The organism is Ruegeria sp. AM5 (assembly GCF_056540645.1).
Genome location: NZ_JBQFXC010000001.1, coordinates 901,035 through 958,705 on the forward strand (window position 1 = coordinate 901,035; position 57,671 = coordinate 958,705).

The window sequence follows — 57,671 nt, forward strand, 5'->3', positions numbered from 1 at the left end:
ACTTTCCGAACCTCACTTTCTGCCCGGATGTCGTTTTTGTACCATCTATGACGATTTCCAACATTGACGCAGGGAAAAAACTGGTGCCGAATGCGGCTATGGGGATGTTGATAAATCGTAAATCCAAGCCCGTGGCCCTACCAACCGAGACCAAACGGTCCCTGTAGTGCCCGGCTCTATCAATCAGAAACACGAAATCTAAAAAAATTATGTGTCACAGGGAGACATCTATGGAAAACCAGACAATCAACGGAAAGCCGATGCATTGGGCGGCAGAGATGCACGCCAAGGAATATCGTGAGGGCAATCTGAGCCGTCGTGAATTTCTGGCCCGTGTAACCGCGCTGGGCGTTGCCGTACCGACGGCATATGGCATGATTGGCCTGCAGTCACCGGCAGCCGCTGCCGAACCTCAGCGTGGCGGCACCATCCGCTATCAAATGGAAGTGCGCGCACTGAAAGACCCGCGCACATATGACTGGACGCAGATCGCAACCTTCACGGCTGGCTGGCTGGAATATCTTGTCGAATACAATAATGACGGCTCGTTCAAACCCATGCTGCTGGAAAGCTGGGAAGCCAATGATGACGCCACCGAATACACGCTGAACGTCCGCAAAGGTGTGAAGTGGAACAATGGTGACGATTTCACTGCCGAAGACGTAGCTCGCAATATCGAAGGTTGGTGCGACGGGTCTCTGGAAGGGAACTCGATGGCCTCGCGCATGGCCTCACTGATGGATGAGAGCACTCAGAAAGCCGCAGATGGCGCCATCACCGTTGTCGACTCGCATACAGTCAAGCTGAAGTGCAACGCGCCGGATATCACAATCATCCCCGGCATGGCAGATTATCCGGGTGCAATTGTACACAGCAGCTTTGATGCAAATGATATGCTGTCCAACCCAGTTGGTACGGGTTTCATGATGCCCGAAAGCCATGAGGTCGGCGTGAAGGGCGTTCTGGTCCGCAACGAAGGCTTTGACTGGTGGGGCTACGAAGCTGGTAAAGGCGGCTATATCGACCGGATCGAATTCATCGATTATGGCACTGACCCTGCCGCTTTCCTGGCCGCCTATGAGGCCGAAGAGATCGATATGAACTGGGAATCGGTTGGCGAGTTTGTCGACATCTTTGACAGTATTGGGCTTGTCCGCTCGGAAATCCCATCGGGCTTTACCATCGTAATTCGCCCCAACCAGCTGGCTGAAGACGCCGATGGCAACAAGATCTACGGCGACAAGAGGGTCCGTCAGGCCCTCGCCATGGCAGTTGACAACGCCGTCTGCCTTGAACTTGGCATGTCCGGCTACGGCATCACTGCCGACAACTGTCATGTAGGCCCGATGCACCCCGAGTACGACTCGGCTGTGACGCGTATCCCTTACGATCCAGCAGGCGCAAAGGCGCTGATGGACGAAGCGGGTATGGGCGATTTCGAACACGAAGTGCAGTCGATCGACGATGACTGGCGTCGCAATACCACGGCTGCGGTAGTGGCTCAGTTGAACGATGCGGGCATCAAGGCAAAGCACACGGTTCTGCCCGGTTCGACATTCTGGAACGACTGGACCAAGTACCCGTATTCCTCGACCAACTGGAACCACCGCCCGCTGGGCACGCAGGTTCTGGCACTGGCGTATAAGTCGGGTGTCGCTTGGAACGAATCTGGTTTTGCCAACGAAGAGTTCGACAAGCTGCTGGCCGAGGCGAACTCGATCGCGGATGTCGATATGCGCCGTGAGGTGATGGCGAAGCTGCAGGCGATCATGATCGACGAAGGCGTGGTCATCCAGCCCTATTGGCGGACCGCGATGCGTCACCACCGCGACAATATGGTCGGTGTCGAAAAGCACATTGCGGACCTGCCGCAGCTTTATAAGTTCGGCCTGACTTCCTAAGCCGAAACCTACAAGGGCCGCGCCAATCTGGCGCGGCCCTTCGTCCTCAATACGGCGACCAGAATAATAGCAATGCGTGGGGCGAAATGCCTGTCACGCCAGCCGATCAACAGGGGCTAACATGGGACTTTTTATTCTTAGGCGTGTGGGGATTATGCTGCTGACAGCATTGTGCCTGACATTCCTGGTCTTCTTCCTTACCAATCTCTACCCGAACCTGGAAAAGCTTGCGAAGACGCAGGGCAATTTCAGGATGTCTGATGAACAGGTCGAAAGCTATCTGGAGAAAAACGGCTACCTCCAGTCCACGCCGATCAAATACGGTGAATGGCTCGGTGTCCTGCCCTCGTTCCGACACACGAATGAGGACGGTACCGTTCAGGGTAGATGTATCCTGCCAGGCAAAACTGCCGAGGAATCTCCGAATTTCTGCGGTATCCTGCAGGGGTACTGGGGATATTCAACTGTCTTCAAGGAAGAGGTCTCTACCGTTGTTGGCAACCGGCTGGCACTGACCGGACGGCTGATGTTCTGGGTGATGCTGCTGATGGTCCCTTCGGCACTTATTCTGGGCATCCTGGCCGGGATGAAGGAAGGTTCGGCCACTGACCGGACGCTTTCAACCTTTGCCATCACGACGACGGCGACCCCAGAATACGTCTCGGGCGTTATCTTCATTGCGATCTTCACATCCTCCGCCGTCGGACTCAAATGGTTCAAAGGCACCGCCACTCAGGCGATGGAGAACCCGACATTTGAGAATTTCTTCTTACCAGTGTTGACCATCGCGCTTTACGGGATGGGCTATATCGCCCGGATGACCCGCGCCTCAATGACCGAGGTGATGACGGCGCAATACATCAGGACGGCGCGTCTGAAAGGCGTGTCATTCCCGAACATCGTCATGAAACACGCGCTGCGCAACGCGCTTATCGCGCCCTTTACAGTCATCATGCTGCAGTTCCCATGGCTGCTGAATGGTGTCGTGATCGTCGAGACCCTGTTCAACTACAAGGGCTTTGGCTGGGCGCTTGTACAGGCAGCGGGCAACAATGACATCCAGCTGCTGCTGGCGATCTCGGTCGTGTCGGTCTTTGTGGTGCTGGTGACGCAGCTGATCTCGGATATCGGCTATGTCTACCTCAACCCGCGCATCCGCATTTCGTAAGGAGGGATAGATCATGGAACCACTTACCTGGACCGGCTCTATCGCCTTCCTGAACCCGCTGTTGATGCTTGCGTTGGGACTGATGCTTTTGTCCATCGTTGTCTGGATGCTGGCAAGTATCGTGCTGCCCGAAGATCAGATGATTGTGAATGCCGATGGGACGCTCAGTTCGAGCTCTGGCCTGAGAATCCTGATACAATCGGCGCTGCGCTATAGCTTTCTGGCAAGTGTGGGAATTGCGGTGGCGTACATTGTCCTTGGCATCCTGATGGGGACCAGTGCTGGCATCATCGGCGCTATCTCTCAGCAGTTTCTGCCCGTCTGGCTGTCGCTGATCATCCTTTATGCGATGTCGATTGCGTTCAAGCGCAAGCTGGGCCTATATGGCAAGCTGTTCGACAGCCCCATTGGTATGATCGGCTTTGGCCTTGTGATGTTCTGGGTGTTCACCGGCATATTTGGCGCACTCGATCTGATCGTAACCCACGATCCCCTGTCGCAGGTCTCGGGCATGAAGAACAAGGTGCCGGGCACCCCGCTTCCCAATCTGGAGGATGGACAATACGCTTGGTATTTGCTGGGTGGAGATAACCTCGCGCGCGACGTCTTTAGCCGTATGGTTAAAGGTGCCTGGATCGTCGTGCAGATCGCGCCGCTGGCGACGATGTTTGCCTTCATGGTCGGTATCACTCTGGGTTTACCCGCAGGCTACTATGGCGGGCGTCTGGATACGCTCCTGTCATTCCTCGCGAACCTGATCCTGGCTTTTCCCGTGATCTTGCTGTTCTACCTTTTGGTCACGCCCGAGATCGTAGCGACCGGCGTGCCGAACTATATGGCCGCGATCCTGTTCGTGTTCCCGATCATCTTCCTCGGCGTTCTGCTGAATTCGCGTTTCTATACGCGTCCCAGTTTTCGAACGCCTTTGTTGATCGGGGTTCTGGGTGTTGCGCTCTGGCTCTACCTGTCGCTGATTTCGACCGGTGGCTACATCATCAACACCGACAGCTACCGCATCTGGGGTCTGCCGACCTACCTTGATCTGTTCGATATTCCAGGCGGTATTCTGGTGGTGTTCGTCTCGGTGGTCTTCGTGAACTCTCCGACCGTGTTCCGCATCGTACGCGGACTGGCGCTGGACATCAAAACTCGCGACTATGTGGCTGCGGCCCAAACGCGCGGCGAGGGTCCATGGTACATCATGCTGTGGGAAATCCTGCCCAACGCGCGTGGTCCGCTGATCGTCGATTTCTGCCTGCGCATCGGCTACACGACCATCCTGCTTGGAACCTTGGGTTTCTTTGGGCTGGGGCTGCCACCGGAAAGCCCGGACTGGGGCTCGACGATCAACGAGGGGCGCAAGCTTCTGTCGATCTATCTACATCCCGCACTGCCGCCCGCGCTGGCATTGCTGTCGCTGGTTCTTGGCTTGAACCTACTGGCGGACGGTCTGCGCGAAGAAAGTCTGAAGGACTGATTGTGATCGAGGCCGGGGGCTCTGCCCCCGGACCCCCGAGATATTTTTTAGCCAGATGAAGGGGAACCCCCGGACTCTCGCGAGGAGTAATAAGATGAACAAACTGGCGGATTATGACGGGCCAATCCTGGAGATCGACAAGCTTTCGATTTCCTTCTTTACCCGCCTTCGTGAGATCCCTGCCGTGATGGATTTCTCGGTCAGTGTGCAACCCGGCGAAGCCGTCGGTTTGGTGGGTGAATCAGGTTGTGGGAAATCTACCGTGGCGCTGGGTGTCATGCAGGATCTGGGCAAGAACGGGCGCATCGTTGGCGGCTCGATCAAGTTCAAAGGCCGCGATTTGGGCGAGATGACCACCGAAGAGCTGCGCGACATTCGTGGCAATGAAATCGCGATGATCTATCAGGAGCCGATGGCATCGCTGAATCCGGCGATGAAGATCGGCAAACAGCTGATGGAAGTGCCAATGATTCATGAGGGCGTTGGTGCCGAAGAGGCCTATGCTCGTGCGTTGGAAGTGGTCACCGATGTGCGCCTGCCCGACCCTGAGCGGATGCTGAACTCGTTCCCGCATCAGCTGTCAGGCGGTCAGCAGCAGCGGATCGTGATTGCTATGGCGCTGATGTCGAAACCTGCCTTGTTGATCTTGGATGAGCCAACAACCGCTCTGGACGTGACGGTCGAGGCCGCCGTGGTCGAGTTGGTCAAGGATCTGGGCAAGAAATACGGCACCTCGATGCTGTTCATTTCGCACAATCTGGGTCTGGTGCTGGAAACCTGCGACCGGCTGTGCGTGATGTATTCAGGTGAAGCCGTCGAGCGTGGCTCGATCAAAGATGTATTCGACGAGATGCAGCACCCGTATACACAGGCGCTGTTCCGCTCGATCCCGCTGCCGGGCGCCGACAAGAACTCGCGCCCACTGGTGGCCATACCGGGTAACTTTCCCCTGCCTCATGAGCGGCCTCCGGGCTGTAACTTTGGTCCGCGCTGCGACTATTTCGAAGAAGGCCGCTGTGACGCTAAGGATATCCTGATGGAGGCGGTACCGGGCAACGACCGACACCATACGCGATGCTTGAAATTTCAGGAAATCGACTGGAACGCGCCAATCACCGTTAGTGAGCAGAAAGAGAAAGGCGAGATTGGCCGGACTGTTCTGAAAATGGATAACCTCAAGAAATACTATGAGGTGGCTGCGAATGCATTGTTCGGCGGTGGTGAGACCAAAGTGGTCAAGGCCAATGAGACGCTAAGCTTTGAAGCGCATGAATCCGAGACGCTTGCCATCGTCGGCGAATCCGGTTGCGGCAAATCCACTTTTGCGAAGGTCTTGATGGGGCTGGAAACGGCCACCGACGGGCAGATCCTGCTGGACAATCGCAATATCGAGGACGTGCCCATCGAAGAACGCGACGCCAAGACCGTTGGCGAAGTGCAGATGGTGTTTCAGAACCCGTTCGACACGCTGAACCCGTCGATGACCGTAGGCCGTCAAATCATCCGGGCGCTGGAAATCTTTGGCGTCGGTGACTCCGAGGCCGATCGCAAGAAGCGGATGCTGGAACTGCTGGATCTCGTGAAATTGCCCCGCGCCTTCGCGGACAGGATGCCACGCCAGCTATCAGGCGGTCAGAAGCAGCGCGTCGGTATCGCCCGCGCCTTTGCCGGTGATGCACGGATCGTGGTTGCGGATGAACCGGTTTCGGCGCTGGACGTATCCGTACAAGCTGCCGTTACGGACCTGTTGATGGAGATTCAGCGCGAGCACAAAACCACGCTGCTGTTCATCAGTCACGACCTTTCAATCGTACGCTATCTCAGTGACCGTGTGATGGTGATGTATCTGGGGCATGTGGTTGAACTGGGCACCACCGATCAGGTCTTTAGCCCACCCTATCATCCCTACACTGAGGCATTGTTAAGTGCGGTTCCAATCGCGGACACATCGATCGAAAAGCAGCACATCGTGCTTGAGGGCGATATCCCCTCGGCCATGAATCCGCCGCCGGGTTGCCCGTTCCAAACACGCTGTCGCTGGAAATCAGAAGTGCCGGATGGGCGATGCGAATCCCATGTGCCCCCGGTGCAAACACTTGCGGATGGTCATCAGGTGAAATGTCATCTTGCCGAAGACATTCTGGCCAAAATGGAGCCGGTTATCAAAATTGCGGCCGAATAAATCCGCACGAACGAAAGAAAAGGGCCGGTCAAAGACCGGCCCTTTCAATTTGCGTCACGTTTATTGGGGAGACAGGCGACGCAGGTCGTGGGTGAGTGGCAGTTTCTGATCGTAATCAGCCCGTCATCACGTTGTTGCCGAAGTGCATGAACTCCTGGTTCATACCCGCCACATCTCCGGCTTCCAGTTTTAGACTGGCGCTGTCGAGCATCTTGTAACTCTGCTGGCTTTTGACCCAATCGTCTGCGGCCTGCAGCGTCGTAAGCGTGTATGACGTAACCTCATTGAGGTAGTGCGTCGGGATGATGATCTTGGGCTTGAGCTTGGCGACAATATCGTTGCCCTGATCGAAGCTAAGGATGTGTTCCGATCCGTCGACGGGCAAAGTCAGCACGTCTACCTGTCCTATAGCATCCCAGAACTCCTGAGGCGGATTGTGGCGGTTGTCGCCCCAGATCAAGGTGCGAATGCCTCCGGTTTCGACAAGGTAGACCACCATGTCCATATGTCCGACGTTGTTGGGCGGACAAGCTTCCGCGCCAAACTCGGCCAAGGCGTTGGTCCATTCGTACCAACCCGGCGCAACGCAGGCATGTTTGTCAGCAAAACCTGTGATCTTAAGATCAGCAAATTCAAAAATGCCCGCCATCCTGTCTAAAACCATTGTGGAACTTGGTCGCTCGATAGCGTCATGGTCAAAATGAGCATGAGTGGACATGGTGATATCAACTGGGATCTGCGGGAACTCGTTGCGGAACCACAGGCCCCATGCGCCGGAGGGATCATCGCGCCAAGGATCAAACAACACGGTCGCTCCGTTTGGAGAGGTAATTTTGATCGCGCAGTGACCGTAATAATCGATTCCAACCGCTCCCGTGCTTGCCTGACCAGTCGAGCCCTGTAGATCGATTACGTGGTTATTATTGCCAGGCTGCAGCCAGGCCTGCGATTGCGCCTCGGCCGGTTTGCTACCCAACAGTGAGGCCCCTGCACCGACGCCGGCGGCCCCGGCAGCCATAAAGAACGATCGACGCGACAGACCACTTGCCAATGTGTCGCGTTCTCCGTTTAGAATTGTGGGTTTCAGATCTTTGCGATCCATTTTTTATCCTCCCGAGTTGAAAAGGCACGGCTTGGTCCGCACCCTTGCGACCAGCCTAGCGCGCGTGGCACAGGTTGCTCAGATCAGAAAAATCGGGGGGGAATATGGGGGAAATCCCCATATTCAGAAATCACGAAATCGACAAAAGATGGCTTCGCAAGTTCTGATCACGGCCTTCGAGGCCAAGTTTTCGACGAATATTGTTACGATGAAAATCAATTGTAGAAGTTTCGCGCGACATCGCCCGGGCGATATCTTTCGTGGTTTTGCCCGACATGACCAGCTGAGCAATTTCGATCTCGGTCGGCGTCATGACCGAAAACGCATCCGAAAGCTTGTCGGAAATCATTGAAGTAATCTCTTGCAGATTACGCTCGGCCAGTTCCAGATAAACTTTCGAGGCGTCACCTTCGGTCAATAGCCCGCGCAACTTGTCCAGATAAGGCAACACCATCGTGCGAACCTGATCTACGATATCCTGATCCCGGTCTTTCCGATCGTCGTCCAAACTGGTCAACAGCACCCGTAACGCCGTGTTTGTTTCCTGCAGCTCCCGCGTCCTCGCCGCGACGCGGTGCTCCAGTTGCGCCAGAGTTTCATTCAACTTCACTTCCAGCGCTCGGCGCAGGTAAACCTCTTGGATCAAAGCCAAATCCGATTCAACCATGCGCGCAAACTGTGCCAAACCTTCACGAAACAACAAGGCCCGGCGATTGCGGTGACGGTCCAAGACGCAGATTGTTCCGAATACCGAACCATCCGGCCACTTCAGCGGAAAACCGATATAGAAGGACATGCCATGCTCCATGTCCTCATTGTCGCTCCAGGCCGGGTCACATGTTGCGTCCTCGACAACAAATTCGCCGTCGCGTTCCAGAACGCCCTGACAATAGAGCTTGGGGTTCAGTCGAAAATTCATGCCGACCGGGTATGGGTTTTCTGGATGATCCGATGTGATCAGAACCGCATGATCCGGCGCTTCGGTCTTCATGATCAAAGTGGCGGGCACATCGGCCAGCTGCGAAACAAGGTCGACCAAACGCTGCCAGTTCGCCATTGTTTCGGGTGGTATGTTGGGTCGATCTTGGATCATCGTAATTCGCACAAGTCCGAAAGGTTATCCAATCAGACTAGGACAGCGTTTGGCGGTAGATCAAGAAACAGACACGCTGCGGCGCAGCTAGCCCCCCCAGATCACTTTTACGTAGTTCTGGGTTTCCTTGTAGGGTGGAATTCCGCCGTGCTTTTCAACTGCTTTGGGCCCTGCATTGTAAGCTGCCAGTGCAAGGCGCCAGGACTTGAACTTGCGGTATTGCCAGGAAAGATAACGCGCACCACCCTCCAGATTCTGGATCGGATCGTGCGGATTGACGCCCAGCAGCCGCGCGGTCTGGGGCATCAGTTGCGCAAGACCTAAGGCCCCTTTGTGGGATTTGGCATTCGGGTTCCACCCGCTTTCTTGTTGAACAAGTCGCAGGAAAAGTTCTTCCGGCACGTTATGTTGCCGCGCTGCTTTTCTGGCATGATCCAGATACTGGCCCCGGTAGTTACCAGTGTAACGCTTGACGAATTTCCCACGCTCGGTCTTGGGTTTAAGCCGTTCAGAGCCGCGATATTGCGTAGCGGCCCGATTATCCAAAACCTTGGATTGCTTGAGGAATATCGCCTTGCGATTCTTGGTGGACAGCGTTTCTGCCTGCGTCGCGAACGACGTCAGACAAAGACCCAATACCGAGATACCACCGACCAGAAAACGCATTAATGCCAATCCTGCACCCTCAACAACCAATCAGATTATAATTAAATCAGCCGGAAATGAAAGCTTGGTTAAGACAGTCCTAATGTTTTCCTGCTCACCGTTGCACGATCAATCATGTTTCAACCAAGTCGTAGCCCGTATAGGGTCAGCAGCAGAATACAGCGCCAGATTCGGGCGCCATCCAGTCAGAGTAAAACGAGGGAATATATGGCGGGTTCAGTCAACAAGGTCATTCTGATCGGCAATCTCGGTGCCGACCCCGAGGTGCGATCGTTCCAGAACGGTGGTAAGGTGTGCAACCTGCGCATCGCAACATCAGAGACATGGAAAGACCGCAACACTGGTGAGCGTCGGGATCGAACCCAATGGCACACAGTCGCCATCTTCTCGGAACCTCTGGTTCGCGTTGCCGAGCAGTATTTGCGTAAAGGCAGCAAAGTCTATGTCGAGGGCCAGTTAGAGACCCGCAAGTGGCAGGATCAGTCGGGGCAGGATCGCTATTCGACTGAGGTTGTCCTGCGCCCTTACCGCAGCGAGCTGACTATGCTGGATGCCCGCGGTGAAGGCGGCGGCGGTGGTGGTGGCTATGGCGGTGGTCAGGCCGGAGGAGGCTATGGTGATCCCTATGGTGGTCAGTCCAGCGCCCCTGCCCCTGCATCCGGCGGCATCGATGACGACGAGATTCCGTTCTAAACCAAACGGAGAAACAACATGGCATGGTCCTTCTCACTTGGCCGATTGCTCGGCTCGGAACTGAGGGTCCATGTCACCTTCTTCCTGCTGCTCGCCTGGGTTGGTTTTGCAGCGTATTCCAGCGGCGGTTGGCCCGCTGCGCTCAACAACATCCTGTTCGTTCTGGCTTTGTTTGCCTGTGTCGTCGCGCATGAATTCGGTCACGCGCTCATGGCAAAGCGATACGGGATTCGCACCCCTGATATCACTTTGCTGCCAATCGGTGGACTGGCACGTCTTGAGCGGATGCCAGAAAAACCGATGCAGGAGGTTTGGGTCGCCTTAGCAGGCCCGGCCGTAAACGTCGTCATCTGGGCCATCCTCGTGGTTTTAGGCGCGGGGATACAACTTGGATCGCTGGCCCAGATCGACTCGGCAGGCACGAACCTATTGAGCCGTCTGGCCTATGTGAATCTGCTGCTGGCGGCCTTCAACATGATCCCGGCATTTCCGATGGACGGCGGGCGTGTATTCCGCGCCTTGCTATGTATGAAGATGGAACGTGCCAAGGCCACGCGGATCGCCGCCCTTGGCGGTCAGATCGTAGCGGTCGGGCTTGGTTTTCTGGGGCTGACCTCTGGCAACCCGATACTGGTTCTGATCGCCGTCTTTGTCTTCATTGCCGCGAATTCCGAAAACCAGGACGTTGCGCTACGTTCGGTTGCGCGGCGTGTTAAGGCCCGGGATGCGATGATCACCGAGTTCAAGGCGTTGTCGCCCGATGATACGTTGGCGACGGCGGCTCAAGCGGTCATTCATACGACCCAGCACGAGTTTCCCGTCTTGGCCGAGGATGGCAGCCTTTTGGGTTTTGTCACCCGTGACCGACTGTTCGCAGCGTTAGCAAGCGACCATCCCCGATCCGAGCCTGCAGCGTCGATTATGGATAAGAACATACCACAAGTCGCGCTCACCAGCGGTTTGGACCAAGTTCTGAATGGCCTGCATAAAGGTGCACCCGCAATTGCTGTATGCACCAAATCGGGACACATGGTTGGCTATATCACCCGCGAAAACATCGGCGAGCTGATGGTAATCCAGGGGCGCTGAATCTCAGCAGGCGGCCAGCGCATCATCAAGCACCGAGACCACTGTCTCGCGCGGCACTTCTGAAGTGACGAAGGCCTTTCCGATGCCTCGTGCCATAATGAAACGCAACTGGCCATCCATGACCTTTTTGTCCTGCGCCATCAGATCGACCAGCGTTTCTGCATCCGGCATTTCACCCGGAATATCGGCCAGATCAGTCTTCATGCCCATGGCGCGCAAATGCGCCCTGACACGGCTTGGATCTTCTTGCGGGCAAAGCCCCAAGCGAGAAGAAGTTTCAAACGCCAGCGCACAGCCGATGGCGACACCTTCACCGTGCAGCAATCGATCAGAATAATCGGTTGCAGCCTCAAGCGCGTGGCAGAAAGTATGACCCAGATTGAGCAGCGCCCGGTCGCCCTGCTCGGTCTCGTCGCGTGCCACGATATCGGCCTTCATCTGAACCGAGCGTGTGACGGCCTGCACGCGCGCAGCCATGTCGCCGGATGCTAACAGAGGCCCGTTATCTTCAAGCCACTCAAAGAACTGGGCATCGCCCAGCAGTCCATATTTGACGACTTCGCCATATCCAGCGAGAAAGTCCCGCGTCTGTAACGTACCCAGCACGTCCGTGTCGGCCAACACCAGTGACGGCTGGTGAAACGCTCCAATCAGGTTCTTGCCCTGTGGCGCGTTGATCCCGGTCTTGCCGCCAACCGAGCTGTCGACCTGTGCCAGCAGCGAGGTTGGTATCTGAACAAAGCGCACCCCGCGCCGCATCACTGCTGCAGCAAATCCCGCCAGATCACCGATCACACCCCCTCCTAGCGCAACGACGATGTCGTTCCGTTCGACCTTCTCTGCCAGCAACCATTCTACCGCGCGCTCAAAATGCGGCCAGCTTTTGGTGGCCTCACCCGCTGGCATTGCCAGAGCATTCATCTCGATCCCGGCTGAGGCCAGGCCTTCACGCAGTGCATCCAGATGCAGGCCCGCGACAGTCTCATCCGTCAGAACCGCGACACGCTTACGCTTTATCAGTGGAGCAATCCGTTCCCCAGATTGCGCCAAAAGGCCGGGGCCGATCTCTACATCATAAGAACGCTCGGCCAGATCAACATGTACGGTTTGATGCATTAAATTCGTTCCAAAATATCAGGGCGCGTCACCAATGCAGAGATCACCCGATCCACCATATCTTCGATTGCGGTTTCGCCATCTGAGTCAGCCACCAGATCGGCCTGTTCATAGATCGGCACGCGCGCCTCGTACAAACCGCGCAACGTTGCATACGGGTCTTCCGTACGCAGCAACGGGCGCGTGTCTTTATGTTTGACGCGATTCCACAACACGTTCAGATCGGCCCGCAACCACACAGATGCACCGCGATCTGAGATCATTTTTCGATTGCCTTCTGCCAGAAACGCGCCGCCTCCGGTCGACAGGATGCCTTTTTCCTCGTCCAAAAGCCGCCCGATGATCTGACTTTCCTTGCTGCGAAAGAACGCCTCACCATCACGGGCAAAGATCTCGGGGATGGTCATGTTGGCCGCCGATTCGATCTCGGAATCGCTATCGAGAAAGGGAACGCCGAGCCGCGCCGCAAGGGCCCGGCCCACCGCAGTCTTTCCAGCCCCCATCATTCCGACCAAAACGACGGTTTTGTGCAGTTGAAACTGCGCCGCTGTGTCGGAACGCACCGTGTTATGCTTAATTTCGCTCATTTCGTCGTGAATGACGTGATCTTAAGAAAAATGCTAGTTATAACTTGGGCAAAAGCAAAAATTGAGGCAGCGTTCACCCATGGGCCGTTTAATCAAGTTCCTGATTTACCTCATCTGCCTGTGTTTCATCGGGCTGGTTGGGTATGCCTATGTCGGGCCGTATTTTGGTGCGGACTTTTCCGCTCCTCAAAGTGAAGTCCGCGAACCGGTCATCTTGAATGCCGACTAAGACTACTCTTCTGGCGCTTTTTCTGGCCGGAACTGCGCAGGCACAATCGACGGAGCCCTTGTCGATCATCGACTGGCTGACCGACCCGCCTGAGAATCTGCCGGGCACAGTGCTATTAGAGCCACCTGTCACCCAGACAGGGTTACAGCCGGACGTGCAGGTCACCCCGCTTGAGGCGCTGTCGCCTCCGTTGGGTTTGGTGGCCTCTTCCGTCACGGGTCTGCCAGTCAACTTGTGGCAGAACAGCGATGCGGATCGTCTGGCGGAACTGATCGGGCAGGTGCGGGTCAAGTCCAACCCCGCAATGCAACGGCTGCTGTTCACCCTGCTCCTTTCCGAGGCACGTCCCCCAAGCGGAGGACAGGCAGAAGACAAATTGCTTATGGCGCGACTGGACCGCCTTATGCAATTGGGCGCATCCGATCCGGTACAGTCTCTGGTTCAACTGGCCGGTCCGACCGATACGCAAGCTCGTTTCAAACGCTGGTTCGATGCGACGTTGCTGACGGGTGACGAAGACCGGAGTTGTACGGCGCTGATCGCGCAGCCGAATTTGTCTCGGGATTACGCAGCGCAAATATTCTGCAAGGCCCGTCGTGGAGATTGGGCGTCAGCTGCTCTGACACTCGAAGCCGCTCATGCGCTGCAGGTGCTGCCCGAAGACCAGCTTGCGTTGCTCGATCGCTTTCTCAGCCCGGAATTGTTCGAAGGGGCTGAGTATCTTCCTCAGCCCGACGACCCGAATCCGCTTACGTTCCGTCTGTTCGAAGCCATTGGTGAACGTTTGCCCACGGCTTCACTGCCACGGGCGTTCGCCAATGCCGATCTGCGCGATGTGGCGGGCTGGAAAGCCCAGGTCGAAGCTGCTGAACGATTGACGCGGATTGGGGCGCTGACACCCAATCAGTTGCTTGGCCTATATACCGAACGTTCGCCGGCTGCTTCGGGCGCCGTGTGGGATCGCGTGGCCGCCATCCAACGGTTCGAAACCGCATTGGAAACCGGAAATCCCGAGGCGGTTTCCAAAACTCTTGTTGAGGTCTGGGCTCAGATGAAAACCGTCGGGCTTGAGGTTCCGTTTGCCGAACTTTTTGCCCCGCGTCTGGCAGCAATGAAACTATCTGGTTCGGCCGCCGAGAATCTGCGGTGGCGTATTCTGCTGTTGTCCGAGCTTTATGAAGACGCGGCGCAAGATGTGCCCGAAGGTTCCGATGCGAATATGTTTCTGGCCGCCCTGGCACAGGGCGATCCGCAACGCGCGCCGTCGCCAACCCCTCTGGCGGATGCCATTTCGCAGGGCTTTGCCTGGTCCGCGCCCATCCCTTCGGATATCGACGGGCTGCTGAGTAACGATCAATTGGGCGAAGCCATTCTGGAAACGATGCAATTGTTCGCCCATGGCGCGCGCGGCAATCTGGTCGACCTGACCGCTGCAATCGCTGCGTTCCGCCGCGTGGGTCTTGAAGACACCGCACGTCGGGCCGCGTTGCAGTTGATGATCTTGAACGGGGCTTGAGCATGACCGCGCCCGCGTCTCAGGAGCTGTGGATTTCCACCTTCCTCGAAGCGCAAGCTGCTGAGCTTGGCGCCGCCACCAACACCCTGCTCGCCTATGGCCGGGATCTGAAAGATTTCTCTGATTGGTTGACGCGTCGGAAATCGGGCTTTTCCGAAGCGGATCGCGATCGGATCGAAGGTTACCTGATCGATTGCGATGCGCAGGGCCTGTCGCGCTCGACAAGGGCACGGCGGTTGTCGGCGATCAAACAATTGTATCGATTTGCTTTCGAAGAAGGCTGGCGCGAAAGCAACCCGGCCATCCAGATCAAGGGACCAGGGCGCCCCAAGCGATTGCCTAAGACACTGGACGTGCCCGAAGTTGACCGCCTGCTTGCAGCAGCGCGGCGCACGGGTCGATCCGACGCAGACAAAATTCGCAACACGTGCCTGATGGAACTGCTCTATGCGACGGGGATGCGGGTGACAGAACTGGTGTCGCTGCCGGTCAGTTCAGCCAGAGGTGATCCCCGCATGCTGCTGGTCCTCGGCAAAGGCGGGAAAGAGCGGATGGTTCCGCTGTCCCCCCCTGCCCGCGAGGCGTTGGCAGACTGGCTGCAAGCCCGCGATGCGGCCGAGGAAAAAGCCGTTTCCAAGGGAGGACAAGCGTCGCGTTTCCTGTTCCCGTCGCGCGGGAAATCCGGTCACCTGACGCGGCATCGCTTCTTTCTGCTGGTCAAGGAACTGGCGATCGAAGGCGGTGTTTCGCCTGAAAAAGTCACACCTCACACGCTGCGCCATGCGTTTGCGACGCACCTGCTGGCCAATGGCGCGGATTTGCGCTCGATCCAGACGCTGTTGGGCCATGCAGATGTGGCGACGACCGAGATCTATACGCATGTTCTGGATGAACGCCTGTCGGAACTGGTGTTGGAACACCACCCGCTGGCCAAAGACGACACCTCAGATCAGGGCTAACCCCTTGATTGGCCGGGCCCGCACCCCCATAACGAATGCAGCAACACGAACAACCTAGGACCAATGGAACCCACTCCTTCTCTGCTTGATGGCGCATTCTGGATCACGACAGGATCCATTCTTCTTCTCCTTGTCCTATCGGGCTTTTTCTCGGGCTCCGAAACTGCGCTGACCGCATCATCGCGTGGCAAGCTGAGAGCGCAGGCTGACAAAGGCTCGCGCGGGGCGAAAAAAGCGCTGGAAATCACCGATGATAACGAACGTCTGATCGGCTCGGTCCTTCTCGGCAACAACCTTGTCAACATCCTTGCCGCTTCGTTGGCGACCGCCCTGTTTACACGCCTGTTCGGCGAAAGCGGTGTGGCGCTGGCGACGCTCGTGATGACCCTTCTGGTGCTGATCTTTGCCGAGGTGCTGCCCAAGACCTACGCGATTACCAACGCCGAAAAAGCCGCCGCCTTGGTGGCACCCGTTATCAGCGTCGTCGTAACGGTGTTCTCTCCGGTGGTGGCTGCCGTCCGACTGCTGGTGCGCGGTGTATTGCGCCTGTTCGGCGTACAGATCGACCCTGATAGCAACATCCTTGCGGTCCGTGAAGAAATCGCTGGCGCATTGCAACTGGGCCATTCCGAAGGTGTGGTCGAAAAAGAAGATCGCGACCGTATTCTGGGCGCGCTCGATCTTGGCGACCGCGCGGTGGAAGAGATCATGCTTCACCGCTCGAATATTGAGATGATCGATGCGGATGACGAACCCGAGGCGATCCTGAAACAGTGTCTGGAAAGCCCACACACCCGCCTGCCTGTGTTCCGTGAAGAACAGGAAAACATCGTGGGTGTCGTGCACGCCAAAGACTTGTTCCGCGCAATGTATGCGCAGGTAGGTGGCGCGGATGGTGACCCTGAACGGCTTAAGAACTTCGACATCGCGAAGGTTGCCAATGATCCTTATTTCGTGCCCGAAACCACCACTCTGGACGACCAAATGCGTGAGTTTCTTCGCATGCACAGCCACTTCGCGCTTGTTGTTGACGAATATGGATCGCTGCGCGGGCTGATCACGCTGGAAGATATTCTGGAAGAGATCGTGGGCGAGATCGCAGACGAGTTCGACATCGACGAAGATGTCCCCGTTACCCGATCTGACGACGGCCAATATCTGGTCGAAGGCGCGATGACCATCCGCGACGCCAACCGCGCGCTAGACTGGTCGCTGCCGGATGAAGAGGCCAACACGCTGGCCGGGTTGGTGATCCACGAGGCTCAGATGATCCCCATTGTGGGCCAAGTATTCTCGTTCCACGGTTTCCGGTTTGAGGTCACGGCCCGCGAAGGCAACAGGATCACCGCCCTCAAGGTTCGTCCTCTCTAAGCCCTACAGCATGCGTATTCAGCAAACGACGCGCGGTGTCGCGAATGGAACAGTAATACGCCAGAGCCCTCGGCAGGCTCGCCCAAAAGCCGAGGGAGAAACATCGTGAAAACCACCACCCGTGTCGCAGTTATCGGAGGCGGCGTTGTCGGATGCTCGGTCCTCTATCACCTGACCAAGCTCGGTTGGTCGGATGTGATGCTGCTGGAACGGTCTGAGCTGACCAGCGGTTCGACCTGGCATGCGGCGGGCGGGTTTCACACCCTGAACGGTGATACAAACATGGCCGCCCTGCAGGGCTATACCATCCGGCTGTACAAAGAGCTGGAAGAGATCACTGGCATGTCGTGTGGCCTGCACCACGTCGGCGGCGTCACGCTGGCCGACAATCAAGACCGGTTCGACATGTTGCTCGCCGAACGCGCCAAGCACCGATTCATGGGTCTTGAGACCGAGATCGTCGGGCCTGAGGAGATCAAAAAAATTGCTCCGATCACCAACACCGATGGCATCCTTGGTGCGCTGTATGATCCGCTGGACGGGCACCTTGATCCGTCGGGTACAACACACGCATACGCCAAGGCCGCGCGTATGGGCGGGGCTACGATCGAAACACATTGCATGGTGCGCGAGACCAACCAGCGCCCGGACGGAACTTGGGACGTGGTGACCGACAAGGGTACAATTCACGCCGAACATATCGTCAATGCGGGCGGATTGTGGGCGCGCGAGGTCGGTGCGATGGCCGGGATCTATTTCCCGTTGCATCCGATGGAGCATCAATATCTGGTCACCGATAACATACCCGAGATCGAGGCCATCATCGACGCAGGTAGCGAGCACCCGCATGTGATGGACCCCGCTGGCGAAAGCTATCTGCGGCAGGAAGGGCGTGGACTGTGCATCGGCTTCTACGAACAGCCCTGCAAGCCTTGGGCGGTCGACGGCACCCCGTGGGAGTTTGGCCATGAATTGCTACCCGATGACTTCGACAAGATTACCGATAGCATCGAATTCGCCTACAAACGCTTCCCTGTTCTCGCTGAGGCGGGTGTCAAATCCGTCATCCATGGGCCGTTTACCTTTGCCCCGGATGGCAACCCTCTGGTCGGTCCGGTGCCTGGCGTGCGGAACTACTGGTCAGCCTGCGGTGTCATGGCCGGTTTCAGCCAAGGCGGTGGTGTTGGCTTGACCCTTGCTCAATGGATGATCGAAGGCGAACCCGAACGCGATGTGTTTGCCATGGATGTGGCGCGGTTTGGCGATTGGATCAGCCCGGGCTATACGCGCCCCAAGGTGATCGAGAACTATCAGAAGCGGTTCAGCGTCGCTTATCCGAACGAGGAACTGCCTGCAGCGCGTCCCAACCGAACCACACCAATGTACGACATCTTCAGCGATCTCGGTGCCGTTTGGGGGCAGCAATACGGGCTGGAAGTACCAAACTACTTTGCCCAAGGCGATGAACCGGATTTCGAGACACCCTCGTTCCGCCGTTCCAACGCCTTTGAGGCCACCGGCCGCGAAGTTCGTGCCGTGCGTGGAGGTGTTGGGATCAACGAAGTCCACAATTTCGGAAAATACCGTATTACCGGTGCCGGTGCTCGTGCATGGCTGGATCGCATCATGGCGGGCCGCATACCCAAACCAGGCCGCGTTTCACTGACGCCAATGTTGTCGCATAAAGGTAAGCTGATCGGCGATTTCACCGTCTCCGGCTTGGGCGACGACCTGTTTCACCTGACCGCCTCCTACGGCAGTCAGGCATTTCATATGCGCTGGTTCCTGAAAAACCAGGACCATGGCGTGGGCATCGAGAACATCAGCGACCGGTTGAATGGGTTTCAGATCGCAGGCCCCAAGGCCACCGAGGTTTTGTCGGCCTGCACCCGAGAAGCAGTCAACTCGCTCAGGTTCCTCGACGTGCGCGAGATGACAATTGGCATGACCGACTGCATCGTTCAGCGTGTCAGCTATACCGGCGATCTGGGTTATGAGATTTATTGCGACCCAATGGCCCAACGGCAACTATGGTGGAACCTGTGGCAAGCGGGTCAAGCCCATGACATGACCCCATTTGGCATGCGCGCAATGATGAGTCTGCGTCTGGACAAGTTCTTTGGCTCGTGGATGCGAGAATTTTCACCCGACTATACAGCGGCAGAAACCGGGTTGGATCGGTTCATCTCATTCTCCAAGAACAGTGATTTCATCGGCCGAGCAGCGGCCGAGGCCGAGCGCGCATCTGGCGTTGATCGCTGCTTGGTGGCTTTTGAGGTCGACGCGGCAGATGCGGATGTAAACGCGTACGAACCGATCTGGTTAGACGGCGCTGTTGTCGGCTTCTGTACATCTGGTGGGTATTCGCACTTTGCGGGCAAGTCGATTGCCATGGGGTTCCTCCCGACTGAACAGGCCACCGAGGGACGTGCGGTTGAAATTGAAATTCTAGGTCAGATGCACAAAGCGCGTGTCATCACGACCCCACTTTTCGATCCCGATGGCGCAAGAATGCGGGGATGACTTATTAATCCACCGACGGCATGCTTGCGAAATGACCCAGATTCCCATCATCCTGCTCGCTGCCGGGCAATCCAGCCGCATGGGTGGTGCTGATAAGTTAATGCAACCGATTGAAGGCGTGCCGCTTCTGCGCCGAGTGGCTCAGCGGGCGCTTGCCGCAGGTCACGTTATCATCGCCCTGCCCCCGGCCCCACATCCCCGATATACGGTGCTGGAGGGCCTCGGTGTTCAACTGGTCGAAATCCCAAATGCGCAAGAAGGCATGAATGCCAGTTTGAGAGGCGCAATGGCCTCCGTTCCAGCAAATGCACCTGCGGTCATGATCCTGTTATCGGACCTTCCGGACCTCACAACCCAAGACCTGAACAGTGTTCTCCGATCAGTCAAAACCCACCCTGACAATCTGATATGGCGTGGGGCTACTGACGAAGGCGCTCCCGGCCATCCTGTCGTGTTTGATCGTTCTCTATTTTCAGAGCTTTCGGAACTGAACGGTGACAGCGGCGCGCAGATTGTCGTGCAACGCTACAAGGGCAAGGTTCATCTGCATCGCCTGCCCGCCCAGAATGCGCTGCTTGATTTGGATACACCCGCCGATTGGACCCGTTGGAGTGCGGGCCGACCGCAAAAGCAGCCCCTCAAATAAACGCGACCCGGTCAATAATGACCGGGTCGCATGCCCAAAAACAGGACTACCACTTTCACCAATCTCTAAAGCGCGGTCAGATCGCCAATCAGGCTTCCCGACGTTGTGCTGCTGAACCTAAACAAGACCCCCTCGTTAACATGCCGCTCAGCGCTATGGAGACTGAGATGCGCCTTTGACACCCCCTAGTGCCTAAGGCCCCCCTCACTTGGGCAACTCCAATGTCGCTGATCCGATGCGTTCAAACAATGTAAAATTGGATGAAATGGTAAATTTCAGCGCAGGCGCACTGGCTTTTGAGCAACAATGCAACACTCTGGATTCTACCAATGGTTGCATCGACTTATACTTTTTCCAGAAGTTTCCGTCAGTTGCGCACTTAGAATACGGCTAACTTACCTATTTCAAAGGCATCGATGGGCGTGTTCGAAATCTGAACACTCCATCTCACGCAACTTTTAGGAGAAGTATTTTTGAGACCGCAAAAGCGTCGTTTCTTTGTTAACAAAAATGAATCAATTCAATGCTTTTTCGAAATTATTGACTTTATCGGCAACAATCCACCGATTCGCCACATAGCACCCAAGCTGATTCTTGCTACCCGAGCACGTTGAACGGAGTCATTAAAGCGGCGAAACGTGGCGAAATTAAGGTTTCTTAATATTTCTCTCAGGATATCCCAAGGTTGCCAGTGCATCTCCTCTCTCAATGCGCGGGATCAACCGCCGAAATAGACAGGAGTCAAAATGAGCATCCGTAAATCCTCACTGCTTATTCCACGCACATCCAGCTGGATGGGAGCTACCGCACTGGGCGCGGCCATGATGGCCACCACCGCCCTGCCCGCAATGGCAGACGAGGCTCTGGCCGATCTGGTCGAAACCGTCTCGCCTTCGGTGGTCACGATCACCGCCAGGCAAGATGCCAAACCACGCCCCACACAAGGTCAGGAGTTCGACCTCGAAAACCATCCCTTTGGCGAGTTCTTTAAACGGTTCGGCGGTCCTGAAGGATTTGACATGCCGCAGCGAGGCCCCAGCCAGGGTTTGGGATCAGGCTTTGTGCTGGATAAGGCAGGATACATCGTCACCAACCACCACGTTGTCGACAACGCCAGCGAAGTGACCGTACGTCTGAGCGATAACCGCACATTCGAAGCTGAAATCGTTGGTACAGATCCGCTTACGGACATCGCCGTGCTTAAAATCGACGCAGGAGAAGACCTGCAAGCCGTTCAAATGGGTGACAGCGATGTCATTCGCGTGGGCGAAGACGTCGTCGCCATCGGCAACCCGTTTGGCCTGAATGCAACCGTTACGACCGGTATTGTTTCCGCGAAGGGGCGCAATATTTCGGAAGGTCCCTACGCCGAATTCATCCAGACCGACGCTGCTATCAACAAAGGCAACTCGGGTGGTCCGCTATTCAACATGGATGGTGAGGTGATCGGTGTGAACTCGGCGATCTATTCGCCCAGCGGCGGCTCAGTCGGACTCGGCTTTGCGGTGACTTCGAATATTGTAGATCACATCACGGCTGATCTGCGCGATGACGGCGAGGTCAGCCGCGGTTGGTTGGGAGTGTCGATCCAGAATGTCAGCCCCGAACTGGCTGCTGCGATGGGTATCGATACGGCAACAGGTGCGCTGGTATCGGATGTTGTACCTGACAGCCCGGCCGATGGCGTACTGCAGCAAGGTGACGTGATCCTGACCTTCAATGACGAAGCCGTTGATTCCAGTAGCGATCTTCCGATCCTGGTTGGCACGACCAAGGTAGGTACTGATAGCACGCTGACTGTTCTTCGAAATGGCAAAGAAGAACAGATCGAACTGACAATCGGTCAGCATCAGTCAGCCTCGGCGGCGACCGATAGCGTGGTTGAAGACAAGTTCGAAGGTACGTCGCTGGGCGTAACCGTGGCACCGCTGACCGAAACCGCCCGCGCCGAGATTGGCGTGGCCGAGAACGTCGATGGTGTTGTTGTCACCGATCTGGAGCCCGAAAGCCCTGCGGCCAAGGCCGGATTGCAGCGTGGTGATGTGATCGTTCGACTGGGCAATCTGGATACAGTTACGCCAGACGCTTTGAAAGAAGCGCTGGAGAACGAAAAGACGGATCCAGCTCTGGTTTTGATCAATCGCGGTGGCAACCAGATCTTCGTCGCGGTCGAAATCGCCTAACCCTACACCTAAGCGCGCCACATGATGGGGAAATCTGGAGCGCTTATTCTGGCAGGCACGGATTGTCCACGTGCCGCCGGAACAGCCGGGTGCACCTTTGCACCCGGCATGTTTTTTTCAAAGAGTATGTGTGTTTAAATCCCATTGGGAAGGAGCCCTGACCATGAGCAGACGCTTGTTGATCGTTGAAGATGACCAAGACACACGGGACTTCATTGCCAAGGGATTTGGTGAAGAAGGCTATGTTGTCGAAGTCGCATCAGATGGCCGCGAAGGCCTGTACCACGCAACTGACGGCGGATTTGATGCGGTCGTGCTGGACCGAATGCTTCCCGGGCTGGACGGGTTATCACTGATTAAGTCAATGCGTGCGGCTGGGTTGAAAACACCTGTTCTGATGTTAACCGCCATGAGTGCAGTGGACGAGCGAGTCAAAGGCCTCCGCGCGGGCGCAGACGATTATCTGGTCAAACCATTTTCATTCCAGGAACTTCATGCCCGGATCGAAGCCCTGTTGCGTCGACCGCAAGAAGCCGAAGAAACGCCTACCCTTGCCTGCCGCGATCTCGAAATGGATCTGTTGACCCGCAAGGTCACGCGCAACGGTCGTGAAATCACCCTGACCCCGCGCGAATTTCAAATTCTGGAGTTCTTTCTGCGCCGAAAAAACCGCGTCGTCTCGCGCACGATGTTGCTTGAAGGTGTGTGGGATTACCACTTTGACCCGAACACCAACGTGGTCGACGTCCATATTTCGAAACTGCGCCGCCAGCTTGATGAAGACGGAGCCGACCCGGTGATTGAAACAGTCCGAGGCGCCGGATACATGGTTTCGGATGGATAACCTGCGCCTGTCGCTGAAAAACTCTCGTACTCGGTTGGTTCTGGCCAGCATGGTGCTTAGCACTTTGCTGACGGCGACCGTTCTGACGATGGTGTATTTTACGGCCAATCGCACGATTTCAGGCGAGACGCGTTCGGTCGTTCAGGCCGAGCTTACGGGCCTGGCAGATGAATATGAACGGCGTGGCATGATCGGGTTGATCTCGGCCATCGACCGCCGCTTGCCGACAGCGGCTGAGCGGGATGCCTTGTACTTGCTGACAGGTCGGCAAGGCACGAAACTGGCGGGCAACCTGACGCATTGGCCGGAAGGGATAACTCCAGGTAGCGGCTGGGTCGACCTTCAGCTTCGCAAAGAAGATACGGATCAATATGTCCCGATCTCTGCCGCTTCGGTCCGGCTGCCGGGTGGCGAAAGGCTGCTTGTCGGGCGTGATTCATTGGCCAGACAGCAATTCGACCGGGTTCTGTTCCGGTCTGTTGCACTGGCACTTGCCACGGCATTGGCGCTGAGTTTGTTGACCGGCTGGCTGCTGACCCGGCTGGTGTTTTCACGACTGAAAGACATCGCCAATACAGCCGACAATATCGTTTCCGGAGATTTAGCTCTGCGCATGCCTCTACGTGGCACGGGCGATGAATTCGATCAGGTCGCGGCCACATTGAACAACATGCTGGATCGTATTGAAGAACTGATCAGCAACCTGCGCACAACGTCCAATTCTATTGCTCATGACCTGCGCTCTCCCCTGTCGCGACTGCGGCAACGGGTCGAATCCCTTGCTGAGCCCGGCAAAAGCGATCAAGATCGCGAGATCGACATGGCGCGCGCGACCGGAGAGATTGACCACCTGCTGCGCGTTCTCAGCCAACTGACCGAGATTTCGCGCGCCGAGGCCGGTCTGGGCCGCGAACAATTTGAACCGGTAGAGCTTTTGCAACTGGTCGGTGATGTGGTTGAGTTATACGAACCTGTCGCGTCTGATCAGAACATCCGACTTGAGGTCGTTGGAAACGCGGACCCAATCCAAGGCCATCGCCCTCTGCTGTCTCAAGCACTGTCGAACCTTCTTGAAAACGCCATGCGCTACGCCCCGACTGGCACGGCGATCACCATCGAAATTCGAGACGACGGCGACTATGCGTTACTCAGCGTTCGCGACCGGGGCCCTGGCGTACCAGAAAGCGATCTGCCCCGATTGCAGATGCCGTTTGTCACGCTTGATCCCGCAAGGACAGGGCGCAATGCTGGTCTTGGACTAGCGCTTGTGGCGGCAATTTCGCATATGCACGGCGGCACGTTTCTTGCGCGTAACCGGAAGCCAGGGCTTGAGACAACTCTGAAGTTGTCACGCAATTCTTAATTTCATGAAGAACATCTACTAGAGCGTTGATCAAATTACATAACTGCAGGCAAGGAAGCGTATCCGTGAAAGCGAATGCGACCACCCTGCACCCGTTTTCCTTGAATCTGGTAATCGGGAAAACGATTCAATAACCGGCCCAATGCAACACGACCTTCAAGACGCGCCAAAGTCAGGCCAACGCAGACATGCGGCCCGCCTGCGAAAGCTAGGTGCCTGTTCGGCTTGCGTGTGATGTCAAACCGGGTCGGGTCGGTGAACACCTCGGGATCACGGTTCGCTGCCCCGATACAGAGATGCAGGTTCGTTCCTTTGGCGATCTGATGTCCTCGGATTTCAACGTCCGCCGTAGTTTCCCGATTGCCAAATTGGTTGGGCGACCGAAAGCGCAAGACCTCTTCAACCGCCGGAGCAATCAATTCGCCATCTTCCAACAGTCTTTGGCGTTGTTCTGGATAGTCATGAAGCAGCGCCAGCCCATTGCCGATCAGATTGGTGGTCGTTTCGTGGCCCGCGTTCAGTATGAAGATGCAGTTTTGCAGAAGCTCAATCTCGCTCAGCATCTCATCCACGCCTTCGCCACGGATCAGACGTGTCAGAACATCTGTTTCCGGATCTCCCGGTTTTGCGCGACGACGGGCGACGAGATCCCGAAGGTAAGTTTTGAAGTCGCGAACAGCAGTGTGACCCTTTTCCAGCTGAGCTTCCGTCAAAGCGGGTTCCAAAGCACCAAGGATAGCCAGAGACCAATCGCGCAGAGGCGCGCGTTCATCCATCGGTACATCCAGCAGATTGCCGATGATTTGGATTGGAATGGTCGAGGCAAAATCCGCAATCAGATCAACCCGTCCCCTGCCCGCCATATCATCCAGCAGCGTATCAACGGTTTCGATCAGACCCGGCTCCATCCGCGCGATTGCCCGGGGCGTCAGGGCTGAGGTCATGATCTTGCGCACCCGCGTGTGCAGCGGTGGATCGGAGAACACCAGTGAAGTTGTATGATGTTCGAATAACGGCGAGCCAACACCGAATTTAGGGCCGAACGCAGCCTCCTTATCCGAGGAATAAAGCGTCGTGTTGCGATAAATGGCATCCAGATCCGCATGGCGCGACAACAACATGGAACCGTCAGGCTGCCGCAATACAGGTGCATGCTTAAGCAGTGCATCATAAAAGGGGAACGGGTCGTCGACAAACCCCTCGGGCGGGTTCATCAGGTCCAGATTTTGCGCGACATTCTCTAGGCTTAGATCGTTCATTCTTGACCCCTCCAATGCTTGGGTAGCGGAAAGGGAAGCCGCAAACAACCTTGAGCGGGTGACAGGCCGCTTGGGGCGGGATAAGACAAGGCATGTCTGATCCGATCTCCTCCATCCGCAATCTTGGCCCGGCATTCGAACAAGCCTGCGCACGAGCGGGCATTATGACGGCTCAGGAGTTGCGCGCGTTGGGAGCAGACGAGGCTTATTCGCGCCTATTGCAGGCCGGAACGCGCCCTCATTTCATCGGCTATTATGTATTGGTCATGGGCTTGCAAGGTCGCCCCTGGAATGACTGCAAGGGCGAGGAAAAGAAGGCCTTGCGCGAACGGTTCGATGCGATCAAGGCCGGAGTCAGCATAGCACCAAAGCATCAGATGATTGCCGATCTTGATGCTTTGGGCGTGCGTATATCGGCCAAGGATTTGGCGGCAGACTAGGCTTCGAGCGCCCCGATCATATCGACCCGCATTGCGTGGCGACCACCTTCAAATTCGGATGCCAGGAAAGCAGCCGTGATTTCCAGTGCTTGCTTTTCATCGAGAATCCGCGCCCCCAGCGAGAGCATGTTTGCGTCATTGTGCTGCCGGATCATCTGGGCCGAAAAGACATCACTGCAAACACCACATCTGACGCCGTTGATTTTGTTGGCCGCTATCATGATGCCCTGCCCGGTGCCACACAGGATGATACCAAAGCGACAATCACCCGATGCCACAAGGCGCGCTGCGGCAGCTCCGTGTTCGGGATAATGAGTGCTTTCCGATGTGGTCGGACCGATATCTACGGCCTCCCAACCTTGGGATTCAACGTAAGCAGAGATAGCCTGCCTGAGGTCGATTGCAGCGTGATCACTGGAAAGAACAATGCGTTTGTTTGTGCTCATGACGGCATTTCGCTCCTGTCGACTAAAGCAATGCGGACAAACACTCTTGAGCCCTGCCCTCATAAGAAAGGCCGCACCCGATATGGGGTACGGCCTAAAGCTGTGATCTGACGGCCGATTAGCCGACCAGTTCGATGCCCGAGAAGAAGTAGGCGATCTCAACCGCGGCAGTTTCCGGTGCGTCCGAACCGTGGACCGAGTTTTCACCGACCGATTCAGCGAATTCGGCGCGGATAGTGCCGGGAGCCGCGTCTGCGGGGTTTGTTGCGCCCATGACTTCACGGTTCTTGGCAATGGCACCTTCGCCTTCCAGAACCTGAACAACAACAGGGGCCGACGACATGAATTCGCACAGTTCGTCATAGAACGGACGCTCGGCGTGCACGTCATAGAACTTGCCAGCTTGAGCTTTGGTCATGTGAATGCGCTTTTGCGCGACGATGCGTAGGCCAGCTTCTTCGAACTTGGCATTGATTTTGCCAGTCAGGTTGCGGCGGGTTGCATCGGGTTTGATGATCGAGAATGTGCGTTCCAGTGCCATATTGGCCTCTCCTTGACTTAAGGGCGCGATACCCGCGCCGAAATCCATCGCGCGCCGCCTAACATGGTATTTGCCTCATGAAAAGCGTTATGATCGTTTATCGCTCAGATCGCCTCGGGCAGCGGGTCGGTACGATCCAACCGGCGGACATAGAGCACTGCCAAAAGACCCGCAAAGCTGCTGCCGCACATCATGCTCAGCACCAGATAAGGCCCGTTTTCGGGGCTTACGAACGTCCCGGTCATCATGGTCAAGACCGCCCCCAGCGCCACGATCAAAGCGCCTGATAATCCAGCCGCGCTGCCGGCCAATTTCGGGCGCACCGACATCACCCCGGCCGAGGCATTTGCATTGGTCAAACCATTTCCGAAACCAACGCAGATGGCGGATCCAAAAAACACCCAGACCGAGCCCATATTGCCGATGAACAGCAGCAGCCCGCAAAATGGCCCAACCGAGGCCACGACCCGACCGAACAAGATCATTGTCGTCAGCTGGGTGCGCTTTGCGATGCGCCCGGTGACAAAGTTGCCGACCATAAACCCGCCCGTGATGATACCGATGCCCAGACCCAGCATTGCTGGGCTCAGGTCGAACCAGGCTGCGGCGACCAATGGCGCGCCGGTGATAAAACTAAAAAAACCGCCGATGGAGAACGCGGCGCATAAGGCGTAACCCCAGAACCTACGCGCGCGGAACAAATGCGGGTATTCCCGCATCTGCGCCGCGAAAGTCGACGAGCGGTTGGTGTTGGTTTCACCCATGTCAGCCCAAAGCAGCAACAGCACCCCTGCCCCAAGCAGCGAATACAGCACGAACCCGGCCCGCCAACCAAAAAGCATATCCAGCGCGCCGCCTAGCATTGGCCCAAGCATCGGTGCCAGTGCCATGGCCATTGCGACATAACCCAGCTTGCTGGCGGCCTCGTTTGGTGGATATCGGTCGCGGATCGAAGCACTCGACAGCACCGGCCCGGCCACCACCGCCGCCTGAATCATCCGAAACGAAAGGAAAACCCAGATTGACTCGGCTAAGACGCATCCAATTGATGCGGCGACAAATATGACCATCGCGATCAACAAGACAGGTCTTCGCCCGTAGCGATCCGACAGCGGCCCGACGATCAACTGCAAGACCGCCGAGACAAATAGGTACCCTGCGACGGCCACGTTCATCAGGCCATAATCCACGCCGAAATCTTCGCTCATATGCGCCAGCGACGGCAGGAACATATTCAGTGTCAGAACCGAGAGCGCCGTTGCAAAGATCAGAGTTATCAGGGTCGGAGGAGATTGAGCCGCACGCATATCGAAACCGTTTGGAAGACGAACCGGAACAGCGCTAACACATTGCTTCTGGCTTGAACATGGTGACCTCTGGCGGCGTCTTGGATGCTCTGATAAGAGCGCCTCATGCTACGGATCGATAACATCACATACGCCGTTGAAGGGCGTCCTCTGTTCGACGGGGCCAGTGCGACCATTCCCGATGGCCACAAGGTCGGCCTTGTCGGGCGCAATGGTACCGGAAAGACGACGCTCTTTCGGTTGATCCGGGGCGAGCTGTCGCTGGAATCAGGCAATATATCCCTGCCCAAACGTGCGCGGATCGGGGGCGTGGCGCAGGAAGTGCCGTCCTCGGATGTCTCGCTGATCAACACGGTTCTGGCCGCGGATGTGGAACGCAGCACATTGATGGCCGAAGCAGACAGCGCAATAGATCCGAACCGCATTGCTGAAATCCAGACACGGCTGGCTGATATTGATGCTTGGTCGGCTGAGGCTCGGGCAGCCTCGATCCTCAAAGGACTGGGCTTTGACGATGAGGATCAGCTGAAACCCTGTTCGGATTTCTCGGGCGGATGGCGCATGAGGGTAGCGCTGGCGGCCGTACTGTTTTCGCAGCCTGACCTGTTGCTGTTGGACGAACCGACCAATTATCTGGACCTTGAAGGTGCGTTGTGGCTTGAAAGCTATCTGGCCAAATACCCTCACACCGTCATCATCATCAGCCACGACCGGGGGTTGTTGAACCGCGCCGTCGGATCAATTCTGCATCTCGAAGATCGCAAACTGACTTATTACGCGGTTCCCTACGACAAGTTTGCCGAACGTCGCGCTGAACGTCTGGCACAAGCAGAGTCGGAAAACGCCAAGGCCAAGGCCCGCATCGCACATCTGCAAAGTTTCGTGGATCGTTTCCGCTATAAGGCGTCAAAGGCCGTACAGGCCCAGTCTCGTTTGAAGATGATCGAGCGCATCCAACTGGTTTCAACTCCGCAAGAGGCGGCTTTGCGCGCCTTTTCATTCCCCGAGCCAGAAGAGCTGTCGCCACCGATCATTCAGCTTGAAGGAGGCGTGACCGGTTATGGTGAGACCGAGGTTCTGCGACGACTGAACCTGCGTATTGATCAGGATGATCGCATCGCTCTGCTAGGCAAGAATGGTCAGGGCAAGTCGACCCTTTCGAAACTGCTATCTGACCGCCTACCCCTGATGGCGGGTAAAATGACCCGAAGCTCCAAGCTGCGCATCGGCTATTTCGCGCAGCATCAGGTAGATGAGCTGCATGTGGACGAAACACCATTGGATCACTTGCGCCGCCTGCGCCCTAATGAGGCGCCCGGCAAGTGGCGCTCGCGTCTGGCGGGGTTCGGATTGAACGCGGATCAAGCGGAAACGCTGGTCGGTCGCCTGTCGGGCGGACAAAAGGCGCGCTTGTCGCTGCTGATCGCTACCATCGACGCGCCGCATATGCTGATCCTTGACGAACCGACGAACCATCTGGACATCGAAAGCCGCGAAGCGTTGGTCGAGGCACTGACTGCCTATTCCGGCGCGGTCATCTTGGTCAGCCACGACATGCATCTACTGTCGCTTGTCGCTGATCGGCTATGGCTGGTCTCGGATGGCACCGTGAAGCCATTCGATGGCGATCTTGAGGCCTATCGCACTCTTTTGCTGGCCCGCGAGAAACCGGTCAAAGATAAACTACAGGCGCCCAAACCCAAACGTGCGTCACGCGAGACCGTATTGGCCCTGCGTGCGGATCTGCGCAAATGCGAAGACCGGGTCGAGAAACTGACCAATATGCACGACAAGCTTTCTGCCAAGCTGGCGGATCCTGCGCTTTATGAAGATGACCGGATCAACGATCTGGAAACCTGGAACCGCAAATTCGCCGAGGTGGTCGAAGCCATGCAAAAGGCTGAAGCCCTATGGGTCGCCGCCGCAGAACGGTTGGAACAGGCAGAGAGCGCAGCATGATCGACATGGCCTTTTTCATAACGGCTTTCACCACGATGTTTGTGGTGATCGACCCTTTCGGAACCACGCCAATTTTCGTTGCCTTGACGCAGGACATGGATGCGGCCACACGCCGTAAGATTGCCATTCGCAGCTGCCTGACCGCGGTTTTCATCCTGATCGCCTTTGCCGCTTTTGGTGAAGCGGTTCTTGGATTCGTCGGCATCTCGATGGAAGCCTTCCGCGTTGCAGGTGGCGCGCTTTTGTTTCTGACTGCGCTGGACATGCTGTTCGACCGCCGTACCAAACGCCGCGAGGACCGCGCCGAGGAAGAAGATCATTCTGACCCTTCGGTGTTCCCTTTGGCCATCCCCCTGATCGCGGGCCCCGGATCGATCGCAACAATCATTCTTTTGGCCGGACAAAACCCGGGCGTCCCTGGGATCGCAGCGGCCTGCGCTGTTATGCTGGCCGTCATGTTGGTTGTATTTGTGTTCTTTCTGGCCGGAGGCATGATCGCCCGTATTCTTGGTAAGACCGGGCTGAACGTGCTGACACGGCTGCTGGGTATGCTGCTGGCTGCACTGTCGGTTCAGTTCATTCTTGATGGCCTCAAAGCCTTTGGTTTCGCCTCGTGAAACACCATATTGGTATGAGAAAACTGATTTCGGGTGATTGAATGGACGGCTACGATATTGGGCGCTTGACCTATCTGGTTCTGCTGGGTGCGGCCCTGTTGATGTGGTTTATCACTCAGAACCGTCAGTCTTTGGGCAAAACCATGCAGCAGGTCGCGGCTTGGGTGTTTATCTTTATCGGTGTCATTGCCGTTGTCGGATTGTGGGATGACATCCGTTCAACCGTCAGCCCGACCCCGCAACTGACTGTGACCGATCAGCGGATTGAAGTGCCCCGCTCTTATGATGGACACTACTATTTACCAATGCTGGTGAATGGCACAGCGGTGACCTTTCTGGTCGATACCGGGGCCAGCAATATCGTCATCAGCCCGAAAGATGCCGAACGAATTGGAATCGATACGGATCAATTGAACTATCTCGGTCGCGCCTCGACGGCCAATGGCATTGTGCGTACAGCGCCGGTTCGGCTGGACAGCCTGTCTTTGGGCCCCATCACCGATCGCGATATCCTGGCCTCAGTCAATGAAGGCGATCTGGGTCAATCCTTGCTAGGGATGGCGTATCTGCACCGCTTTTCGAACATCCAGTTCGCAGATGGGCGTCTAATCCTGTCGCGTTGACCGCATTCCTCAATTGAGAACAAAGTAAGAACATGCTAATTTGATCAGCATGTCCACCAATCTTCTTGGCCGCAAGCCCGCGCGCACCCCACCCGGGGTGGCCCTGCACCCACAGATCAGTCTGCAACTGGCCCGTGTACACGAAGCCTGCGGCCCTGCCCGGCGTAGCTTTGCTCTGTGGGTGGCGGGGCAGACTCAAGGGCCAGTGATGTGGATTGCCCCGGCTTGGGAGGTGGCGCAGCTGCATCCCGAGGGCATGCTGCCTTTTGCCGATCCGTCCCGGTTTCTGCTGATCCACCCTGACAAACCTGAAGACCTGTTGTGGTGCGTGGAAGAAGCCTTGCGCAGCGGTGCCGCCCCGTTGGTCATTGGCGATTTGCCCGGCCCGCCGGGTCTGACCCCGGTCCGGCGGATGCATCTGGCTGCCGAACAGGGCGGTATATCGGGACAGGCCCCGCTGGGGCTACTGCTGACGCCTGACGATGGTGGCGCACAGGGGATTGAGACGCGCTGGCATATGGTGCCCACCTATCGGGACGAGGCCTGCAGTTGGTGTCTGACCCGCCGCCGCGCCCGCGCCCTGCCCCCGGCCAGTTGGCACGTGACGCGGGCTGCTCCTCATTGCGGACTGCAGTTAAAGCAGATCAAATCCGAAGACGCCCCGATGATCACATAACTTGTGACTGGCCAAAACCGGACTTGCCCCCTAGCGTGCCGGCATGACACACCCGATCCATGACAGCCGATATTCGTGGCTTCGCCTGCTGATCACCCTGGCCATCGCAACCGTGGTCAATGTGGGCATGTGGGCTGTGATCGTCGTCATGCCCGCCATCGAGGCCGAGTTTGGCGCGGACCGAGCCGCAGCGTCGATGCCCTATACGCTCGCCATGATCGGCTTTGCCTTCGGCAACATGTGGCTGGGCAAGCTGGTGGACCGACTGGGCGTGACAATGGCGTTGATCGGCGCCGCTGTGCTGAGTGCGGTAAGCTATCTGCTGGCAACCCTTGCGCCGAATATCGCGCTGCTGTCGGTTGCGCATCTTCTGCTGGGGCTCGGTACGTCAATCGGATTTGGACCACTGATCGCCGATATCTCGCATTGGTTCATGCGCAGGCGAGGGATTGCTGTGGCACTGGTGGCCAGTGGCAACTACCTGTCTGGCGCGATATGGCCCACGCTGCTGTCGGGCATTCTGCAGCGCGACGGGTGGCAGCAGGTTTATCTGAGTCTCGCCGTCATCACCCTGGTCGCCGTCATTCCTCTGTCCCTGCTTTTGCGCAGACAGGTCCCCGTCGAGGCGCACGGCACGGCAGCAGCGGCAGCACAGGTCAAAGCACAAAGCGTCGGCTTTTCACCCCGCGCCCTGCAGTACATCCTTGGGTTGGCTGGTATCGGCTGCTGCGTGGCCATGTCGATGCCCCAGGTCCATATTGTCTCCTATTGTGTGGGCTTGGGCTATGGCCCGGCCGTTGGGGCCGAGATGCTGTCTCTGATGCTGTTGGGCGGCGTGGTTAGCCGCATCATCTCGGGGCTTGTCGCGGACCGGTTGGGAGGGCTTTCAACACTGCTGATTGGCTCGGTCCTGCAATGTATCGCTCTGTTCCTGTTTCTCCCTTATGATGGGATGGTTTCGCTTTATGTCGTCAGCATGCTATTCGGGCTGGCCCAGGGTGGTATCGTCCCCAGCTACGCGCTGATTGTACGTGAATATATGCCCCCGCAAGAGGCCGGTGCGCGCGTGGGTTTTGTCATGATGATGACTATCCTCGGCATGGCTCTGGGTGGTTGGATGTCGGGCTGGATTTATGACGTGACTGGCAGTTATCAGCTTGCTTTCATCAATGGCATCCTTTGGAACGGGCTGAACATCGCAATCGTGCTGATGCTCATGAAACGCTCGCGCCCGCGCGGTCGCACGGCGATGGCATGAGGAACCTTACCCGACGCAGCCTGATTGCAAGCCTTTGCGCGTTACCAATGGCACGGGCAGCGATGGCCGCCCTCACCCCATATGCGCTGGCAGCATCGCGCAGTTCCGTTGGCTTCACCTATGATTTGTCCGGCGCGCTTCAGACGGGCACGATGCCAGTACAGTCGGCCCAAATTCTGATTGATACCAATCGCTTGCAAAACAGCCGGGTCGATGTCGTGCTGGACGTGGCCCGGGCGCGGACGAACCTACCATTTGCCCGAGGTCCGATGTTGGGAAAAAGTGTGTTGAACGCTGCCCAATACCCCACCATCCGTTTCATCACGACTAAGATTCAGCTGGGACCCACTGGCCGTATCTCGGAAGGTGCAACCGTGACCGGCGATCTGACAGTGCGCGGTATCACGCGTCCGGTGACTTTGAGCGCCAATCTGTATCGGAGACCGGGAAGCGCGGTGGATGATTTGGACACCCTGTCCATCCGGCTAGAGGGGGCGATCAATCGAAATGAGTTTGGCGCGTCTGGATATCCTGATCTTGTACAACCCACGATCGGCCTGGACATCCACGCCGAAATCATCCGGCAGGATTAACCACAAAAAAGGCAAAAAACGACGTCAGGGCGTCGATTAGGCGCGCGCATTTCGTGGCGACAAGGTCAAGTTGCACCTATCATGCGTACGATCATTTCATTTGCCGCCCTCTTTCTTTCGGTCATTCTGCTGCAGCTCTCAACGGGCGGTGTTGGTCCGCTGGATGCAATCTCGGGGCTGACGCTTGATTTTTCGACCGAACAGATCGGTCTGCTGGGGTCATCGCACTTCATTGGGTTCTTTGTTGGTTGCTGGTGGGCTCCGCGGCTTATGGGCAGCGTCGGGCACTCGCGCGCATTTGCGGTCTGCACCGCTTTGGGCGCGATGGGGTTGCTGGGGCATACGCTGACTGAAAACCCTTATGTCTGGGCCGCGCTGCGTATCGCGTCGGGCACCTGTGTCGCCGGTTGTTACACCGTGATCGAGGCTTGGCTGAACGCCAAGGTCACCAACGAAACCCGTGGGCGCGCGATGGGTACGTATCGTATCGCCGATATGGGGGCCTCGCTTTGTGCACAGCTTATCATTGCTGTTCTGCCACCCGCCTCTTACGTTTCGTACAACCTGCTTGCGATCCTATGCTGTGCATCGATCTTGCCGCTGGCCCTAACTCGCGCCAGCCAACCCAAGACACCGGACACCCCGCGCCTGCGTCCCAAGCTGGCCTGGCACAGCTCACCACTGGCTGTGGCGGGCGTTATCGTGGCTGCGCTTAGCTCGGCATCATTGCGCATGGTCGGCCCGGTATACGGTCAGGAGGTCGGATTGGGCGTAGATCAGATTGCCTTCTTTCTGGCCTCTTTCGTTCTGGGCGGCGCACTGGCCCAGTACCCCTTGGGTTGGCTCGCAGACAAGTATGATCGACGCTGGGTGCTGATCTGGCTATCCGTGGCAGCGGTGCTAAGCTGCGGTGTCACGATGTTGGCTAGCGGAACTGGAACGGTCGGCGTTATGCTGGCCGCCGGGTTCTTTGGCCTGACCACGTTTCCGATTTTCTCGGTTTCCTCGGCCCATGCGAATGATTTTGCCACGACCGAACAACGCGTTGAATTGGCAGCGGCCTTGATGTTCTGGTACGCGCTGGGGGCGATTGCATCGCCCTACATCTCATCCACGTTGATCCAGCAATTCGGCCCCGGAGCCCTGTTTGCTTTTGTTGCATTGGGTCATGTGTTTCTTATTGTCTTTGGCCTCGCCCGTATGCGTTCGCGCCCGACGCCCGAGAAACGGACGAATTATGTCTATGCACCGCGCACATCCTTTACCATCGGCAGGCTGCTCAAGGGTTCTCGCGAAAAGCAATGAAAAAGGGCCGGGAAATCCCGGCCCTTCTGTTTTACTGCTGGACCGCTGGCCCGTTGTCCTCGACCGCGTCGACCACCTCATCTGGGTCCCCGGTGCTCTCAAGCGCACCGTTCACCACGCCCCCGACGCCGTTCTCCATGGACAAGCCAAGCTCTTCGCCCAGTTTCTTGAGCGCTGGCATCTGCACGGCCATTCCCATGATCGAATCCAACGCCTGATTGACAACCGGCTTTTCACCGCTTGAAACACCACCACCATTGGCAGCTCCGATCCCACCAACCTGATGGATTTTGATCGAGTCGATTTTTTCGGCCGGTTTGACCATTTCCGAGATGATCGAGGGCATGGTTTCAATGCGGGTCAAGTCGACCTTCATCCGGATCTGCTCAGGTGACAGGGCATTGTCGGCCTCTACGATCGCACGCTTACCTTCCGCCTCGGCCAGCATGTCGTTCTTCTTGGCCTCGGCGCGAATGTTCAACGCGTCTGCTTCGGCCTGCGCTTCCTCGCGGCGGGCTTCGGCGCGATCTGCGGCGGCCTCTTTCTCGGCCTGCGCTGACAAACGGATCGCGGTGGCCTGACGTTCGGCCTCACGAGTGGCTTCAATCAGAACAATCTGCTTCTGACGCTCGGCCTCGGCCACTTCGCGCGCCGTAGCCACAGCTTCGGTTGCTTTGGTCGCCTCGGCTCGAGCCAGATCGGCGGATGCGCGCGCACGGCTTTCCTCTTCGGATTTCTGCGCGATGATGATCTGGCGTTCCTGTTCCGCCACTTCGATCTCACGCTCTTTGGCGATCTCAGCATCGCGGATCTTGCGCTCGCGCTCAATCTCGGCGGAACGAATGGCCTCTTCACGGGCAATCCGGGCGCGTTCGGTTTCGCGTACCGAGTCTTCAGTTCGCGCAGCGATCTCCGCCTCTTGCGCCACACGAAGAGTTTCCACCTTCTGCGCCTGCTCGATGCGTGCCTGCTGTTCGTCCTGTTCGATCAGCAACTTCTGACGCTCCGCTTCCATCGCCGCACGACGCACCTCAACCTCGGCCTCGGCGTCTATCTGCGCGCGTTCTTTCTTGGATATGGCAATCACCTCGGCCAGCTTGCGCATACCCACGGCGTTAAAGGCGTTGTTCTCGTCCAGCGCTTCAAACGGAGTCTGGTCGAGCGCAGTCAGCGAGACCGATTCCAGCGACAAACCGTTCTTCAGCAAGTCTTCGGACACCGCATTCTGCACTTCCTGCACAAAGTCGGCGCGGTTTTCATGAAGACCATCCATGGTCATCTGAGCGGCCACGGCACGCAGACCGTCGATCAGCTTGCCTTCGATCATCTCACGCAGTTGCTCGACGTCAAAGGTGCGATCACCCAGCGTTTGCGCGGCGCGTGCGATGCCCTCTTCAGTCGCCATCACCGAGACGTAGAATTCGACACCCACGTCGACACGCATCCGGTCTTTGGTGATGAGCGCGGCCTCACCACTGCGCTGCACCTCAAGGCGCAGAGTCTTCATGTTGACCGGGCTGACTTCGTGCAGCAACGGTACGATGATGACGCCGCCATCCATGATGACCTTTTTGCCACCCGCGCCGGTTTTCACCAGGCTGATCTCGCGCGTGGCGCGTCGATAAAGGCGGCCAAGTACAAGGCCTATGAACAAGAGTACGGCTAAAATAGTCACAACTGTAACGGCCAGGAATGATAGTTCCATGCAATATCCTCCGGATTGGGGTTAAGATTTTTTGGTTAAACTGACATGCGAACCAGAACGAACCGGTCGCGCCGTCGATCACGCAGAACAAGGACTTCTGTTCCCTGCTCCAGCGCATCTTTGTCCTGCAACGGCTCTGCGCGCAGGTAGTGCGTGTTGCCAAAGCGATCCATGACGCGGACTTCGGCTGGACGGCCTCGCGATGCGATACCCTGAGTGATCACGCCACGGCGGCGGGCCAGCATCCGTTCCGACATCGCTTCGGTTTCGGTTTTGGGCAGGAGGCGAGCGAAGACACCACCAAAGCCACGTGCGAACCATAGGCCGAATACTCCGGCCGGAATCGCGGCCAACCATGCAGGTAAGTCAAAGCCCAGCAGATCACGCAGCGCCAGTTGCAGGCCTATGCCACTCAGGCCGAAACCAGCCAGCAGCACAACGAGCCAGATCATGAATGGCATCTTGCCAATGCCCAACCAGCCAAACGGGCCGACGGGCGTAGCCGCAGGCACATCGGTTTCAATTTCGGCCAGTTCCAAGTCACTCAGATCGATGTCGGCGTCGATATCCAGATCAAAGTCGACGACGTCCAGATCGGGCGCGTCGACCATGTCCAGATCAACCTCGCCCTCGCCTGCCAGAAGACTTCCCCCGAAAACCAATGCGATCAGTTCAAGGCCCAGAAGACCGAACAGAAGCGCAAGCGCCAAGGTAAAGGGCACAAATGCGCCCTCTAGTAAAAAGTCAAACATCAGCAGATTGCCCTCGTTATTGTATACTTTTGTATACATTTTAAATGGGAAGTCATTGCTACAATTTCAAGAGGTTGTGATTCTGTGTTTCAACCTGAGGTTATTTACATCCAAATGTCAGGTACAATCTGCAACCATGACATTAAGCTCAATTTCTTTCGCCCGTGCGAAACGTATCACCTGTTCACACCTGCTGAAGTAATTCTCTAATCGGTGGGCTTTGGCGGTGGTGCCGGGATCATTTCATCCAGGATCGATCCCGCCTCATATCCCAGCAGGTCAACCCGCATCCGTTCAGGGTCCCCGAACACCCATGCACCAACATGCCTCTGCATTCGAACGTATCCGGCGTATCCGGCCAACGCGTCGTTCCCGTGTGCGTTCTCAGCGAACAGAACCTGCCCGGCAGCAACCTTTTCCGGCATCACGCGCTGTAGGTACAGTAGCACGACATTGACGTCTTTGACGCTGGAGCCGCCGTGATGCACCACATACATCTTGGCCCACTCCTCTTCGCTTATGGCTGCGCGTGCATCGGACACGGCGGTATGAAGTGCGTTCAACTCCGCACGTGCAGATTTCTCCATATTCTCTGCCCAGATGGGCCGCATGTCGTTGATCACCTGCGAAACCGTTTCACGTGTGATCTGATCCTTGTCGAGTGCACCTTGAGCAAATGCCCGGGCTGTTTCGAGCATTTTGCGCTGGCTCGCCAAGTCGTCCTTGGCTATGTCCAGTTCGTCCAATGCCGCAAGAAATACATCTATCTCATTGATGATAATTGCAAACTCCGCCTTCCAGCGCTCATCATCGGTATTTTCATCAGGCCATGGAGTCACCGCCCCGATCAATCCCAACACAACATGCGACGTGGACTTCAGATGTTGATAGGTTGGCGCATCCCTTGGATAGCTCGCCTCTCCGTCTTCGGTCATGACTGTGACATCACGTGCGATAATCATGACGGGCCTGGTTTCAGCCGTCAGCGCATCCTGGCCACGGTGAAAGATCGAGAGCATAGCGTGGTCAAAAGCATACACCGGATCATCTGTGGCGCTCTGGTCGGCGATGGCGCTGGCGGTAAATACAATAGCTGCAACGGCGGCACAGCAGCCCATCCATAAACTCTGCATAATGAAATTCCATAAACTCTGCATAATGAAATTCCCCCTAAGCTGGGTTCTCCTGATCATCATACACCATTGGTACGCACGGGGCGAAATCGCTGACGAACGCGACACAAACTCGCGGGAATGCACGAAGTCGCGTAGTAGTACCCGTTAAATTCAAGCGGGTATGAATGCGGGCTTTTGCTTACTGGCCACATAAGGTAGACGGGCGCGCAGACAGATACGTGGAAGCGCATTATGGCCCGAATTCTCATCACCTCGGCGATCCCTTACATCAACGGGATCAAACATCTCGGCAACCTGATCGGCTCGCAATTGCCTGCCGATCTGTACGCTCGCTATCAGCGCGGCCGGGGCAATGAGGTCATGTTCCTGTGTGCAACCGACGAGCACGGCACCCCGGCCGAGCTGGCCGCCGCCAAAGCGGGCAAACCTGTGGCTGAATATTGCGCTGACATGTACGCAGTACAGGCCGATATCGCCAAGCGCTTTGGCCTGAGCTTTGATCACTTTGGCCGCTCGTCCAGCGATCAGAACCGTAAACTGACCCAACATTTCGCTGGCAAACTGGATGAGGCCCGGCTGATCCGGGAAGTCAGCGAAAAGCAGGTTTATTCCAACGCCGATGGCCGTTTTCTGCCCGACCGCTATATCGAAGGCACTTGCCCCAATTGCGGTTATGAGCGCGCGCGCGGTGATCAGTGCGAAAATTGTACCAAGCAGCTAGACCCGACCGACCTGATCGAGCCCCGCAGCGCGATCAGCGGCTCGACCGATCTTGAGGTGCGTGAGACCAAGCATCTGTATTTGCGTCAATCCGCAATGAAAGATCAGCTGGACGCGTGGATCGACAGCAAGACAGACTGGCCGATCCTGACAACCTCGATCGCCAAGAAGTGGTTGCACGATGGCGACGGCCTGCAGGATCGCGGCATTACCCGCGATCTGGATTGGGGTGTACCAGTCAAGAAAGGTGATCAAGATTGGCCCGGCATGGAAGGCAAAGTCTTCTATGTCTGGTTCGATGCCCCCATTGAATACATCGCCTGCGCCAAGGAATGGGCCGACGCCAATGGTAAGTCTGATGCCGATTGGGAACGTTGGTGGCGCACCGACAAAGGCGCGGATGATGTGCGTTACGTTCAGTTCATGGGCAAGGACAATGTGCCCTTCCACACCCTGTCTTTCCCGGCCACCATTCTGGGATCGGGCGAGCCCTGGAAGATGGTCGACCACCTGAAATCATTCAACTACCTGAACTATGACGGTGGCCAATTCTCGACCTCACAGGGCCGTGGAGTGTTCATGGATCAGGCGCTGGACATTCTGCCCGCCGACTACTGGCGCTGGTGGCTGTTGAGCCATGCGCCAGAAAGCAGCGACAGCGAGTTCACATGGGAGAACTTCCAGCAGTCGGTGAACAAAGATCTTGCGGATGTTCTGGGTAACTTTGTCAGCCGGATCACTAAGTTCTGCCGCTCGAAATTCGGTGAAGCAGTGCCCGAAGGTGGTGCGTATGGCGAACGTGAACAGACCCTGATTGCTGAGCTTACTAGACGAGTACGTGCCTACGAAGGCCACATGGAAGCGATGGAAGTGCGCAAATCCGCGCAAGAGCTGCGAGCGATCTGGGTCGCGGGCAACGAGTATCTGCAGGCTGCCGCACCATGGTCTACCTTTAAGGAAGATCCTGCGCAGGCTGCGGCGCAGGTGCGGCTGGGGCTGAACCTGATCCGCCTCTATGCAGTTCTGAGCGCGCCGTTCATTCCCGATGCGTCTGCAAAAATGCTTAGCGCGATGAACACACTCGATACCAGCTGGCCCGAAGATATCGATGCCGCGCTGCGCGCCCTGCCCGCTGGCCATGAATTTTCGGTTCCCGACGTGCTGTTTGCCAAAATCACGGACGAACAGCGCGAAGACTGGCAGAATCGGTTTGCGGGAACGCGTGAATAACAACAAAATTCGATTTATGAATGCCGCAGCGGAGCCCTGAAACGTCTCCGCTGCTGGTTTTTGGCAGAGAAAATTCGCCCGCCCCAATTGACATCGGGCAGATAAACGCCTGCGGATGCAGGCTAAGTCTGCAGATTGGAAAGAAATTTCGGGTCGATTCTTGCCAACGCATTACCTCAACACGCTTGAGAAACTGCGTCAAACCCGCCATCCTGCCTATAAAATCAATCGACTCATCCGGGGGTTTCTGTTGCCCGGTTGTGCAATCTTTACTTTGAACGAGGCGTCAACATGTCCCTTGCATTTAAGAAGCCAGCACTCCGCCCACGCGGCTATTTCAGGGCACTAGGCGTTTCTGCCGCTTTGTTTGCATGTTCCAGCCTGCCTCAGATAGCGGTCGCGCAGGATCAGGGCGATGCCCCTGCGCCCAAGGTGTCGATCGCCGCAGCTTATACCGAAGAGATCACCGATCAGGCCACCTTCATTGGACGGGCCGAGGCAATCGACAAGGTCGATATTATCGCGCGCGTCAGTGGTTTCCTGGACAGCCAGAACGTCGACGATGGCTCTCCGGTGAATGAGGATGACCTGCTGTTCACGATCGAACCGGATCTTTACGAAGCCACGCTTGAGGCGCGTAAAGCCGATCTGGACCGGGCGCAGGCAAACCTTGAACTGGCCAAAGTCGATCTCGCCCGCAAGGAAGAGCTGTACAAGCGCGACGCTACACCGGAATCAGAACGTGACATTGCCCGAGCCAATGAACTGGTCGCCGAGGCCGAGGTCAAAGCCGCCAATGCAGCGATCCAACAGGCCGAGCTTGATCTCAGCTACACACAGATCCACGCCCCGTTTTCGGGCCGCATCGGCCGCGTGGAAACCAGTGTCGGTGATGTTGTGGGCCCCAACAATCCGCCGCTTGTCACCCTGGTCAGCGAAGCCCCCATCTATGTGAATTTTTCGTTGAATGAGAAGCAGTTCACGTCGGTTCTTGAACAATTTGGTGAAGACCCGGCCACGCTAGCTGAAAGCAGCCAAAGCCCGAATGTTCATGTGACTCTGCCGAACGGTACTGAGCTGGATGAAACCGGCGAAATCATTTTTGTCGACAACCGCATTGATCCGCTGACCGGAGCCATTACGATCACAGCTCAATTCGACAATGCCAAGCGTCTGCTCGTTGATGGTGCCTTCGTAAACGTTCAGATCGAAGCGCTTGAGCCGACGCTGCAGGTATTGATCCCTCAAGCAGCGCTGCAGCGTGATCAGCGCGGCGAATTCGTTCTGGTCGTCAATGACAAGCAGATGGTTGAACAACGCTACATCACAACCGGAGATACCGTGGATTCGGCGATTATCGTCACAGATGGCCTGCGCGAAGGCGAAAGCGTCATCGTCGAAGGCCTGCAACGCGTGCGCCCCGGCGTCGCCGTTGATGCAGTCGTTGCGTCCGAGCAGCCGGAGAATAACTGATGTTCTCAGCCCTGTTTATCAGCCGGCCCAAGCTGGCGCTTGTCATTTCGCTGGTCCTGACCATTTTGGGCGGGATCGGTTATCTGGTTCTGCCGGTTGCGCAGTTTCCCGATATCACGCCGCCGGTGGTCAGCGTAACGGCCACCTATACAGGTGCAAATGCCGAAACCGTGGAAAATACCGTGGCCGCCCCGATCGAGGCGCAGGTCAACGGTGTGGACGACATGATCTACATGACGTCGACCTCATCGGATAACGGCTCGTATTCGTTGAACGTTACGTTCGAGGTGGGCACCGACCCCGATATCGCCTCGGTCAACGTGCAGAACCGTGTGGCACAGGCGATGGCATCGCTGCCGTCCGAAGTGACTTCATCCGGTGTTGTCACGCAAAAAGCGTCAACCAACATGTTGTTGCTGGTCACGCTGACCTCGCCCAATGGCACATATGACAGTGTGTTCCTGTCGAACTATGCCTCAATCAACTTGAAAGACGCTCTGGCGCGGGTTCAGGGCGTGGGTAAAGCGGATGTTTTGACCAATCTGGAATACGCCATGCGGATCTGGATGGACCCGGACAAGATGGCCGCGCTGTCAATCACTCCGGGTGATGTGATCAATGCCATCCGCGAACAGAATATCGAGGTCTCTGCGGGCTCAATCGGGTCACCGCCTGTACCTGAAGGGCAGACCTTTCAGTATACGATCAAGACCAAAGGCCGCCTGACCTCGGCCGATGAATTCGGAGATATTGTAATCCGTACAGGCGAAGCCGGTGCGATTGTGCGCGTCAAAGACATTGCGCGCGTCGAGCTAGGGGCGCAGTTCTATTCCGCCTCGGGCTATTTCGAAAGCGTTCCTGCGACCGTTATCGGCATCTATCAGGCCCCCGGCGCAAACGCCCTTGCGGTGTCCGAACGTGTTGAGGCCGAACTTGAGCGCCTGTCACGGTCCTTTCCCACGGATGTCGAATACGATGTTCCATTCAATACGACGGATTTCGTGGAACAGTCGCTCAATGACGTGGTCTCGACCCTCATCCTGACATTCATATTGGTGATCACAGTTGTGTTCATCTTCCTTGGCAGTTGGCGGGCGACGATCATTCCGGCGGTAGCAATTCCGGTCTCATTGATCGGGACATTTGCCTTCCTGCTGGCCTTTGGCATGTCGCTGAACACGATCTCGCTGTTCGCATTGGTGCTGGCCATCGGGATCGTTGTAGATGACGCCATCGTCGTGGTGGAAAACGTCGAACGTATAATCGCCGATGAAGGTCTGCCCCCTGCCGAGGCAACCCGCAAGGCCATGGGCCAGATCACCGGGCCCGTGATCGCGACCACGCTGGTGCTACTGGCCGTCTTCGTGCCGGTGACTTTCATGCCCGGCATATCCGGACGATTGTATTCCCAGTTTGCGGTAACGATCTCGACTGCTGTGGTAATCTCGTCGATCAACGCCTTGACCCTTTCACCGGCCTTGTGCGGGCTTGTGCTACAGGCGCGCTCGGGGCCGCCCAAAGGGTTGCTGGCCGTGTTCGAGAAATTTATCGGCGGAATGCGCAGCGGCTATGTCGCCATCGTGCGAAAGCTACTGATCCTGCCGGTCATTTCGCTGGGGATCATTGCAGCATTCGCAGCGGGTACTGGGACCATTATGGGCAACACGTCCAAAGGGTTCATTCCGCTGGAAGACAACGGATATCTGTTCGTCGATATCCAGCTTCCCGATGCGGCGACGCTTGAACGGACCGAGGCGGTTTCTGCGCGGATCGATGAACAGATTCAACAGATCTCCGGCGTATCCAGTACCGTTCTGGTCAATGGGTTCTCGCTGTTGAACGGGACCACTACCAATGGCGCAGCCATCTTTGTCAACCTGACCAACTGGGAAGAGCGGCAGGAACCCGAGCTCAGTGCGGATGCGATCCTGAACCAGGTTCTGGCGATTGCATATGGTGAGTCTGCCGCATCGATTGTTGCGTTCAACCCGCCACCCATTCAGGGCCTTGGTATGTCTGCAGGGGTTGAAATGGAAGTGCAGCAGACCGGTGGCGGCTCGCCGCAGGATCTGGCCTCGGCCGTTGGGTCGTATGTCTATGCCGCAAACCAGCGTCCTGAGATCGCGCAGGCCTACACCACCTTCCGTGCGAACGTGCCGCAATTGTTTGTCGATCTGGATCGGGAAAAGGCCAAAACCCTGCAAGTCTCGGTGGCCGAGATTTTCCAGACCATGCAGGCGCAGCTTGGCTCGTATTACGTGAATGACTTCAACCTGTTTGGTCGTGTCTATCGCGTAATGATCCAGGCCGAAGGGTCATACCGGAATAAGGTCGATGATATCTCAGAGCTTTATGTACGTTCCACCAAAGGTGAGATGGTACCGCTTGGCACGCTGATCGATATCGAGAACGTGCTGGGTCCGGTCCTGCTAAAGCGGCATAACCTGTTCCGCTCGGCCACTGTGACAGCGGTTCCGGCACCGGGGCTCTCGACCGGGGACGCCATCAATGTCATGACCGAGGAGTCGGCGACTGCCTTGCCCCCCGGCTATGCCTATGAATGGACCGGAACGGCGCAGCAGCAGCTGGCCTCGGGCGGTCTGGTCGTGGTGATCCTTGGGTTGGCGATCCTGTTTGGGTACCTGTTCCTTGTCGGCCAATATGAAAGTTGGACGATGCCCGTTTCGATCCTAATGTCGGTGACCGTGGCCTTGTTCGGTGCCGTCGCAGCGGTGGCGATCGTTGGCAGCGACATCAACCTCTACACGCAGATCGGAATGATCATGCTTGTCGGGCTTGCGTCAAAGAACGGGATTCTGATCGTCGAATTCGCGATGGAGCAAAGGGCCAAGGGGCTGTCAATCAAGGAGGCCGCGGCCGAAGCCGCATATCAGCGTTTCCGCGCTGTGATGATGACCGCCCTGTCCTTCCTTTTGGGCGTGGTTCCCCTGCTGGCCGCGAACGGGGCCGGAGCTGCCAGCCAGAAGGCCATCGGCGTTGCCGTGTTCGGCGGCATGCTGGCAGCCACTCTGTTCGGGGTCATTCTGGTACCGGTCCTTTACGCTGTGATGCAGAGCCTGCGCGAATGGGTCAAAGGCAGCAAGAACGATCCGGAACCGTCAGAAGAAGCCGCATAAGACCGGCATTGAAATCGCAAAACGCCCCGCACATCTGCGGGGCGTATCTTTTTTGCTTGGATCGACTGATCCGCACGCTAGTCAGTTAACCGTTTGGCCATCCAGTCGTCTATCCGGCTGATCTGTTCGGGGCTGAGCCTTAGACCCAGCTTATTGCGCCGCCACACGACATCCTGAGCGGTGCGCGCGTATTCCTTGTCCATCAGCCAAACCAGTTCGGCCTCGGTCAATGTCGCGCCGAAATCGTCACCCAGATCGCTCTGATCTTTTGCCGGACCCAGAAGGTCCCAGGTCTCGGTGCCATAGGCCCGGATCAATCGACGGGCCCAAAAATCGGTCAGGAACGGGTACTCCGCTATCAGTTTCCCGATCAAATCCTGCGCGCCGTCGACCGGAAAATCCCCGCCGGGCAATGGGACGCCTGCGGTCCATGGTCCGCCAAGATCTGGGAAATGTTCTCCAATCTTCTCCAGCGCGCTTTCCGCGAGGCGTCTGTAGGTGGTGATTTTACCACCAAAGACATTCAACACCGGAGCCCCGCTCTCGGCATCAACTTTAAGCGTGTAATCGCGGGTAGCCGCCGTGGCACTGCTTGCGCCGTCATCATATAGCGGACGGACGCCTGAATAGGTCCAGACAATATCTTCACGGGTAACGGGCTTCGCGAAGTATTTCGATGCGAAAGCGCACAGATACTCCTGCTCGGCCTCGGTACAAATCGGAGGCTCGGAGGGGTCAGAATGATCCTGATCCGTGGTTCCGATCAAGGTAAAATCCTGCTCGTACGGGATCGCAAAGATGATGCGCCCGTCTTCGCCCTGAAAGAAATAGCACTTGTCATGGTCAAACAGCTTGGGTGTCACGATATGGCTGCCACGCACCAGACGGACGCCTTCTCGGGAATTGACCCGGATCTTGGTCTGGATGATGTCACCTACCCAAGGTCCGCCCGCATTGATCAACATCTTCGCAAGGACGGTTTCGGTCTTGCCGCTATCCCGATCCCGGATCGTAACCTGCCACAGTTCATCGATCCGCTCAGCCGAAAGAACCTCGGTCCTGACCATGATCTTGGCCCCGCGTGCCTCGGCATCGCGGGCGTTCAGGACCACCAGCCGCGAATCCTCGACCCAGCAGTCCGAGTATTCATAGGCGGTTTCAAATTTGTCTTGCAGCGGAGCCCCCTCGGGTGCCGCGCGCAGGTTCAGCGAACGTGTACCCGGCAGGATTTTGCGACCGCCCAGATTGTCATACAAAAAAAGGCCAAGCCGTATTAGCCACGCAGGACGACGCCCGCGCATCCATGGCATCACCGTACTGAGCAACCGTGAGGTCGGCGTTTCAGAGTCAAAACGCATATCGGCGTGATAGGGCAGCACGAAACGCATGGGCCAACTGATATGGGGCATAGCGCGCAGTAAGGTCTCGCGTTCGACCAGCGCTTCACGCACCAAACGAAATTCAAAAAATTCCAGGTACCGTAGCCCGCCATGAAACAGTTTGGTCGAGGCTGACGACGTCGCCGAGGCCAGATCGTTCATTTCAGCCAAGGTGACCGATAGGCCCCGACCTGCCGCATCACGTGCGATACCGCACCCATTTATACCCCCGCCGATCACAAAAAGATCGGTAACTTGGCTGCTGTCCGATGACATATCCAATTGATTCCCCAACGTGGCAGTTTCAAGCGCATTAGCAGCATGATGGTTCGTATCGTCAACTTTATTTTTCGATATTGTTCGTTTTTAGCTGAAACAACGAATATTAATAAGTGCAACTAACGAATTCCCTTGCTTAACCGCAAAATTAGAACAAAAACGAAAACACCGGAACTCAGGACCGCCCATGTCACTATCATTTCGCCAATCGGACATTCTTTTAGTCGCCGAGCAAGAGGGCCGCGTTACTGTCGAAGGACTGGCCGAGCGCTTTCAGGTGACGGTTCAAACCATTCGCCGTGACCTGACTGAACTGTCAGAAGCTGGTAAGTTGGATCGGGTTCACGGGGGTGCCGTTCTGCGTTCTGGCGTGTCTAATATTGGATACGAAGACCGGCGCGCCCTGAATCATGAAGCCAAGACACGCATCGCTGAACGCTGCGCGGCCGACATCCCCGAGGGCAGCTCGATCTTTATGAACATAGGCACCTCGACCGAGGCCGTTGCCCGCCAATTGCTGAAACACAAAAACCTAATGGTCGTGACCAACAATATGAACGTTGCCAATATCCTGGCCGATAACCCCGATTGCCAGATCGTCGTTGCAGGCGGTGTGCTGCGCAGATCAGATAGTGGGTTGGTCGGGAATCTTGCGGTCTCGACCATCCGCCAGTTCAAATTCGATCACGCGATTATCGGCTGTTCCGCATTGGATGCGGATGGGGATCTAATGGATTTCGATCTCCAAGAAGTACTGGTCAGTCAAACTATCATTGAACAAGCCCGGCAGATCAGCCTAGTAGCGGATGCTTCAAAGTTTCAGCGCACCGCGCCCGCACGCATCGCCTCATTATCCGATGTTGATATGGTTTATACCGATCTACCGCTACCCGACGACCTCCATCAGAAGTGCATAGACTGGAACACCAAAATTATTGAATGCTGATGCGTCCCTCCGATCAGCCAGAAAGTGATTGATTAGCTGGACAACAGCGCCTGAGGATGGAACAGTTTCCAACAACAGGAGGCGCGAGCATGGGACTTTTGGGGCAGCCGCTGGGCTACTATGACTATCTGACATTTGTGGCACTTATCTTGCTGCTGGCAGCGGTGATGGCTTTGTTTCTATTCATAATGGGCCTGCCCGGACGTATCGCGATCAAACGCAATCACCCCCATGCCGAAGCGGTCAAGATCATGGGATGGATGGGATTTTTGGCGATTGTCCCTTGGGTGCACGCCTTTATCTGGGCGTTTCACGACGGCGTCACCGTCGACATGCGCCGCGGCCCTGATGAAGAACGCAAGGCCATAAGGGATGAAATCAAGCGTCTGGGAGGCACCGTCAAACCGGAATACCAGGACCCACTTGATACCGACGAAACAAAGCAAGCCTAAGGCCAAAGGAATTCAGCACTCATGTTCGTCGCCCTAGGCATCACGCTTTTCTACATTATTTTTGTCTGGTTCATCTTCTTCAAGGTGCAATGGCTGAAATTCAACATCATGTGGGGGATCGTCTCATTCTGGGTCGGCGCTCATCTGCTGCTGATCTTTTTGGTCGCGCTGCGCTTCTTTCAGCCCTTTTCCGTCGACAGCCACGTCGTGCGCTCCACCATCCAGATCGTCCCGCGTCTGACTCAGCCCACAATCCTGTCCGAGGTTTTGGTCGAGCCCAACACCTGGGTCACTAAGGGCGATCCGCTGTATAAGTTCGACGACACGGTGTTTTCGCTGGCCGTGGACAAGGCGAATGCACAGCTGGTGGCGGCGCAGCAAAACGCAAAGATCCTTGAACAGGACGTTATCGCGGCGGGAGAAGCAGTCGAACGCGCGAACGCGCAGCTGGCCTATGCGCTGACCGAACAAGCGCGATACGAGAACCTCGTTCCCGCCGGGGGCGCCCGCCAGGATGAACTAGACCGCTGGAACGAACAGGTCGCGGAAGATCAGGCGAAGATTAAGGAAGCTCAGGCCAATCTTGAAAAGGCCAACCTTGCGCTGGATTCGCAGATCGACGGCGTGAATACGGGCATTATTGAGGCTGAGGCGCAGCTGGCCGAGGCCGAGTATTTTCTCGACAACACAACGATCTATGCCCCCGAAAATGGCATGATCGTTTCGCAACAGGCCCGCCCGGGGATGGTTGTGGGGGAAATTCGTCTGGGTGCCATTGCCAGCTTTGTCACCGAAGAAGACCCCTATATTCTAGCCACCTTCCGCCAGCAGAACCTGAAATTTGTCGAGGTCGGCCAACCGGTCGAAGTTGCTCTGGACCTCTATCCCGGAGAAATTCTGACCGGCAAGGTTGAGGCGGTCTGGTGGGCCACACGTCAGGGCCAATACTTGCCCTCAGGCCGCCTGCCCGGCTTTGAGCTGCCAAAACTGCCCGGTCGGATCGCTGTTCAGATCTCGGTCGATGTGCCTGAGGGGCATACTTTTCCTGCAGGTGGCCACGCTGCGGTGGCGATTTACACCGGCATGGGAAAAAGCTTTGAATTTCTGAGGCGCATCAACATTCGCCTCTATTCCTTCGCCAACTTCATCCGGCCACTGGATATCTGAGGATGCGTACGATGACACTCCGCCGGTTGTTAGGCACTGCCCTTTGCGCCGCTACCCTCACCGCCTGTACGCCGGTGGGGCCTGATTTTGTGCGCCCCAACTCTCCGGTCGTGAAGCAATGGATGGAGGTCAACAACCCCAGCGCGGGCCAGAGCGGCCTGACCTCGCGCAGCGCCCCGGTTGTGCGCTGGTGGGAAACGTTCAATGATCCGACGCTGAACAAACTGATCGCCGAAGCCTATGCGCAGAACCTGACCATACAGGTCGCAGGTGCCCGCGTACTTCAGGCCCGCGCGCAACTTGGTATCGCATTCGGAGAGCTCTACCCGCAATCGCAGGCCGTGGGCGGTTCGCTCCAACGCCGACAGATCAGCGACAATCTTGGACCGATTTCGGACATCCGGCGGATCATTCCCTTGGACACCGAATTCTCGACTTCGCAAGTTGGGTTTGATGCGCAATGGGAACTGGACCTATGGGGCCAGCAACGTCGCGGCGTACAGGCCGCGCGATCGAACCTGGCACTGCAGGTTGCTAATTATGACGACGCACTGGTCACGCTGACCGGGGACGTAGCGGCGCTTTATATCAACATCCGTTCGTTGCAAGAGGCTCTGCGCATCGCGCGGGAAAACATCACGATTCAGCAGGCATCGGCAGACCTCACTCAGCTGCGCTTCAACAACGGCGTTACAACCGAGCTGGATGTTCAGGAATCAACTGCTCTGCTCAACAACACCAAGGCACTCGTGCCCGAATTGGAAAGCGATATTCAACAGGCCAAGAACGCGCTGGCCGTTCTATTGGGCAAAACCCCTTCCCAGATGACTGGCTTGATCGGCAATTCAGGCCGAATTCCAACAGGGCGCAGCAACGTGGCCGTTGGTGTGCCCGCCGAATTGCTGCGGCGACGACCTGACGTCCGCGCCGCCGAGTTGGCGGCAGCCACCCAATCGGCGCAGGTCGGGATCGCGTTAGCTGATCTCTATCCGCAGTTCATTCTGTCGGGCGCGATCGGGTTGCAGGCCTCGGGTGGGCGCGATCTGTTCAGCACCAACAGCGCCACAGGATTGGCTAGCGCAGGCGTTGTCTGGAACGTCCTGAATTATGGCCGCATCAAGAACAATGTCCGCGCGCAGGATGCCGCCTATCAAGCGTTGATCGCCAACTATCAGAATACTGTTCTTACCGCGTATTCCGAGGTCGAAAGCGCGATGGTTGCTTACGCACAGGCGCGCAAACAGGTCACCTTTTATCAACGCAGCGTCGAAGCTTCGCGCAAGGCGGCTGAAATCGCGGTCGATCAGTACCGAGACGGCATCGCCAGCTATTCGCGTATCCTGAACACGCAGACCGCGCTATTACGATCGCAGGCGAACCTGATCGAGGCCCGGCAGGAGGTCTCTTCGAATCTGGTCGCGATCTACAAAGGTCTGGGTGGTGGTTGGCAGATTCGGCAGAATCAGGAATTCCTACCCGAGACGGTGCTGGCCGAGATGGCCTATCGCACCGATTGGGGTGATCTGTTGGAGAAAACGCCAACACGCGCCAGCTTGAACTAAGGCCTATTTCGTCAACCCGCGCAGGCCACCCGAGATCAGGATGTTAACTTCGTAGAGGATACGTGGCGCGGCCAACCCGCCGGGGCTGGCTAGATAGTTGGGGCTCCATTCCGGATCGAATTTCTGCTTGAAGGCGCGCAAGCCTTCGAAGTGGTAGAATTGTTCGCCATGTTCATAAACGAACCCACCGATCCGATTCCAAAGCGAGGCCAACTGCCGGTTTTCGATCCCTGAAAATGGCGCAGCACCCAGTGAGAACCAGTGGAATCCCTGCTCGGACCCCCAGACCATCATCTCAGCAAACAGCGCATCCATGACAAAGCTGGGGCTGTCCGGTTCATAACGCATCAAATCCAGAGACAGTTCGGATTTGTTTCCGCCTTGAAACAGGTTCGCAAAGGCCATGATCTTGCCCGTCTCATCCCGCAGAACCGCATGGTCGAAATAAGAAAGGTAGGCATCATCAAAGCCGCCCAAGGCAAAACCCTTTTCCTCACCTGCCTTTTGCGCCAACCAATCGTCCGAGATCTGACGAAGTTCGGGCAACACCGGTGCAAGCTGTTCTTTGGGGATAATTTCGAACTTGTACCCCTCACGCTCAGCCCTGTTCTTCGCCTGCCGGAACCGTTTGCGCGATTTTCCGTCCAGCGAGAAATTCTGCAGCGGTACGCGGGCCACTTCTCCGATCTTCAGGATCGATAGGCCGAGGTCCAGGAATGTCGGCAGATATTTGGTCGATACACTGTAAAACGCACAAAGCTTGCCTTCGCGATCGGCCATTTCTCGCAATTGCCAGATCAGTTGCTGTCCCGCTTGCTCATCACCCACAGGCTCTCCTTTGGTGATCAGCGCATTGCCAGTATCGGCATAGGCAAGGAATGCGGTTTCGTCAGGCGAGATCAGGAATTGCTTATCACCCGTCAGTGAAATCTGAGATTCGGTGTCTTCGCTCTCCATCACGAGACGTTCGACAACTTCGGGGATTTCAGTCCTAACCGGCGCGGGGATTTCACGGCCGAACAGCGAGTTCACCGCCACGATGCCAACGATCACGGCCACCACGAGGCTGGACCGCAGGAATCGCGAGGCATCTCCACTCCAGGCAAAGTCCCACCACAGCGCGTTTTGATATTCGACATGGGAATAAGCGAACAATCCAATCCAGAAAATCACCGCCAGCAACGCGACGACGCTGACCAGCCAAGGGATATTCAGCCGAAAGATAGATGCACCGCTTACCCGGTAAAACGCACCCCGAAACATCGCCAAAAGGCCAATCGTGAACAGCAATGAAAGGGCTTCATGCGTATCAAGCCCTTTGGCGAGCGAGGCGAAGAAACCCGCCACCATCAAAAGCATGGCAACAACCCATGCCCGATAGAGCTTGCGGAATAGGCCACGTGAGACAAGTAGCAGTAGGACACCCACGGCGCTGCCTGCAAGATGAGATGCCTCGACAAATGACAAAGGCAAAACCTCTCGCAGTACGCCAAGGTTCTGTGAACTGGAAGGCAAAGCCCCTGAAACCAACAGGATAACTCCCGCCACAGCCGCGACGCCGGCAGCCACCATCGGGACAATGGGGCGAATTGCGCGATAGACCCAAGTGACCGCGCCCCCGATGCGATGGCGCTGTGTCAGCACCGACGCGACCGCGATCGACAGGCTGGCGATGGCAAACGGAAGGAACGTATAGACCAGTCGGTAGAGCAGAAGCGCAGCGATCACATCAGACCGGCCCGACGCCCCTAGACCAGCGATCAGAGTGGCTTCGAACACACCGATTCCACCCGGTGCATGGCTAAGGATACCCACCGCTATAGCGCCTATATAGACCGCGAAGAAATACGGGTAGCCAACCCCCAGATCGTCCGGCATGAGCACATACAGCGCCATTGAAGCGCCGAACAGATCGCCTACCGCCGCGATTGTCAGCAGACTTGCCAGCTTGCCGCCCGGCAGATTGAACCCAAACCCACCATAGGCCAATCGCCGCCCTCCGCTTGAAAGCCAGACAAACAAGACCGCAAGCCCCGCCAACATGCTCAGACCGATCACAGTTTCCGTCGTTTCACTGATCGGCAGGACCTTGGAAATGCCATCCGGGTGTATTGTAAGCAACAGGCCCAAAAGCAGGATCAGTCCCATCCAGAACGCCACCCAAGAGGTCGCGATCACCCCGGCCACGCGGCCAAGATCAAGCCCCAGCGACGCATAGATACGGTATCGGATCGCGGTGCCGGTGATATAGGAGAATCCCAGGCAGTTCGATACCGCATAGCCGCTTGCTCCGGCCATCCCTGCGACGGGCAAAGGCACTTTTCCATCGGCGACGCTCTGCACGGCAAGCACATCGTAGAACGAAAGCGACAGAAAACTGAAAGCCGTCCAGCACATCGCAAAAAACATGAATTTCCATGGTTTCGCTGCGATATCGCTTTGGATATCTGACCATTTCACATGCGCAGAGAGGTCATGCAGAACCGCAAGCGCGATTCCTGTAATCAGCAACGGAACCGCAATCTTGACCAGCGGCTTTTCCAACAGCCCTGTCACATACTCGGCCAGACGTACGGCGCGTGTCTCTTCCGTTGTCGGCTGTGTCGTCATTCCGTTCGCCCCTGCCCCGCGATCCTCAGATCAGTGTCAATTCAAAGCTTTGCACGAATTTTCCATCCGGCAAAGGGCCTAGGCCAACGCGTCACGAGCGTCCCTTGCGTGTCGAGAGCAACAGATTGGTCTCAGATCGTGTGACGCCCTCCATCCGACGGATCTGGAACAGGACTTCATCAAGCTCATCCAGTGTATCGGTTCCGATCTCTGCGATCAGATCCCAACTTCCATTGGTTGAGTGCACCGCCCGAACCTGACGCATCGCAGCGATCCGCGATCTGATCCGCTCGGTCCCGCGGCCTGCGATCTCAAGCATCATCAATCCACGAACAGGGCTTTCCGACACGCCCTGCCGTGTCACAACGGTAAAGCCGACGATTTCGCCAGACTGCTGAAGCCGCTTTAGTCGGCTGCGCACGGTTGTTCGGGTCACCCCGAGCAGTTCAGCCAGTTCCGACAACGATGCCCGAGCATCTCTGTGCAGTGCGTTCAATAAGCGATTGTCCAGTTCGTCCATGCGTGATTACCAAATCGGAATTAGCCAATTCACTTTGACCAATTTGATCTCTTTTCTCAACTCATATCGTATCGATAGATAGACTTATGAGCAAAATGAACATCATTCTCGCCGGAGCGCCGATGGATGCCGGCAAACACCGCCAAGGCTGTCGGATGGGTCCAGATGCCTATCGGGTCGCGGGTCTCGCCCAAGCGCTGTCAGATCTCGGGCATTCTGTGTCGGACATCGGTGACACGCGACCAGATGCCGTCGACATTTCGGAAGACACCCATCTGTTCTCTTTACCGGAATGCGTGGGCTGGACACAGGCGCTAAGCCGCACGGCACAAGAGGCCGCGCTTGAAGGCCTTCCTATTTTCATGGGCGGTGATCACGCCCTGTCGATGGGCACGGTGGCAGGAATGGCGGCACATGCAGACCGTATCGGGCGCCCTCTTTTCGTGCTCTGGCTGGATGCACATAGCGATTTTCATACGCCCAGCAGCACGGCCAGCGGCAATTTGCATGGAACGCCGGTCGCTTATTTCACTGGCCAGTCAGGCTTTGACGCCTTTCCACCGCTGATATCGCCGATCCCAACGGATCGCGTCGGTATGATCGGTCTGCGCTCGGTCGATCCCGCCGAACGTGCGGCGTTGGAAAAAGATCACGCGATGCTGGCCGATATGCGTAGCATCGACGAGCACGGGATCAAGGCACCCCTACTGGCCTTCCTTGATAAAGTACGCGCAGCAAACGGCATCCTGCATGTCTCGCTGGATGTAGATTTCCTTGACCCGTCGATCGCACCAGCCGTCGGCACCACTGTCCCCGGCGGTGCCACCGAACGTGAGGCCCATCTGGTCATGGAATTGCTGCATGAAAGCGGTCTCGTTTGTTCGCTGGATCTAGTTGAACTGAACCCATTCCTGGATGAGCGCGGCCGAACCGCAAAACTGATGGTCGATCTTGCAGCCTCGCTGATGGGTCGTCGCATCTTCGATCGCCCAACCCGGAGCTTCTGATGATTTCTCTTCAATCTCCTTCAGCTGTCGTGATGGTGCGCCCGCACGCATTTGCGTCGAATCCTGAAACCCGCGACGACAATGCATTTCAAACACTGGCAAATCGATCTGCTGCAGCGACGTCTGCTGCCGCGCGGGATGAGCATGACAAAGCAGTAGAACAGCTTCGCGCTGCTGGTGTGACCGTTCATGTGTTTGACGACAAAGGCGAACGTGACACCCCCGACAGCGTGTTCCCAAACAACTGGTTTTCGACCCATCCAGGCGGTCATGTCGCTGTTTATCCGATGTTCGTTCCATCGCGCAGACGCGAAAGACGCTCAGATGTAATTGAGTTACTGAAGAGGGAATATCGAGTGCAAGACGTCATCGACTATTCCGGCCTCGAACAGGACGACCTCGCGCTTGAGGGCACGGGCGCAATGGTTCTGGATCACGTGGGCCGTATTGCCTACACCGTTCGATCCAACCGCGCCGATCCGGTGTTGTTGGAGCGTTTCTGTACGCATTTCAACTATGAGCCGATTGCCTTTGATGCAAAGGACGCTGAAGGCCGTGATGTCTATCACACCAATGTCCTAATGGGGATCGGCACGCACTACGCCCTTATCTGTTTGGACATGATTTCCAACCCAGAACGTCGGGCAACAGTTCGGGCACGGCTTGAGGAATCTGGCCGTACTGTCATCGATCTGTCCCATGAGCAGATTGCAGATTTTGCAGGAAACGCGATTGAGCTTAGTGGCAATGATGGTCTTGTCCTGGCGTTGTCCAGCCGAGCGCTACAGGCTCTTACACCTGCTCAAGTCGCGATCATCGAAGCCAGTGCAACTCCGCTGCCGCTCTCGGTTCCCACAATTGAAACAGCCGGTGGATCCGTACGTTGTATGATCGCTGGTATCCATCTTTCCCGCCGATAGGAGTCTTTGATGCAACCTTCTGATAAGGCCCTCGTGCCATTTGTATCCGTCGACAACATGATGCGTCTGGTCCACCACATCGGGGTCGAACAGATGATCACGCAGATTGCCGCGCAGATCGAATCCGATTTTAAACGCTGGGAGAGCTTTGACAAAACGCCCCGCATCCCGGCCCACTCACCACATGGGGTGATCGAACTGATGCCAACCTCGGATGGTGAGGCATACGGGTTCAAATACGTCAACGGGCATCCCAAAAATACGTCTGAGGGCCTGCAGACCGTGACCGCGTTTGGCCTGCTGGCTGATGTCTATACCGGTTACCCGACATTGTTGACCGAAATGACGATGTTGACTGCTTTGCGGACAGCGGCAACCTCTGCTCTGGTCGGTAAATATCTCGCGCCCAAATCCGCAACGACGATGGCGATGATTGGAAACGGCGCGCAATCCGAGTTCCAGTGCCTCGCCTTCAAAGCCATGTGCGGGATCGACACGGTCAGGCTCTACGACACCGACCCGAACGCGACGGCGAAATGTGCAGCCAATCTGCAGGGCAAAGGGCTGACGGTCGTGCCCTGCAAAACGCCGGAGGACGCAATCGAAGGCGCTCAGATCATAACGACCTGCACCGCTGACAAGAAATACGCCACCATCCTGACCGACAACATGGTCGGCCACGGTGTGCACATCAACGCGATTGGCGGTGATTGCCCCGGCAAAACCGAACTGCACCGCGATATCCTTCTGCGCTCGAATATCTTTGTAGAATACCCCGAGCAAACGCGGATCGAAGGTGAAATTCAAGCTCTGGAGAATGATCACCCTGTCACCGAGATGTGGGAAGTGATGACCGGACAGGCCAAAGGGCGCACCGATGATCGACAGATCACGTTGTTCGACAGTGTCGGCTTCGCGATCGAGGACTTCTCGGCACTACGTTA

At 56.7% G+C, this 57,671-nt stretch carries 48 protein-coding genes (1 of these 48 only partly in view); 33 read left to right on the forward strand and 15 right to left on the reverse strand.

Going from position 1 to position 57,671, the window contains the following annotated elements; translation table 11 throughout:
• Positions 1 to 230 precede the first annotated feature (230 nt).
• From ACR0AH_RS04610 to ACR0AH_RS04625, 4 genes are all read left to right on the forward strand, one after another.
• Positions 231 to 1,901, forward strand: a complete 1,671-nt coding sequence (locus ACR0AH_RS04610) for an ABC transporter substrate-binding protein (RefSeq protein WP_170393298.1) — start codon at positions 231 to 233, stop codon at positions 1,899 to 1,901.
• Positions 1,902 to 2,022: 121 nt separating this feature from the next.
• Complete coding sequence (locus ACR0AH_RS04615; RefSeq protein ID WP_170393299.1) at positions 2,023 to 3,069, forward strand: ABC transporter permease; 1,047 nt, start codon at positions 2,023 to 2,025, stop codon at positions 3,067 to 3,069.
• Positions 3,070 to 3,082: 13 nt separating this feature from the next.
• Positions 3,083 to 4,546 (forward strand): ABC transporter permease subunit, encoded by a 1,464-nt coding sequence (locus tag ACR0AH_RS04620; protein ID WP_170393300.1) that lies wholly within the window; start codon positions 3,083 to 3,085, stop codon positions 4,544 to 4,546.
• Positions 4,547 to 4,640: 94 nt separating this feature from the next.
• Positions 4,641 to 6,728: a dipeptide ABC transporter ATP-binding protein gene (locus ACR0AH_RS04625; protein ID WP_480590644.1), complete on the forward strand. Its 2,088-nt coding sequence runs from the start codon at positions 4,641 to 4,643 to the stop codon at positions 6,726 to 6,728.
• Positions 6,729 to 6,843: 115 nt separating this feature from the next.
• Here the strand turns inward: ACR0AH_RS04625 and ACR0AH_RS04630 are convergent, their stop codons facing one another.
• The 3 genes from ACR0AH_RS04630 to ACR0AH_RS04640 form a co-directional block, all read right to left on the reverse strand.
• Positions 6,844 to 7,830, reverse strand: a complete 987-nt coding sequence (locus tag ACR0AH_RS04630) for an MBL fold metallo-hydrolase (RefSeq protein WP_480590646.1) — start codon at positions 7,828 to 7,830, stop codon at positions 6,844 to 6,846.
• 130 nt (positions 7,831 to 7,960) lie between these two features.
• Positions 7,961 to 8,923 carry a LuxR C-terminal-related transcriptional regulator gene (locus tag ACR0AH_RS04635; RefSeq protein WP_480590648.1) on the reverse strand — a complete coding sequence of 321 codons (963 nt, stop codon included), beginning with the start codon at positions 8,921 to 8,923 and terminating at the stop codon, positions 7,961 to 7,963.
• 87 nt (positions 8,924 to 9,010) lie between these two features.
• Positions 9,011 to 9,589 carry a lytic transglycosylase domain-containing protein gene (locus ACR0AH_RS04640; protein WP_170405293.1) on the reverse strand — a complete coding sequence of 193 codons (579 nt, stop codon included), beginning with the start codon at positions 9,587 to 9,589 and terminating at the stop codon, positions 9,011 to 9,013.
• A gap of 207 nt (positions 9,590 to 9,796) precedes the next feature.
• Here ACR0AH_RS04640 and ssb point away from each other — a divergent pair, with 207 nt between their 5' ends.
• Positions 9,797 to 10,282: a single-stranded DNA-binding protein gene (gene ssb / locus ACR0AH_RS04645; protein WP_170393305.1), complete on the forward strand. Its 486-nt coding sequence runs from the start codon at positions 9,797 to 9,799 to the stop codon at positions 10,280 to 10,282.
• 18 nt (positions 10,283 to 10,300) lie between these two features.
• Positions 10,301 to 11,371, forward strand: coding sequence for a site-2 protease family protein (locus tag ACR0AH_RS04650; protein ID WP_170510331.1), 1,071 nt, complete (start codon positions 10,301 to 10,303; stop codon positions 11,369 to 11,371).
• A 3-nt stretch (positions 11,372 to 11,374) separates the two neighbouring features.
• On the opposite strand, the gene aroB is transcribed toward ACR0AH_RS04650, so the two are convergent.
• Positions 11,375 to 12,487 carry a 3-dehydroquinate synthase gene (gene aroB, locus ACR0AH_RS04655; protein WP_480590650.1) on the reverse strand — a complete coding sequence of 371 codons (1,113 nt, stop codon included), beginning with the start codon at positions 12,485 to 12,487 and terminating at the stop codon, positions 11,375 to 11,377.
• Positions 12,487 to 13,074, reverse strand: coding sequence for a shikimate kinase (locus tag ACR0AH_RS04660; RefSeq protein WP_170731981.1), 588 nt, complete (start codon positions 13,072 to 13,074; stop codon positions 12,487 to 12,489). The genes aroB and ACR0AH_RS04660 overlap by 1 nt, the downstream gene beginning before the upstream one ends.
• 79 nt (positions 13,075 to 13,153) lie before the next feature.
• On the opposite strand from ACR0AH_RS04660, the gene ACR0AH_RS04665 reads away from it, so the two are divergent.
• The 9 genes from ACR0AH_RS04665 (at position 13,154) to ACR0AH_RS04705 (ending at position 24,708) form a co-directional block, all read left to right on the forward strand.
• The gene (locus ACR0AH_RS04665; protein WP_170510340.1) at positions 13,154 to 13,303 is read left to right on the forward strand and encodes a hypothetical protein; all 150 of its coding nucleotides are present in this window, start codon (positions 13,154 to 13,156) and stop codon (positions 13,301 to 13,303) included.
• A complete protein-coding gene (locus ACR0AH_RS04670; RefSeq protein ID WP_480590652.1) occupies positions 13,293 to 14,819 on the forward strand; it encodes a hypothetical protein in 1,527 nt (508 codons plus the stop codon). The genes ACR0AH_RS04665 and ACR0AH_RS04670 overlap by 11 nt, the downstream gene beginning before the upstream one ends.
• Positions 14,820 to 14,821: 2 nt before the next feature.
• Positions 14,822 to 15,778, forward strand: a complete 957-nt coding sequence (locus ACR0AH_RS04675) for a site-specific tyrosine recombinase XerD (protein WP_170563074.1) — start codon at positions 14,822 to 14,824, stop codon at positions 15,776 to 15,778.
• Positions 15,779 to 15,841: 63 nt separating this feature from the next.
• Positions 15,842 to 17,149 carry an HlyC/CorC family transporter gene (locus tag ACR0AH_RS04680; protein WP_170393312.1) on the forward strand — a complete coding sequence of 436 codons (1,308 nt, stop codon included), beginning with the start codon at positions 15,842 to 15,844 and terminating at the stop codon, positions 17,147 to 17,149.
• Between the two features lie 105 nt (positions 17,150 to 17,254).
• Positions 17,255 to 19,672, forward strand: a complete 2,418-nt coding sequence (locus tag ACR0AH_RS04685; protein ID WP_480590654.1) for a GcvT family protein — start codon at positions 17,255 to 17,257, stop codon at positions 19,670 to 19,672.
• Between the two features lie 31 nt (positions 19,673 to 19,703).
• A complete protein-coding gene (locus ACR0AH_RS04690; RefSeq protein WP_170510351.1) occupies positions 19,704 to 20,318 on the forward strand; it encodes a nucleotidyltransferase family protein in 615 nt (204 codons plus the stop codon).
• Positions 20,319 to 21,064: 746 nt separating this feature from the next.
• The gene (locus tag ACR0AH_RS04695) at positions 21,065 to 22,501 is read left to right on the forward strand and encodes a DegQ family serine endoprotease (protein WP_170731974.1); all 1,437 of its coding nucleotides are present in this window, start codon (positions 21,065 to 21,067) and stop codon (positions 22,499 to 22,501) included.
• Between the two features lie 163 nt (positions 22,502 to 22,664).
• Entirely contained in the window at positions 22,665 to 23,345 is a 681-nt protein-coding gene (locus tag ACR0AH_RS04700; protein ID WP_170393316.1) for a response regulator transcription factor, read from the forward strand.
• A complete protein-coding gene (locus tag ACR0AH_RS04705; RefSeq protein WP_480590656.1) occupies positions 23,338 to 24,708 on the forward strand; it encodes a sensor histidine kinase in 1,371 nt (456 codons plus the stop codon). The genes ACR0AH_RS04700 and ACR0AH_RS04705 overlap by 8 nt, the downstream gene beginning before the upstream one ends.
• Positions 24,709 to 24,743: 35 nt before the next feature.
• Here ACR0AH_RS04705 and ACR0AH_RS04710 read toward each other — a convergent pair whose 3' ends face one another.
• Positions 24,744 to 25,967 (reverse strand): cytochrome P450, encoded by a 1,224-nt coding sequence (locus ACR0AH_RS04710; RefSeq protein WP_480590658.1) that lies wholly within the window; start codon positions 25,965 to 25,967, stop codon positions 24,744 to 24,746.
• A 92-nt stretch (positions 25,968 to 26,059) separates the two neighbouring features.
• Between ACR0AH_RS04710 and ACR0AH_RS04715 the strand changes: the two genes are divergently transcribed.
• Entirely contained in the window at positions 26,060 to 26,407 is a 348-nt protein-coding gene (locus tag ACR0AH_RS04715) for a TfoX/Sxy family protein (RefSeq protein ID WP_170563089.1), read from the forward strand.
• On the opposite strand, the gene rpiB is transcribed toward ACR0AH_RS04715, so the two are convergent.
• From rpiB to ACR0AH_RS04730, 3 genes are all read right to left on the reverse strand, one after another.
• Entirely contained in the window at positions 26,404 to 26,853 is a 450-nt protein-coding gene (rpiB, locus tag ACR0AH_RS04720; protein ID WP_480590660.1) for a ribose 5-phosphate isomerase B, read from the reverse strand. The genes ACR0AH_RS04715 and rpiB overlap by 4 nt on opposite strands.
• Before the next feature lie 118 nt (positions 26,854 to 26,971).
• Positions 26,972 to 27,394 (reverse strand): nucleoside-diphosphate kinase, encoded by a 423-nt coding sequence (gene ndk / locus ACR0AH_RS04725; protein WP_008757405.1) that lies wholly within the window; start codon positions 27,392 to 27,394, stop codon positions 26,972 to 26,974.
• Positions 27,395 to 27,498: 104 nt separating this feature from the next.
• Positions 27,499 to 28,701 (reverse strand): multidrug effflux MFS transporter, encoded by a 1,203-nt coding sequence (locus tag ACR0AH_RS04730; RefSeq protein ID WP_170405251.1) that lies wholly within the window; start codon positions 28,699 to 28,701, stop codon positions 27,499 to 27,501.
• 105 nt (positions 28,702 to 28,806) lie between these two features.
• Between ACR0AH_RS04730 and ACR0AH_RS04735 the strand changes: the two genes are divergently transcribed.
• The 7 genes from ACR0AH_RS04735 to ACR0AH_RS04765 all read left to right on the forward strand — a co-directional run bounded on the left by ACR0AH_RS04735 (position 28,807) and on the right by ACR0AH_RS04765 (position 35,732).
• Positions 28,807 to 30,660, forward strand: coding sequence for an ABC-F family ATP-binding cassette domain-containing protein (locus ACR0AH_RS04735; protein WP_480590662.1), 1,854 nt, complete (start codon positions 28,807 to 28,809; stop codon positions 30,658 to 30,660).
• Positions 30,657 to 31,277: a MarC family protein gene (locus ACR0AH_RS04740; RefSeq protein ID WP_170393323.1), complete on the forward strand. Its 621-nt coding sequence runs from the start codon at positions 30,657 to 30,659 to the stop codon at positions 31,275 to 31,277. Before ACR0AH_RS04735 ends, ACR0AH_RS04740 begins: the two co-directional genes overlap by 4 nt.
• A gap of 41 nt (positions 31,278 to 31,318) precedes the next feature.
• Positions 31,319 to 31,900 (forward strand): TIGR02281 family clan AA aspartic protease, encoded by a 582-nt coding sequence (locus ACR0AH_RS04745; RefSeq protein ID WP_170405245.1) that lies wholly within the window; start codon positions 31,319 to 31,321, stop codon positions 31,898 to 31,900.
• A 49-nt stretch (positions 31,901 to 31,949) separates the two neighbouring features.
• Positions 31,950 to 32,576, forward strand: a complete 627-nt coding sequence (locus ACR0AH_RS04750) for an ImuA family protein (protein WP_480590664.1) — start codon at positions 31,950 to 31,952, stop codon at positions 32,574 to 32,576.
• A 43-nt stretch (positions 32,577 to 32,619) separates the two neighbouring features.
• The gene (locus ACR0AH_RS04755) at positions 32,620 to 33,834 is read left to right on the forward strand and encodes an MFS transporter (protein ID WP_170510795.1); all 1,215 of its coding nucleotides are present in this window, start codon (positions 32,620 to 32,622) and stop codon (positions 33,832 to 33,834) included.
• Between the two features lie 47 nt (positions 33,835 to 33,881).
• Entirely contained in the window at positions 33,882 to 34,427 is a 546-nt protein-coding gene (locus ACR0AH_RS04760) for a YceI family protein (RefSeq protein WP_480590666.1), read from the forward strand.
• 81 nt (positions 34,428 to 34,508) lie between these two features.
• A complete protein-coding gene (locus tag ACR0AH_RS04765) occupies positions 34,509 to 35,732 on the forward strand; it encodes an MFS transporter (protein ID WP_170393328.1) in 1,224 nt (407 codons plus the stop codon).
• A 31-nt stretch (positions 35,733 to 35,763) separates the two neighbouring features.
• Here ACR0AH_RS04765 and ACR0AH_RS04770 read toward each other — a convergent pair whose 3' ends face one another.
• The 3 genes from ACR0AH_RS04770 to ACR0AH_RS04780 form a co-directional block, all read right to left on the reverse strand.
• Complete coding sequence (locus ACR0AH_RS04770) at positions 35,764 to 37,437, reverse strand: flotillin family protein (protein ID WP_480590668.1); 1,674 nt, start codon at positions 37,435 to 37,437, stop codon at positions 35,764 to 35,766.
• A 35-nt stretch (positions 37,438 to 37,472) separates the two neighbouring features.
• Positions 37,473 to 38,228, reverse strand: a complete 756-nt coding sequence (locus ACR0AH_RS04775; protein ID WP_480544462.1) for an OB-fold-containig protein — start codon at positions 38,226 to 38,228, stop codon at positions 37,473 to 37,475.
• A 167-nt stretch (positions 38,229 to 38,395) separates the two neighbouring features.
• Complete coding sequence (locus tag ACR0AH_RS04780; RefSeq protein WP_480590670.1) at positions 38,396 to 39,322, reverse strand: hypothetical protein; 927 nt, start codon at positions 39,320 to 39,322, stop codon at positions 38,396 to 38,398.
• Between the two features lie 234 nt (positions 39,323 to 39,556).
• Between ACR0AH_RS04780 and metG the strand changes: the two genes are divergently transcribed.
• The 3 genes from metG (at position 39,557) to ACR0AH_RS04795 (ending at position 45,885) form a co-directional block, all read left to right on the forward strand.
• Positions 39,557 to 41,275: a methionine--tRNA ligase gene (metG, locus tag ACR0AH_RS04785; RefSeq protein ID WP_480590672.1), complete on the forward strand. Its 1,719-nt coding sequence runs from the start codon at positions 39,557 to 39,559 to the stop codon at positions 41,273 to 41,275.
• A 291-nt stretch (positions 41,276 to 41,566) separates the two neighbouring features.
• Positions 41,567 to 42,748: an efflux RND transporter periplasmic adaptor subunit gene (locus ACR0AH_RS04790; RefSeq protein ID WP_170393332.1), complete on the forward strand. Its 1,182-nt coding sequence runs from the start codon at positions 41,567 to 41,569 to the stop codon at positions 42,746 to 42,748.
• Entirely contained in the window at positions 42,748 to 45,885 is a 3,138-nt protein-coding gene (locus tag ACR0AH_RS04795) for an efflux RND transporter permease subunit (protein ID WP_170731957.1), read from the forward strand. Before ACR0AH_RS04790 ends, ACR0AH_RS04795 begins: the two co-directional genes overlap by 1 nt.
• 77 nt (positions 45,886 to 45,962) lie before the next feature.
• Here ACR0AH_RS04795 and glpD read toward each other — a convergent pair whose 3' ends face one another.
• The gene (gene glpD / locus ACR0AH_RS04800; RefSeq protein WP_480590674.1) at positions 45,963 to 47,540 is read right to left on the reverse strand and encodes a glycerol-3-phosphate dehydrogenase; all 1,578 of its coding nucleotides are present in this window, start codon (positions 47,538 to 47,540) and stop codon (positions 45,963 to 45,965) included.
• 190 nt (positions 47,541 to 47,730) lie between these two features.
• On the opposite strand from glpD, the gene ACR0AH_RS04805 reads away from it, so the two are divergent.
• The 4 genes from ACR0AH_RS04805 to ACR0AH_RS04820 all read left to right on the forward strand — a co-directional run bounded on the left by ACR0AH_RS04805 (position 47,731) and on the right by ACR0AH_RS04820 (position 51,670).
• A complete protein-coding gene (locus ACR0AH_RS04805; protein ID WP_480590676.1) occupies positions 47,731 to 48,489 on the forward strand; it encodes a DeoR/GlpR family DNA-binding transcription regulator in 759 nt (252 codons plus the stop codon).
• 89 nt (positions 48,490 to 48,578) lie between these two features.
• Positions 48,579 to 48,941, forward strand: a complete 363-nt coding sequence (locus ACR0AH_RS04810) for a DUF3302 domain-containing protein (RefSeq protein ID WP_170393336.1) — start codon at positions 48,579 to 48,581, stop codon at positions 48,939 to 48,941.
• Between the two features lie 21 nt (positions 48,942 to 48,962).
• Entirely contained in the window at positions 48,963 to 50,108 is a 1,146-nt protein-coding gene (locus ACR0AH_RS04815; RefSeq protein WP_170393337.1) for an HlyD family secretion protein, read from the forward strand.
• Between the two features lie 11 nt (positions 50,109 to 50,119).
• The gene (locus ACR0AH_RS04820; RefSeq protein ID WP_480590678.1) at positions 50,120 to 51,670 is read left to right on the forward strand and encodes an efflux transporter outer membrane subunit; all 1,551 of its coding nucleotides are present in this window, start codon (positions 50,120 to 50,122) and stop codon (positions 51,668 to 51,670) included.
• Between the two features lie 3 nt (positions 51,671 to 51,673).
• On the opposite strand, the gene mprF is transcribed toward ACR0AH_RS04820, so the two are convergent.
• Together mprF and ACR0AH_RS04830 are read right to left on the reverse strand one after the other, a co-directional pair.
• Complete coding sequence (mprF, locus tag ACR0AH_RS04825) at positions 51,674 to 54,280, reverse strand: bifunctional lysylphosphatidylglycerol flippase/synthetase MprF (RefSeq protein ID WP_480590680.1); 2,607 nt, start codon at positions 54,278 to 54,280, stop codon at positions 51,674 to 51,676.
• Between the two features lie 91 nt (positions 54,281 to 54,371).
• The gene (locus ACR0AH_RS04830; protein ID WP_170393340.1) at positions 54,372 to 54,800 is read right to left on the reverse strand and encodes an Lrp/AsnC family transcriptional regulator; all 429 of its coding nucleotides are present in this window, start codon (positions 54,798 to 54,800) and stop codon (positions 54,372 to 54,374) included.
• An 86-nt stretch (positions 54,801 to 54,886) separates the two neighbouring features.
• Between ACR0AH_RS04830 and rocF the strand changes: the two genes are divergently transcribed.
• The 3 genes in view from rocF to ACR0AH_RS04845 are tightly spaced (at most 6 nt apart) and all read left to right on the forward strand, a layout consistent with a single transcriptional unit that may run on beyond the window.
• Entirely contained in the window at positions 54,887 to 55,807 is a 921-nt protein-coding gene (gene rocF, locus ACR0AH_RS04835; protein ID WP_170510398.1) for an arginase, read from the forward strand.
• Complete coding sequence (gene ctlX / locus ACR0AH_RS04840; RefSeq protein WP_480590682.1) at positions 55,807 to 56,727, forward strand: citrulline utilization hydrolase CtlX; 921 nt, start codon at positions 55,807 to 55,809, stop codon at positions 56,725 to 56,727. Before rocF ends, ctlX begins: the two co-directional genes overlap by 1 nt.
• A gap of 6 nt (positions 56,728 to 56,733) precedes the next feature.
• On the forward strand, positions 56,734 to 57,671 hold the 5' portion of the coding sequence (locus ACR0AH_RS04845) for an ornithine cyclodeaminase (RefSeq protein WP_480590684.1). The gene runs 106 nt beyond the window's last position; only the first 938 of its 1,044 coding nucleotides appear in the window; the start codon lies at positions 56,734 to 56,736; the stop codon falls past the right edge of the window.

What these genes read in the sequence shown, in the direction of transcription:
- ACR0AH_RS04665 (WP_170510340.1), top strand. Translation starts at nt 13,154, where the DNA reads ATGGGCCGTTTAATCAAGTTCCTGATTTACCTCATCTGCCTGTGTTTC.
- ctlX (WP_480590682.1), top strand. Translation starts at nt 55,807, where the DNA reads ATGATTTCTCTTCAATCTCCTTCAGCTGTCGTGATGGTGCGCCCGCAC.
- ACR0AH_RS04775 (WP_480544462.1), bottom strand. Translation starts at nt 38,228, where the DNA reads ATGTATACAAAAGTATACAATAACGAGGGCAATCTGCTGATGTTTGAC.
- ACR0AH_RS04805 (WP_480590676.1), top strand. Translation starts at nt 47,731, where the DNA reads ATGTCACTATCATTTCGCCAATCGGACATTCTTTTAGTCGCCGAGCAA.
- mprF (WP_480590680.1), bottom strand. Translation starts at nt 54,280, where the DNA reads ATGACGACACAGCCGACAACGGAAGAGACACGCGCCGTACGTCTGGCC.
- ACR0AH_RS04820 (WP_480590678.1), top strand. Translation starts at nt 50,120, where the DNA reads ATGACACTCCGCCGGTTGTTAGGCACTGCCCTTTGCGCCGCTACCCTC.
- ACR0AH_RS04640 (WP_170405293.1), bottom strand. Translation starts at nt 9,589, where the DNA reads ATGCGTTTTCTGGTCGGTGGTATCTCGGTATTGGGTCTTTGTCTGACG.
- ACR0AH_RS04620 (WP_170393300.1), top strand. Translation starts at nt 3,083, where the DNA reads ATGGAACCACTTACCTGGACCGGCTCTATCGCCTTCCTGAACCCGCTG.
- ACR0AH_RS04740 (WP_170393323.1), top strand. Translation starts at nt 30,657, where the DNA reads ATGATCGACATGGCCTTTTTCATAACGGCTTTCACCACGATGTTTGTG.
- ACR0AH_RS04630 (WP_480590646.1), bottom strand. Translation starts at nt 7,830, where the DNA reads ATGGATCGCAAAGATCTGAAACCCACAATTCTAAACGGAGAACGCGAC.
- ACR0AH_RS04675 (WP_170563074.1), top strand. Translation starts at nt 14,822, where the DNA reads ATGACCGCGCCCGCGTCTCAGGAGCTGTGGATTTCCACCTTCCTCGAA.
- glpD (WP_480590674.1), bottom strand. Translation starts at nt 47,540, where the DNA reads ATGTCATCGGACAGCAGCCAAGTTACCGATCTTTTTGTGATCGGCGGG.
- ACR0AH_RS04730 (WP_170405251.1), bottom strand. Translation starts at nt 28,701, where the DNA reads ATGCGTGCGGCTCAATCTCCTCCGACCCTGATAACTCTGATCTTTGCA.
- ACR0AH_RS04755 (WP_170510795.1), top strand. Translation starts at nt 32,620, where the DNA reads ATGACACACCCGATCCATGACAGCCGATATTCGTGGCTTCGCCTGCTG.
- ACR0AH_RS04780 (WP_480590670.1), bottom strand. Translation starts at nt 39,322, where the DNA reads ATGCAGAGTTTATGGATGGGCTGCTGTGCCGCCGTTGCAGCTATTGTA.
- ACR0AH_RS04680 (WP_170393312.1), top strand. Translation starts at nt 15,842, where the DNA reads ATGGAACCCACTCCTTCTCTGCTTGATGGCGCATTCTGGATCACGACA.
- metG (WP_480590672.1), top strand. Translation starts at nt 39,557, where the DNA reads ATGGCCCGAATTCTCATCACCTCGGCGATCCCTTACATCAACGGGATC.
- ACR0AH_RS04760 (WP_480590666.1), top strand. Translation starts at nt 33,882, where the DNA reads ATGGCACGGGCAGCGATGGCCGCCCTCACCCCATATGCGCTGGCAGCA.
- ACR0AH_RS04660 (WP_170731981.1), bottom strand. Translation starts at nt 13,074, where the DNA reads ATGAGCGAAATTAAGCATAACACGGTGCGTTCCGACACAGCGGCGCAG.
- ACR0AH_RS04745 (WP_170405245.1), top strand. Translation starts at nt 31,319, where the DNA reads ATGGACGGCTACGATATTGGGCGCTTGACCTATCTGGTTCTGCTGGGT.
- ACR0AH_RS04625 (WP_480590644.1), top strand. Translation starts at nt 4,641, where the DNA reads ATGAACAAACTGGCGGATTATGACGGGCCAATCCTGGAGATCGACAAG.
- ssb (WP_170393305.1), top strand. Translation starts at nt 9,797, where the DNA reads ATGGCGGGTTCAGTCAACAAGGTCATTCTGATCGGCAATCTCGGTGCC.
- ACR0AH_RS04670 (WP_480590652.1), top strand. Translation starts at nt 13,293, where the DNA reads ATGCCGACTAAGACTACTCTTCTGGCGCTTTTTCTGGCCGGAACTGCG.
- ACR0AH_RS04695 (WP_170731974.1), top strand. Translation starts at nt 21,065, where the DNA reads ATGAGCATCCGTAAATCCTCACTGCTTATTCCACGCACATCCAGCTGG.
- ACR0AH_RS04710 (WP_480590658.1), bottom strand. Translation starts at nt 25,967, where the DNA reads ATGAACGATCTAAGCCTAGAGAATGTCGCGCAAAATCTGGACCTGATG.
- ACR0AH_RS04650 (WP_170510331.1), top strand. Translation starts at nt 10,301, where the DNA reads ATGGCATGGTCCTTCTCACTTGGCCGATTGCTCGGCTCGGAACTGAGG.
- rpiB (WP_480590660.1), bottom strand. Translation starts at nt 26,853, where the DNA reads ATGAGCACAAACAAACGCATTGTTCTTTCCAGTGATCACGCTGCAATC.
- ACR0AH_RS04795 (WP_170731957.1), top strand. Translation starts at nt 42,748, where the DNA reads ATGTTCTCAGCCCTGTTTATCAGCCGGCCCAAGCTGGCGCTTGTCATT.
- ACR0AH_RS04765 (WP_170393328.1), top strand. Translation starts at nt 34,509, where the DNA reads ATGCGTACGATCATTTCATTTGCCGCCCTCTTTCTTTCGGTCATTCTG.
- ACR0AH_RS04700 (WP_170393316.1), top strand. Translation starts at nt 22,665, where the DNA reads ATGAGCAGACGCTTGTTGATCGTTGAAGATGACCAAGACACACGGGAC.
- ACR0AH_RS04750 (WP_480590664.1), top strand. Translation starts at nt 31,950, where the DNA reads ATGTCCACCAATCTTCTTGGCCGCAAGCCCGCGCGCACCCCACCCGGG.
- ACR0AH_RS04610 (WP_170393298.1), top strand. Translation starts at nt 231, where the DNA reads ATGGAAAACCAGACAATCAACGGAAAGCCGATGCATTGGGCGGCAGAG.
- rocF (WP_170510398.1), top strand. Translation starts at nt 54,887, where the DNA reads ATGAGCAAAATGAACATCATTCTCGCCGGAGCGCCGATGGATGCCGGC.
- ACR0AH_RS04770 (WP_480590668.1), bottom strand. Translation starts at nt 37,437, where the DNA reads ATGGAACTATCATTCCTGGCCGTTACAGTTGTGACTATTTTAGCCGTA.
- ACR0AH_RS04830 (WP_170393340.1), bottom strand. Translation starts at nt 54,800, where the DNA reads ATGGACGAACTGGACAATCGCTTATTGAACGCACTGCACAGAGATGCT.
- aroB (WP_480590650.1), bottom strand. Translation starts at nt 12,487, where the DNA reads ATGCATCAAACCGTACATGTTGATCTGGCCGAGCGTTCTTATGATGTA.
- ACR0AH_RS04790 (WP_170393332.1), top strand. Translation starts at nt 41,567, where the DNA reads ATGTCCCTTGCATTTAAGAAGCCAGCACTCCGCCCACGCGGCTATTTC.
- ACR0AH_RS04690 (WP_170510351.1), top strand. Translation starts at nt 19,704, where the DNA reads ATGACCCAGATTCCCATCATCCTGCTCGCTGCCGGGCAATCCAGCCGC.
- ACR0AH_RS04715 (WP_170563089.1), top strand. Translation starts at nt 26,060, where the DNA reads ATGTCTGATCCGATCTCCTCCATCCGCAATCTTGGCCCGGCATTCGAA.
- ACR0AH_RS04615 (WP_170393299.1), top strand. Translation starts at nt 2,023, where the DNA reads ATGGGACTTTTTATTCTTAGGCGTGTGGGGATTATGCTGCTGACAGCA.
- ACR0AH_RS04735 (WP_480590662.1), top strand. Translation starts at nt 28,807, where the DNA reads ATGCTACGGATCGATAACATCACATACGCCGTTGAAGGGCGTCCTCTG.
- ACR0AH_RS04810 (WP_170393336.1), top strand. Translation starts at nt 48,579, where the DNA reads ATGGGACTTTTGGGGCAGCCGCTGGGCTACTATGACTATCTGACATTT.
- ACR0AH_RS04815 (WP_170393337.1), top strand. Translation starts at nt 48,963, where the DNA reads ATGTTCGTCGCCCTAGGCATCACGCTTTTCTACATTATTTTTGTCTGG.
- ACR0AH_RS04705 (WP_480590656.1), top strand. Translation starts at nt 23,338, where the DNA reads ATGGATAACCTGCGCCTGTCGCTGAAAAACTCTCGTACTCGGTTGGTT.
- ACR0AH_RS04635 (WP_480590648.1), bottom strand. Translation starts at nt 8,923, where the DNA reads ATGATCCAAGATCGACCCAACATACCACCCGAAACAATGGCGAACTGG.
- ndk (WP_008757405.1), bottom strand. Translation starts at nt 27,394, where the DNA reads ATGGCACTGGAACGCACATTCTCGATCATCAAACCCGATGCAACCCGC.